At 60.6% G+C, this 57,671-nt stretch carries 49 protein-coding genes (2 of these 49 only partly in view); 27 read left to right on the top strand and 22 right to left on the bottom strand.

Annotated elements, in window-relative coordinates:
- The 6 genes in view from AAFN47_RS05720 to AAFN47_RS05745 are tightly spaced (at most 41 nt apart) and all read left to right on the top strand, a layout consistent with a single transcriptional unit that may run on beyond the window.
- Positions 1–719, top strand: the end of a protein-coding gene (locus tag AAFN47_RS05720) for an NADH-quinone oxidoreductase subunit M (RefSeq protein ID WP_499808377.1). It extends 793 nt beyond the left edge of the window; only the last 719 of its 1,512 coding nucleotides appear in the window; the start codon falls outside the window, past its left edge; its stop codon occupies positions 717–719.
- A gap of 18 nt (positions 720–737) precedes the next feature.
- On the top strand, positions 738–2,180 hold the full coding sequence (gene nuoN, locus AAFN47_RS05725) for an NADH-quinone oxidoreductase subunit NuoN (RefSeq protein WP_499808247.1): 1,443 nt from the start codon (positions 738–740) through the stop codon (positions 2,178–2,180).
- Between the two features lie 5 nt (positions 2,181–2,185).
- Entirely contained in the window at positions 2,186–2,926 is a 741-nt protein-coding gene (locus AAFN47_RS05730) for a biotin--[acetyl-CoA-carboxylase] ligase (RefSeq protein WP_499808378.1), read from the top strand.
- Positions 2,927–2,967: 41 nt separating this feature from the next.
- Entirely contained in the window at positions 2,968–4,638 is a 1,671-nt protein-coding gene (locus AAFN47_RS05735) for a ribonuclease J (protein ID WP_499808248.1), read from the top strand.
- Between the two features lie 11 nt (positions 4,639–4,649).
- Positions 4,650–5,054: a methylmalonyl-CoA epimerase gene (gene mce, locus AAFN47_RS05740; RefSeq protein ID WP_499808249.1), complete on the top strand. Its 405-nt coding sequence runs from the start codon at positions 4,650–4,652 to the stop codon at positions 5,052–5,054.
- Positions 5,055–5,057: 3 nt separating this feature from the next.
- Positions 5,058–5,336: a DUF1467 family protein gene (locus AAFN47_RS05745; RefSeq protein ID WP_499808250.1), complete on the top strand. Its 279-nt coding sequence runs from the start codon at positions 5,058–5,060 to the stop codon at positions 5,334–5,336.
- On the opposite strand, the gene AAFN47_RS05750 is transcribed toward AAFN47_RS05745, so the two are convergent.
- Together AAFN47_RS05750 and AAFN47_RS05755 are read right to left on the bottom strand one after the other, a co-directional pair.
- Entirely contained in the window at positions 5,337–6,191 is an 855-nt protein-coding gene (locus tag AAFN47_RS05750) for a MurR/RpiR family transcriptional regulator (protein WP_499808251.1), read from the bottom strand.
- On the bottom strand, positions 6,188–7,621 hold the full coding sequence (locus AAFN47_RS05755) for an amidase (RefSeq protein WP_499808252.1): 1,434 nt from the start codon (positions 7,619–7,621) through the stop codon (positions 6,188–6,190). The genes AAFN47_RS05750 and AAFN47_RS05755 overlap by 4 nt, the downstream gene beginning before the upstream one ends.
- Positions 7,622–7,762: 141 nt before the next feature.
- On the opposite strand from AAFN47_RS05755, the gene AAFN47_RS05760 reads away from it, so the two are divergent.
- From AAFN47_RS05760 to AAFN47_RS05815, 12 genes are all read left to right on the top strand, one after another.
- Positions 7,763–9,325: an ABC transporter substrate-binding protein gene (locus AAFN47_RS05760; protein WP_499808253.1), complete on the top strand. Its 1,563-nt coding sequence runs from the start codon at positions 7,763–7,765 to the stop codon at positions 9,323–9,325.
- Positions 9,326–9,431: 106 nt separating this feature from the next.
- Positions 9,432–10,388 carry an ABC transporter permease gene (locus tag AAFN47_RS05765; protein WP_499808254.1) on the top strand — a complete coding sequence of 319 codons (957 nt, stop codon included), beginning with the start codon at positions 9,432–9,434 and terminating at the stop codon, positions 10,386–10,388.
- Complete coding sequence (locus AAFN47_RS05770) at positions 10,385–11,245, top strand: ABC transporter permease (RefSeq protein WP_499808255.1); 861 nt, start codon at positions 10,385–10,387, stop codon at positions 11,243–11,245. Before AAFN47_RS05765 ends, AAFN47_RS05770 begins: the two co-directional genes overlap by 4 nt.
- Positions 11,242–12,228: an ABC transporter ATP-binding protein gene (locus AAFN47_RS05775; RefSeq protein ID WP_499808256.1), complete on the top strand. Its 987-nt coding sequence runs from the start codon at positions 11,242–11,244 to the stop codon at positions 12,226–12,228. Before AAFN47_RS05770 ends, AAFN47_RS05775 begins: the two co-directional genes overlap by 4 nt.
- A complete protein-coding gene (locus AAFN47_RS05780; protein ID WP_499808257.1) occupies positions 12,225–12,977 on the top strand; it encodes an ATP-binding cassette domain-containing protein in 753 nt (250 codons plus the stop codon). Before AAFN47_RS05775 ends, AAFN47_RS05780 begins: the two co-directional genes overlap by 4 nt.
- The gene (locus tag AAFN47_RS05785) at positions 12,977–13,807 is read left to right on the top strand and encodes a dienelactone hydrolase family protein (RefSeq protein ID WP_499808258.1); all 831 of its coding nucleotides are present in this window, start codon (positions 12,977–12,979) and stop codon (positions 13,805–13,807) included. The genes AAFN47_RS05780 and AAFN47_RS05785 overlap by 1 nt, the downstream gene beginning before the upstream one ends.
- Entirely contained in the window at positions 13,797–15,077 is a 1,281-nt protein-coding gene (locus AAFN47_RS05790; RefSeq protein WP_499808259.1) for an ArgE/DapE family deacylase, read from the top strand. The genes AAFN47_RS05785 and AAFN47_RS05790 overlap by 11 nt, the downstream gene beginning before the upstream one ends.
- 518 nt (positions 15,078–15,595) lie before the next feature.
- The gene (proS, locus tag AAFN47_RS05795; protein ID WP_499808260.1) at positions 15,596–16,930 is read left to right on the top strand and encodes a proline--tRNA ligase; all 1,335 of its coding nucleotides are present in this window, start codon (positions 15,596–15,598) and stop codon (positions 16,928–16,930) included.
- Between the two features lie 30 nt (positions 16,931–16,960).
- Entirely contained in the window at positions 16,961–18,250 is a 1,290-nt protein-coding gene (locus tag AAFN47_RS05800) for a lipoprotein-releasing ABC transporter permease subunit (RefSeq protein WP_499808379.1), read from the top strand.
- 4 nt (positions 18,251–18,254) lie between these two features.
- Positions 18,255–18,956 carry an ABC transporter ATP-binding protein gene (locus tag AAFN47_RS05805; RefSeq protein ID WP_499808261.1) on the top strand — a complete coding sequence of 234 codons (702 nt, stop codon included), beginning with the start codon at positions 18,255–18,257 and terminating at the stop codon, positions 18,954–18,956.
- A gap of 366 nt (positions 18,957–19,322) precedes the next feature.
- A complete protein-coding gene (dnaE, locus tag AAFN47_RS05810; protein WP_499808262.1) occupies positions 19,323–22,814 on the top strand; it encodes a DNA polymerase III subunit alpha in 3,492 nt (1,163 codons plus the stop codon).
- Between the two features lie 74 nt (positions 22,815–22,888).
- The gene (locus tag AAFN47_RS05815; protein WP_499808263.1) at positions 22,889–23,860 is read left to right on the top strand and encodes a quinone oxidoreductase family protein; all 972 of its coding nucleotides are present in this window, start codon (positions 22,889–22,891) and stop codon (positions 23,858–23,860) included.
- Between the two features lie 347 nt (positions 23,861–24,207).
- Here AAFN47_RS05815 and AAFN47_RS05820 read toward each other — a convergent pair whose 3' ends face one another.
- From AAFN47_RS05820 to AAFN47_RS05830, 3 genes are all read right to left on the bottom strand, one after another.
- Complete coding sequence (locus AAFN47_RS05820) at positions 24,208–25,530, bottom strand: DNA polymerase IV (RefSeq protein ID WP_499808380.1); 1,323 nt, start codon at positions 25,528–25,530, stop codon at positions 24,208–24,210.
- A gap of 61 nt (positions 25,531–25,591) precedes the next feature.
- Complete coding sequence (locus AAFN47_RS05825) at positions 25,592–26,242, bottom strand: hypothetical protein (RefSeq protein WP_499808264.1); 651 nt, start codon at positions 26,240–26,242, stop codon at positions 25,592–25,594.
- Positions 26,239–26,520 (bottom strand): DUF3572 domain-containing protein, encoded by a 282-nt coding sequence (locus AAFN47_RS05830; protein WP_499808265.1) that lies wholly within the window; start codon positions 26,518–26,520, stop codon positions 26,239–26,241. The genes AAFN47_RS05825 and AAFN47_RS05830 overlap by 4 nt, the downstream gene beginning before the upstream one ends.
- A gap of 142 nt (positions 26,521–26,662) precedes the next feature.
- On the opposite strand from AAFN47_RS05830, the gene AAFN47_RS05835 reads away from it, so the two are divergent.
- Positions 26,663–27,034 (top strand): response regulator, encoded by a 372-nt coding sequence (locus AAFN47_RS05835; protein WP_220227266.1) that lies wholly within the window; start codon positions 26,663–26,665, stop codon positions 27,032–27,034.
- Positions 27,035–27,074: 40 nt separating this feature from the next.
- Entirely contained in the window at positions 27,075–28,445 is a 1,371-nt protein-coding gene (locus tag AAFN47_RS05840) for a PleD family two-component system response regulator (RefSeq protein WP_499808266.1), read from the top strand.
- 405 nt (positions 28,446–28,850) lie between these two features.
- Here AAFN47_RS05840 and rpmG read toward each other — a convergent pair whose 3' ends face one another.
- From rpmG to AAFN47_RS05895, 11 genes are all read right to left on the bottom strand, one after another.
- Entirely contained in the window at positions 28,851–29,018 is a 168-nt protein-coding gene (gene rpmG / locus AAFN47_RS05845) for a 50S ribosomal protein L33 (RefSeq protein ID WP_220227268.1), read from the bottom strand.
- A gap of 103 nt (positions 29,019–29,121) precedes the next feature.
- Entirely contained in the window at positions 29,122–30,312 is a 1,191-nt protein-coding gene (locus AAFN47_RS05850) for an MFS transporter (protein ID WP_499808267.1), read from the bottom strand.
- Between the two features lie 9 nt (positions 30,313–30,321).
- Complete coding sequence (locus AAFN47_RS05855) at positions 30,322–31,074, bottom strand: NUDIX hydrolase (RefSeq protein WP_499808268.1); 753 nt, start codon at positions 31,072–31,074, stop codon at positions 30,322–30,324.
- A gap of 28 nt (positions 31,075–31,102) precedes the next feature.
- A complete protein-coding gene (locus tag AAFN47_RS05860; RefSeq protein WP_499808269.1) occupies positions 31,103–31,543 on the bottom strand; it encodes a DUF983 domain-containing protein in 441 nt (146 codons plus the stop codon).
- A gap of 5 nt (positions 31,544–31,548) precedes the next feature.
- Positions 31,549–33,837, bottom strand: a complete 2,289-nt coding sequence (gene rnr, locus AAFN47_RS05865; protein WP_499808381.1) for a ribonuclease R — start codon at positions 33,835–33,837, stop codon at positions 31,549–31,551.
- Complete coding sequence (topA, locus tag AAFN47_RS05870; RefSeq protein WP_499808270.1) at positions 33,834–36,419, bottom strand: type I DNA topoisomerase; 2,586 nt, start codon at positions 36,417–36,419, stop codon at positions 33,834–33,836. Before topA ends, rnr begins: the two co-directional genes overlap by 4 nt.
- Before the next feature lie 188 nt (positions 36,420–36,607).
- Entirely contained in the window at positions 36,608–37,747 is a 1,140-nt protein-coding gene (dprA, locus tag AAFN47_RS05875; protein WP_499808382.1) for a DNA-processing protein DprA, read from the bottom strand.
- 74 nt (positions 37,748–37,821) lie between these two features.
- Positions 37,822–38,436 carry a glycerol-3-phosphate 1-O-acyltransferase PlsY gene (gene plsY / locus AAFN47_RS05880; protein ID WP_499808271.1) on the bottom strand — a complete coding sequence of 205 codons (615 nt, stop codon included), beginning with the start codon at positions 38,434–38,436 and terminating at the stop codon, positions 37,822–37,824.
- 152 nt (positions 38,437–38,588) lie between these two features.
- A complete protein-coding gene (locus AAFN47_RS05885) occupies positions 38,589–39,638 on the bottom strand; it encodes a 2-oxoacid:ferredoxin oxidoreductase subunit beta (protein WP_499808272.1) in 1,050 nt (349 codons plus the stop codon).
- Entirely contained in the window at positions 39,638–41,518 is a 1,881-nt protein-coding gene (locus AAFN47_RS05890; protein WP_499808273.1) for a 2-oxoacid:acceptor oxidoreductase subunit alpha, read from the bottom strand. Before AAFN47_RS05890 ends, AAFN47_RS05885 begins: the two co-directional genes overlap by 1 nt.
- A complete protein-coding gene (locus AAFN47_RS05895; protein ID WP_499808383.1) occupies positions 41,515–43,308 on the bottom strand; it encodes an FAD-dependent oxidoreductase in 1,794 nt (597 codons plus the stop codon). Before AAFN47_RS05895 ends, AAFN47_RS05890 begins: the two co-directional genes overlap by 4 nt.
- A 346-nt stretch (positions 43,309–43,654) precedes the next feature.
- Here AAFN47_RS05895 and AAFN47_RS05900 point away from each other — a divergent pair, with 346 nt between their 5' ends.
- The 5 genes from AAFN47_RS05900 (at position 43,655) to AAFN47_RS05920 (ending at position 48,947) form a co-directional block, all read left to right on the top strand.
- Positions 43,655–43,807, top strand: a complete 153-nt coding sequence (locus AAFN47_RS05900) for a hypothetical protein (protein ID WP_499808274.1) — start codon at positions 43,655–43,657, stop codon at positions 43,805–43,807.
- 15 nt (positions 43,808–43,822) lie between these two features.
- On the top strand, positions 43,823–44,563 hold the full coding sequence (locus tag AAFN47_RS05905) for a phosphotransferase (RefSeq protein WP_499808275.1): 741 nt from the start codon (positions 43,823–43,825) through the stop codon (positions 44,561–44,563).
- 377 nt (positions 44,564–44,940) lie between these two features.
- On the top strand, positions 44,941–46,743 hold the full coding sequence (locus AAFN47_RS05910; RefSeq protein WP_499808276.1) for a DEAD/DEAH box helicase: 1,803 nt from the start codon (positions 44,941–44,943) through the stop codon (positions 46,741–46,743).
- Positions 46,744–46,899: 156 nt separating this feature from the next.
- Complete coding sequence (locus AAFN47_RS05915; protein ID WP_499808277.1) at positions 46,900–48,543, top strand: FAD/NAD(P)-binding protein; 1,644 nt, start codon at positions 46,900–46,902, stop codon at positions 48,541–48,543.
- 89 nt (positions 48,544–48,632) lie between these two features.
- Entirely contained in the window at positions 48,633–48,947 is a 315-nt protein-coding gene (locus AAFN47_RS05920; protein ID WP_499808384.1) for a LysR substrate-binding domain-containing protein, read from the top strand.
- Positions 48,948–48,971: 24 nt separating this feature from the next.
- Here the strand turns inward: AAFN47_RS05920 and AAFN47_RS05925 are convergent, their stop codons facing one another.
- The 3 genes from AAFN47_RS05925 to AAFN47_RS05935 form a co-directional block, all read right to left on the bottom strand.
- Positions 48,972–50,222, bottom strand: a complete 1,251-nt coding sequence (locus AAFN47_RS05925) for a DUF5996 family protein (RefSeq protein WP_499808278.1) — start codon at positions 50,220–50,222, stop codon at positions 48,972–48,974.
- A 95-nt stretch (positions 50,223–50,317) separates the two neighbouring features.
- A complete protein-coding gene (locus tag AAFN47_RS05930; protein ID WP_499808279.1) occupies positions 50,318–51,253 on the bottom strand; it encodes a pirin family protein in 936 nt (311 codons plus the stop codon).
- Positions 51,254–51,407: 154 nt separating this feature from the next.
- Positions 51,408–52,301, bottom strand: a complete 894-nt coding sequence (locus AAFN47_RS05935) for a LysR family transcriptional regulator (RefSeq protein ID WP_499808280.1) — start codon at positions 52,299–52,301, stop codon at positions 51,408–51,410.
- 172 nt (positions 52,302–52,473) lie between these two features.
- Here AAFN47_RS05935 and AAFN47_RS05940 point away from each other — a divergent pair, with 172 nt between their 5' ends.
- The gene (locus AAFN47_RS05940; RefSeq protein WP_499808281.1) at positions 52,474–53,310 is read left to right on the top strand and encodes an alpha/beta fold hydrolase; all 837 of its coding nucleotides are present in this window, start codon (positions 52,474–52,476) and stop codon (positions 53,308–53,310) included.
- Positions 53,311–53,589: 279 nt separating this feature from the next.
- Here the strand turns inward: AAFN47_RS05940 and AAFN47_RS05945 are convergent, their stop codons facing one another.
- A complete protein-coding gene (locus AAFN47_RS05945) occupies positions 53,590–54,867 on the bottom strand; it encodes a dihydroorotase (protein WP_499808282.1) in 1,278 nt (425 codons plus the stop codon).
- Positions 54,864–55,802 carry an aspartate carbamoyltransferase catalytic subunit gene (locus AAFN47_RS05950; protein ID WP_499808283.1) on the bottom strand — a complete coding sequence of 313 codons (939 nt, stop codon included), beginning with the start codon at positions 55,800–55,802 and terminating at the stop codon, positions 54,864–54,866. Before AAFN47_RS05950 ends, AAFN47_RS05945 begins: the two co-directional genes overlap by 4 nt.
- Positions 55,803–55,965: 163 nt before the next feature.
- Here AAFN47_RS05950 and AAFN47_RS05955 point away from each other — a divergent pair, with 163 nt between their 5' ends.
- Positions 55,966–57,606, top strand: coding sequence for an acyl-CoA dehydrogenase family protein (locus AAFN47_RS05955; RefSeq protein ID WP_499808284.1), 1,641 nt, complete (start codon positions 55,966–55,968; stop codon positions 57,604–57,606).
- On the opposite strand, the gene AAFN47_RS05960 is transcribed toward AAFN47_RS05955, so the two are convergent.
- Positions 57,588–57,671: the 3' end of an AEC family transporter gene (locus tag AAFN47_RS05960; RefSeq protein WP_499808285.1), read on the bottom strand. It continues 852 nt past the right edge of the window; 84 of the gene's 936 nt are visible here — the last part of the coding sequence; the start codon falls outside the window, past its right edge; it ends in the stop codon at positions 57,588–57,590. The genes AAFN47_RS05955 and AAFN47_RS05960 overlap by 19 nt on opposite strands.

Raw genomic sequence — 57,671 nt, forward strand, 5'->3', positions numbered from 1 at the left:
CGCTCGCGATGTTCCCGCTCGCCTCCCTCGATCTCTATCCGCTGATCTTTACGCTCTCGGTCATCGCCGTGGTTTACGGCTCGCTCGTGGCGCTCATGCAGGACGACGTGAAAAAGCTGATCGCCTATTCCTCCGTCGCCCATATGGGCTACGTCAAGATGGGCATTTTTTCGGCAAACGAGCAGGGCCTTCAGGGCGCGCTCTTCACCATGCTCTCGCACGGACTTGTGTCCGGCGCGCTCTTCCTGTGCGTCGGCGTGATCTACGACAGGCTACACACGCGCGAGATCGCCGCCTATGGCGGGCTGGTCAACAATATGCCGAAATACGCCGCAGTGTTCATGGTCTTCACAATGGCCAATGTGGGCCTGCCGGGCACATCCGGCTTCATCGGGGAATTCCTCGTGCTGGTCGGCGTGTTCCAGGTCAACAGTTATATTGCGATCTTCGCGACCACTGGCGTCATCCTCTCGGCCGCCTATGCCCTGTGGCTCTATCGGCGCGTCATTTTCGGCGCGCTGGAGAAGGAAAACCTGAAATCCATGCTCGACCTGTCCACCCGAGAGAAGATCATTCTCTACCCGATGGTCGCGTTAATCATATTCTTCGGCGTGTATCCGATGCCGGTGTTCGATATCACCGCAGCGTCGGTGGACGCCCTGCTCAACAACTATAATGCTGCGATAGAGGCCAGAAACGGCCTTGCGCTGGCGAACTGATCGACCGGGACGTATTCCATGACCGCAGACCTACTCAAGGCAAGCCTGGAACTCTCGATACCGGAGATCCTTCTGGCCGTCGGCTCGATGGTGCTCCTGATGATCGGCGTCTTCTCCCGCGGCCGGTCCGCGTCGCTGGTGACCGGACTCGCCGTGGCATTGCTGATCATCGCCGGCCTGTGGCTGGTCACGCTGTCCGGCGAGGGCGAGGCGTTCGGCGGCGCCTTCCGTGACGACTCGTTCGCCAAATTCATGAAGGTGCTTACGCTGATCGGATCGATCAGCGCCCTGGTCATGGCAGTCGGCTCGACCCCGGAAGAACAAATGGACCGGTTTGAGTTTCCGGTACTGGTCGTGCTCGCGACACTCGGCATGATGCTGATGATCTCGGCCAATGACCTGATCACGATGTATCTTGGTCTGGAGTTGCAGTCCCTTGCGCTTTATGTGGTCGCGGCGATCAACCGCGACAGCGTGCGTTCGACGGAAGCCGGCCTGAAGTATTTTGTGCTTGGCGCGCTTTCCTCCGGCATGCTGCTCTATGGCGCGTCGCTGATATACGGCTTCACGGGACATCTCGGCTTTGAGGGAATTTCCGAAGCGCTGGCGGGCGGCGACCGGACGCTCGGCATCGTGTTCGGACTGGTGTTTCTGCTCGTGGGCGTCGCTTTCAAGATATCGGCCGTGCCCTTCCACATGTGGACGCCGGACGTCTATGAAGGCGCGCCAACCCCGGTCACGGCTTTCTTCGCGGCTGCCCCGAAGGTCGCCGCCATGGCGATGCTCATCCGCATCGTCATCGAAGCCTTTGATCCGATTGTCGCTGACTGGCGCCAGATCATCGTCTTCCTCGCCGTTGCGTCCATGGCGCTCGGAGCCTTCGCGGCCATCGGTCAGCGAAATATCAAGCGGTTGATGGCCTATTCGTCGATCAGCCATATGGGCTTTGCTCTCGTCGGTCTCTCGGCCGGGTCGATGATCGGCGTGCAGAGCGTGTCGCTCTACATGCTGATCTACATGGTCACCACGCTTGGAACATTCGCCTGCATTCTCGCAATGCGCCGCAAGGAAGAAGGCAATGTGGAGCAGATCGACGATCTGTCGGGCCTCGCGACCACCAATCCGGTTATGGCGACCATGCTGACGATCTTCATGTTTTCGCTTGCAGGAATACCGTTTCTGGCAGGCTTCTTCGCCAAATATTTCGTGTTTCTGGCAGCGATCGAAGCCGGTCTCTACATTCTCGCAGTCATCGGCGTTCTCGCCTCCGTCGTCGGCGCCTACTATTATTTGCGGATCGTCAAGATCATGTGGTTTGACGAGGCGGCTGAGGGCTTCATGCCGATGGGTGGAGAATTGCGGTTGGTGATGATCGTTTCCGGCGTCTTCGTCCTGCTCTATGCTTTTTTCGGCGGGCCGGTCATGCGGGCGGCGGAGATCGCGGCAAAATCGTTCTTCTGATTGTGCTGAAAGCCGAAGACTACCGTCATATTGCGCTGGATGACGTTCAATCGACCAACACGGAATGTCTGGAGAAGGCGCAGGCAGGAGATCCGGGTAATCTTTGGATCACGGCGCGGCGTCAGCTTGGCGGGCGCGGTCGGCGTGGTCGGCCATGGGTGTCCGAAGCCGGCAACCTCTATGCGTCGCTGCTGTTGATCGATCCTGCGCCGGTCCAGGCGCTTGCTTCCTTGCCCCTTGTCGCCGCGCTTGCCGTATACGGGGCGATCGCGCGCGCGCTGCCTGATCCGGACGCATCGCTGAAGATAAAGTGGCCGAACGACGTGCTACTGAATGGCGGAAAGATTTCCGGCATTCTGCTCGAATCAACCACAGTGCCGGATGGGCGGCGCGCAGTGGTCATCGGTTGCGGCGTCAATGTGGCGCATGCGCCACACGAGACCATGTACGCCACGGCGACGCTGCGCGATGCGGGCGCAGCTGTTTCGGCAGACGAATTGTTCGCCTATCTCTGCCAATCCATGGCCCGGGAACTGGCGAGATGGGGGGAGGGAACCAACATGGCGGAAACGCGCGAATTGTGGTTGCGTTTGGCCACGGGCGTAGGGAAACAAATCACAGTCAATATGCCGAACGCCTCGATTGAAGGAATATTCAGGGATATCGACGAAACAGGTTGTCTGATACTGGAGAAGCCCGACGGCTCCCTTCAGTCGATCGCCGCGGGCGATCTTTTTTTCCTGTAGGGCAAGCGCTATCTCCTCTTGCAAGACACGACTGGAATAAAATGACAGAAAAAGACGAACTAATATTTCTTCCGCTCGGCGGCGTTGGCGAAATCGGCATGAATCTCGCGCTTTATGGTTACGGCAAGCCGGACAAGCGGGAATGGATCATGGTCGATTGCGGCGTCACTTTTCCCGGACCTGATTTGCCTGGGGTCGATCTCGTTCTGCCCGACATCCGTTTCATCGAGTCGGAAAAGATCAATCTTAAGGCGATCGTGATCACGCATTCGCACGAGGACCACTATGGCGCGATCGCCGATCTTTGGCCGATCCTCAAGGCGCCTGTCTATGTCTCGCCCTTCACCGCAGGCATGCTGGAATCGAAACGCGCCTATGAGGGCGACGCCGAAGCCGTTCCGGTCAACCTCTTCAAGGCCGGCGATGTCTTCGAGATCGGGCCGTTCAAGATCGAGGCCATTCCCGTCAACCACTCGATCCCCGAACCCTTTTCCCTGGCTATCACGACGCCATTGGGCGTGGTCGTCCATACCGGCGACTGGAAGATCGATCATGCGCCGTCCATGGGGCCGCTCACCGACGAAAAACGGTTCCGCGAAATCGGCGACAAAGGCGTTCTCGCGCTGATTTGCGATTCCACCAATGCAATGCGCGACGGCGTGTCGCCCTCGGAACAGGAAGTCAGCGACAATCTGGAAAAGATCATCGAGGCGGCGGAAGGCCGCGTCGCGATCACTACCTTCTCCTCCAATGTCGGGCGTATCCGCTCCGTTGCGAAGGCGGCCGAAGGGGCGGGCCGCAAGGTTTTGCTGCTCGGCAGTTCCATCAAGCGCGTGGTCAATGTCGCCGGCGATCTCGGCTATATGGAAGGCTTGTCCGAATTCATCAGCGAGGACGAGTTCGCCTCGACCCCGCGCGATCGCATCGTGATCATTCTGACCGGCAGCCAGGGCGAATCGCGGGCGGCGCTTGCAAAACTTTCCCGCGACGAGATGCGTAATATTTCCCTGTCGAAGGGAGACACCGTCGTGTTTTCCTCGCGCACGATACCGGGCAACGAAAAGGCGGTGCTCGACATCATGAACGGGTTGATCGATCAGGGCGTTCATATCGTCACCGACAGCGAGGCGCTGGTCCACGTTTCCGGGCATCCGCGCCGCAACGAACTGCAGCAGATGTATCAATGGGTGCGGCCGGAGTTTCTCATACCCGTCCATGGAGAAGCCGCGCATCTCACCGCCCAGGCGGAGCTCGGCGAACAGTCGGGCCTCAAGGTCGTGCCGCATGTCCGCAACGGCGATGTCGTGCGGCTGGCGCCGGGCGAGGCACAGGTGATCGACGAGGCGCCGCACGGGCGGCTCTTCAAGGATGGCGACCTGATCGGCGATTTCGATGAAATGGCGATCGGCGAGCGGCGCAAATTGTCATATGTCGGCCATATCGCGGTCAATGTGCTGGTCGACGCAAAGAATGTGTTGATCGACGATCCGGATATCGTTTGTCGCGGCGTGCCGGAGTTCGACGACACCGGCGCCTATATCGAGGAAACGCTTCGCGACGCGGCGATAGAAGCCATGGAAAGCATTCCTCGCGTGCGTCGCCGCGATCTCGAACTGGTGCAGGAATCGGTGCGCCGGGCGGTGCGCGCCGCGGCGCGCAACGCCTGGGGCAAGAAGCCGGTCATGACCGTCTTCGTTACGCGGATCCGATAGGGGGAAAATCAATGATTGGCAGACTGAACCATGTCGCGATCGCTGTCCCGGATCTGGACTCCGCGGTGAAGACATACCGCGACACGTTGGGCGCCCATGTCTCGCAACCGCAGCCCCTGCCCGAGCATGGCGTGACCGTTGTCTTCATAGAACTGCCCAACACGAAAGTGGAGTTGCTGGAGCCGCTGGGCGAGGGGTCTCCGATAGCGAAGTTCCTTGAAAACAACCCGGCGGGCGGCATGCATCACATCTGTTACGAGGTCGATGACATCATCGCCGCGCGCGATGCTCTCGCCGCGGGCGGCGCCCGGGTGCTGGGCGACGGGGAGCCGAAAACCGGCGCCCACGGCAAGCCCGTGCTCTTCCTGCATCCGAAGGATTTCTGTGGCGCATTGGTCGAACTCGAAGAGGTCTGACTGATGTCCCCAGTCACCGGAATCGCGATCTATGTCGTCATATGGTGGATCACGCTGTTCGCCATCCTGCCGATTGGCGTGAAAACCCAGGCCGATGAAGACGATATAACGCTTGGCACAACCGAAAGCGCCCCGCACCGGCACCGGATGGGTTTCAAACTGATCCTGACAAGTTTGATCGCCGCGGTGATCTTCGCGCTTTATTATATCGCCGTCGTCGTCTTCGAACTGTCGGTGGATTCCCTGCCGAGAATCGTTCCGGATTTCTCTGGGCGCGGCTGATCAATCGCGGAAAGATTCGAAGCGGTCCTGCAACTCGCGCATGACCTCGATCCGTTCGGCGACATCGTCTCCCAGACGCGCGATGAGATCGTCGAGCAGAAACCCGTTGAGGCTGAGAAACGGCGTTTGCAGATCCCAGAAAAGGTGCGAATCCGTGCTCACGCTCAGAACGGTGTCCGTATAGTCGCGCGCCCAGTAGCAGTGGTTGTCGCAGATGATGACGACTGACAGCCCCTTTTCACTGGCGATCTGGGCGAGCTGATAGCTGAATCGCGTGTAGCGGCGCATTTCGTAGAGAACGAGACAGGTGTTGCTGCAGTCCTCGGCGAGCATCTCGCTGAAAGTGCCGTTGCGACCGTCCAGATAGCGTACCCCCGGCCGCACATAGTCCAGCCGTCCTGCAAAATCAGAAGCAATGCCGGCGATAGTCTGGAAGCCGGTTACAAAAACATGGGAAGACGTTGCGAGAGCCTCGATTGCCTGTTGCCAGGGCTTAGTTTCGCGCATCTCGTAGACGCCGAGGATCGCGGCCATTTCCAGGTCGAAATTTTCCCAAAGACGGCTGCCTGCCGCAGCATTCCGTCGGATCCGGTCCACACGGTCGGAAATCAGTAGCGGCGTCGCGTCTATATCGGTGCGCATTTCCGCTTTAAGATCGCTCAGCCGCTGATATCCGAGCGATCGCAGAAAGCGTCCGACCGTCATCTGGCTGACCCCGACTTGTTTGGCGATGGACGCCGCAGTCTCGAATGGCAGCGAGTTGATATTGGCGAGCATGTAGCTCGCGATCGCTTTTTCCGATTTTGTCAGCTTGGCGAAATCGACCTTCAGACGGTCCGCCAGGGGGGTGCTCATGAAATCTCTCCCGGTGTTTTGCTAAACCACGGTTTGGCCTCCTCCAACTGACCGGCCAGTCGCAAAAGCGTGGCCTCGTCGCCGAACGCCGCCGAAAACATCACGCCAACAGGCAATCCGTCGGACGTCCAGTGCAGCGGCGCAGACATACTTGGCTGGCCGGTCAGATTGAAAAGCTGGGTAAACGGCGTAAATCCCTGCAAATCTGCGACATAGGCGGCCTGATCCGGATTGTTGGTATGCTGGACCCCGAGCGGCACGGGCGCCCGGGCAAGCGTTGGGCTCATGACAACGTCATGGCGCATATGGAATTCGGCCATCCGTCGGCCCTGCATATGGATGCGCGCCAACGCCTCCGGATAGGCCTCGACCGGAAGCGTGCTGGAATATTCAACGGCGCTCCATGTCGCCCGGTCGACGTCTTCAGGTTTGATCTCGCGGCCGAGCTCAGCCGCCCTTTTTCTGACGGCGCGAGAGACATTGGAAGCGACCAGCACCCAGAGCGCATGGCCAAGTTCCTCCCAGTCTCCCGGCGGCTGTTCGTCGATCACCGTGTGGCCAAGCTGTTCGAGCAGGCTTGCGGCGTCCTCGGCGGCCCTGGCGCACTCGGGATCGACCGCTGCTCCCGAAAGCGGAGTGCGTTGAAAGGCTATCTTGAGGCGGCCAGGGCTCGTCGTCACCTCGTCTAGAAAGCACCCTCCGTAATGCGGCGCGCAATAGGGATCGCCAGGCGCGGGGCCGTGCGTGGCGTCGAGCATCGCGGCTGAGTCCCTGACTGATCGCGTGACGACATGGGACGCGGAAAGGCTTCCCCAACCTTCGCCGGCAAGGGGACCGTTTGGTGTTCGCGCGCGGCTGGGTTTGAGGCCGAAGAGCCCGCAGCACGAGGCGGGAATACGAATGGATCCGCCGCCGTCGCTTGCATGGGCGATCGGCACGATGCCCGCAGCGACGGCGGCGGCCGCGCCACCCGACGAACCGCCCGCGGTTCGGTCGAGTCTCCATGGATTGCGGGTGGTCCCGCAGAAGGTGCTCTCCGTGGAAGCAGCGAGCGCCATTTCCGGTGTTGTTGTCTTGCCGAAAATGATTACGCCGGCGCGCTTGTAGCGCTCAACGAGCGTGGTGTCGGTCTTCGCCATGTTGTCCGCGAACAGTTTTGCGCCTTGTGTCGTTACGGTCCCGGACAACATCGCCGAAGCGTCCTTGAGGAGAAACGGCACGCCCGCGAAGGGGGCGTCGGCCGATAGGTCTTCAGCCATGATTTCGCCCAACGCATACAGTTTCTGGGACAGCGCGTTGATCGCCGGATTGACGTGCTCCGCACGATCGATGGCTGCTTCCAGGAGTTCGTGCTGGCTGATCTCGCCTCTTCGCACGAGGTCCGCAAGACCCAGACCGTCATGGTCACGATAGTCGCTGAAGTCGGCCATTCTCCCCTCCATATATTAATAAGATAACATCTATTGACTTTATGTGATAATTATAACACGATCGTCAACAGTTAGTTATTGCTCCCGAGTGTTAAAAGGCGGGGCAGCAGGGTGAACAGCAACAGAAGTGAGATCACAATCATGAAGTTTCGACCATCGATCAGCAGGGCATCCGCAACCGTCGCGCTCGGACTGGGCGTCGCAGCCATGGCTTCGCTGCCGTCTCTCGCGCAGGAAAAGACCATCACCTGGGGCAAGCCCGCCGAAATCACCGGCTTTGACGCCCATGTGGCGGGCACCGTCGCATCCTGGGAAATGTACCAGATGATCTACGAGACCTTGCTCGAGGCCGACGAATCGCTTGCCCTGAAAGGAGCGCTGGCCGAGAGTTGGGAGCAGACGTCTCCGACAAGCTACACCTTCACGATACGCGATGGCGCGGCCTTCTCGAACGGACGTCCGGTGACGGCCGACGACGTTATCGGAAGTCTTGAGCGCATCAAGAATCCGGAAACGGCGTCCTACTGGTCGGCGCAGCTCGGCGACATCGCAAAGATGGAAGCGGTCGATGACCGCACGGTCACGGTCGAATTGGCTGAGCCGCACCCCGCCTTTCTGCCGGCGCTCGCCCATATCTCTGCGGCGATCCTTCCGATCCAGGAGCTAAAGGACGGCAGCTTCGATCCCACGTCGCAGATGCTTGGCTCCGGTCCTTTCATGGTCGAGGAGCACAAGCAGGACGAAGCCTGGACGCTGGTGCGCAATCCCCATTACTGGCGCGAGGGCTTTCCGGTCGCGGATCGTCTGGAAGTACCGATCATTCCCGACGCGTCGGCTCGCATCGCGGCGCTTCGCAATGGTCGCGTCGATTTCACCACCTTCGCCGATCCGGACTCGCCGCAGATGCTCGCCAAGGATGACAACATAAAGTCCAATCCCCAGCAGACGACCAACTACTACCGCGTGGACGTCAATGCGCTCAGCGAAGATTCCGCGTTTCACGACAGAAAGGTTCGGCAGGCCATGAACCTGGCGCTGGACCGGCAGGCGATCGACGATTTCGTGTTCGCAGGCACGTCCGAGGTCGATTATCCCGTTCCGGGCGCGTTCGGAAAGGACGCCTGTCGTTCGCTCGACACCTACGCGCTCCCTCGGGAAGAGCGTATCGAAAAGGCAAGGGCGCTGCTTAAGGAAGCTGGCAATGAGAACCCGGAAGTAGGATTGATTGCGGCGTCGTCCAATCCCGTCCTTGGACGCATCGCGCAGGTCGCCCAGCAGAGCCTTGGAGAAGCGGGATTCAATGTCACGATCGAATCGATTCCGACGGCGGAATATCTCCAGCGCGTGTTCACGGACGGCGATTTCGACTTCTCGGTTTCATGGCTTGCCGGCTACACGGATCCAACCATGGTCATCGCCTGGTGGAATCCCGAATTTGCCGTCTGGAACCAGGTGTTCCAGGAGAGCGTACCGGAACTTTCGGCGGCTCTCGACGAGGTCAAGACGATGCAGGACAGTCCCGAGCGTGACGCCAAGCTCGCTGAAATCTGCGGCATGATCGACGAGAGCGCCAACTTGCTGGCGCTGGTTTCCAAGACTGACTATGTCGTCTACCGTGACGACAAGATCGAAGTGAAGGTCCCGGAGAAATCCGGATCGTCCGACACCTTCCAGTATATCGAGGAATTCAAACCCCTCGATTGAGCAGGGTGTTTTACGGGGGCGGGATCAATGGCGATCCCGCTCTCCCGCCGCCGTCGCTTCATTCTTGATTGAAATCGCCCCGTCCTGAAAACGGAAAGTTTGGTGGATGCGCCTGATCGGCTACCTTTTGCCCCGGATCGCGATAGCGCTCGTGACCACGCTTGGCGTCTCGATCCTCGTGTTCCTCGCCCTTCGCTTCATTCCGGGCGGTTATGCGGATATTCTGCTCGGACCGTTTGTAACGCCCGAAGCCCGCGCCGCGATCGCCCAGCGCTACGGCTTGGACCAGCCCATAGTCTTCCAGTTCGGGCGCTGGCTTTTGTCGTTGCTGCAGGGCGACTTCGGCGTGTCGATGGTCACTAGAAAACCAGTTATCGACGAGTTCTTGCGACGCGCGCCGGTTACGCTCGAATTGGCCACGATCGCCCTGTTTGTCGCACTGGCCCTGGGCGTTCCGCTCGGCATTGCTTCAGGCGTCGCGGGCCGCGCGCGCGGCGGCTACGCCCGAGTTGTCGGCGCGATTGGCGCGAGCGTGCCGGACGTGGTGCTGGGCAGCGCCCTGATCTTCGTGTTTTCCGCATGGTCCCTCTGGTTCAGGGTTGGCGGATACGTTCCCTTAAGCGAGGACCCGATCGAGAACCTGCGGGTTATGCTGCTGCCGGGCCTCACGCTTTCGGTTTTCGGCGTCGCGCTTATTCTGCGCACTACGCGCGATGCGGTAATGCAGGTGATGACCGAGGGCCACATCACCACCGCTGTTGCGCGCGGCGAACGTCCGCGCGATATCATCCGGCTGCATGTCTTGCGAAACGCAGCTATTCCGGTGGTCACGGTGGTGACGACCTATTTCGGCTTCCTGCTCAGCGGCGCGGTCGTGGTGGAGGTGCTGTTTTCCATTCCTGGCATCGGGCTCTACACATTCAACGGCCTCCTGAACCGTGATTACGCAATCGTTCAGGCCGGCGTGCTTATCGCGGCTCTGGTCTTCATCTCCATCAACATGCTGTCCGATATTCTGTATGCGGCGATCGATCCGCGGGTCGGTGCGGGGAAAAGGCGATGAGCGTGGCAAAGTCGATTGTGGCCGCGCTCTGCCGGTTGATGCGGGAAGATCGGCTGTCATTTCTCGGCCTTGCCGTGCTGACGCTGCTTGTCCTGATCGGGCTTCTCGGGCCCTGGCTGCCGCTGGGTGATCCGACAAGAATCGCCGCAGGTCCGCGGCTTGCTCCGCCTTCCTGGGCTTTTCCCTTCGGCACCGATGAACTCGGGCGCTCCTATCTGCCGCGCGTCGTTGAGGGAATTCGCGCAACGTTTCTGCTCTCCATCGTCGCGGTCTCGATCACCGCCGTCGTCGGCTCCTTCTTCGGAATGCTGGCAGGTTATTTCCATGGCGTGACGGATCATTTCGTGGCCCGCGGCGCCGATATTCTCTTTGCCTTTCCGGCCATCATTGTCGGCCTGCTGGTCGCTGCGATGATAGGGCCGGGCCAGGTTTCCGCGGTGGCGGTCATTTCCATAGCGACGATACCTCTGTTCATCCGCGTGGTCCGTTCGGTGACGCTCAGCGTCGCCGGTCGCGGTTTCGTCACCGCGTCCGAAGTGGCCGGCGCAACGCCGTGGCGGATAATGACGGTGCATATCCTGCCCAACATCCTCGGAGCGGTGATTGTCCAGCTTACCTACGCCATGTCGATCGGCATGATCATCGAAAGTACGCTCAGCTATCTCGGTCTCGGCGTTCAGCCGCCGCAAGCCTCGCTCGGATCGCTGCTGCGCCAGGGGAGCGCCTATCTCACGTTTGCGCCATGGCTTGTGCTGTCCGCCGGAATGGTCCTGTCGCTCGCCATCATGTCCGTCAACCTGGTTGGTGATGCAATTCGCGACGCCATCGAGCCTCTGAAGGGCAGGGCGTTGAAATGAGCGCGCTCGTTGAAATCCGCGATCTGGTCGTCGCCTATGATGGCGGAGGAGGAGCGACCCGTGGTCTCGACAGCGCCGAGCTTTACGTCGCCAGCGGCGAAACGCTGGCAATCGTCGGCGAAAGCGGTTCCGGGAAGACTACGATCGGAATGTCGATTGGCCGTCTGCTTCCTCCTGAAGCACGGATCGAGAGCGGAACGATCACGGTGGACGGTGTCTCCGTCGTTGACGTCGACGCGGAAGCGTTGCGCCAGCTTCGGCGCGACCGCCTCGGTTTTGTTTTCCAGAACCCCATGACGGCGCTTGATCCGACGATGCGCATTGATCGCCAGATGATCCGGGCGATCGGCGGGAAACCATCGCACGACGCCATCGCATTATTGCTTCGCCGCGCCGAACTCGACGATCCGGAACGGGTGATGCGCTCGTTTCCACACGAACTTTCAGGCGGTATGGCGCAGCGCGTCATCATAGCCATGGCGATCGCCCGGTCTCCGAAACTGATCATCGCGGACGAACCGACCGCTTCGCTGGACGCCTCGATCCGGGAAAAGGTCATGGATACGCTGGGCCGGCTGCGTGAGGAGAATGGCGCGAGCATGGTGATCCTGTCCCATGACTTGCGGCTTGTCTCCCGTCACGCTGACCGCGTCGCGGTCATGTATGGCGGTCGCGTGGTCGAGATAGGACAAAGCGCCACCGTGCTGGAACAGCCGGCCCATCCCTATACGCGCGCGCTCATCGCCGCGGCTGCGGGCAACGAGAAACCCGGCGAGCGTCTGGAGCCCATACTTGGAGCGCCGCCCGTTCTCAGAGGCCCATGCCGGAAATGCGCCTACGAACCGCGTTGCGGACTTGCCCGACCTGAATGCGCAAACAGTCGACCCGAGGCGCGTCTGGTCGCGGCGCGCGCCGTCTGCTGTCACTTTGCAGAAGAAGTGGTTGAAGCGACGAGCGATGCGGGGGAGGCGCGAACAGAATGAGCCAGACCATCGTCGAACTGCAGGATATCGTTGTGACCTATCGAGCCGGATTTCTCGGCGGCGAGGCCTTTGAAGCAGTTCGCAAGGTGAATCTGTCGATCAGGGAGGGCGAGACGCTCGGGCTTGTCGGAGAGTCCGGTTCGGGAAAGACAACTCTTGGTCGCGTCTGTCTTGGGCTACTCGCGCCGACGCAAGGGGTCATGCGCTTCGGCGGCGCTCCGTTCGGCACACTGCGGCAGCGTCGCGGACAGCTTTCCGTCGTCTTGCAACATTCCGAATGGGCGCTCAATCCGCGGCTGCGTTGCGGGGCCTCCGTGGAAGAACCGCTGATCATACTCGGCGTCAAACCGGACGAACGCAAGCGGCGCGTGACGGACATCTTCGACAGCGTCGGTCTCGGCGACGGATATGTCGACCGCTATCCGGGTCAGTTGTCGGGTGGTCAGCGCCAGCGCGTCTCCATCGCCAGAGCCTTGGTGACTGAGCCTCGTTTCATCGTGTTCGACGAGGCTGTAAGCGCGCTAGACGTGTCGGTTCAGGCCCAGGTGCTCAATCTCATCATGGACCTTCAGCACAAATACGGTTTTGGCGCGCTCTTTATCTCCCATGATCTGGCGGCGACGCGCTATGTCAGCCATCGCATCGCTGTCATGTTTCGGGGCGAGATTGTCGAGGACGCGCCTTCCGAGCGGTTCTACGGAACGCCCGACCATCCCTACAGTCAAATGCTGATGAGTAGCCTGGCGTGATGCCCGGATATTTTGCCCATAGCCGCATTGTGGTCGCGCTGTTTCTCGCCATGGTGCTTTCAATTTCGTCCGCCCGGGCGGATGAGGCCGAACTGCAGCGGACATGGGACGCTGCGCGCGGCTACCTGCCGTCCACCACGCCGGCGGGATTTGTCGAGGCGGGCGTCAGCGATATTGAAGACCGGATTGATCCGCACTCTCCTCCCGTCGCTCTGATCGTCTATGCGCATGGCTGTAGCGGGTTAAGCCGGATAACGGATTCGACGGGACGGTTTCTGGCGCAGGCAGGCTACGTTGTCATTGCTCCCGACAGTTTTGCGCGTGTCGACAAGCCGAAAAGCTGCGATCCGGCGACGCACCGGGGCGGATTGCATCGCGCGGTTCTCGGCTGGCGCCAGGACGAGATGCGCTACGCGGTCGAGCAGGCGTCGCTTGTCCTGTCCTTAAGCGATCTGCCGGTGGTGATCATGGGTCACTCGCAGGGGGCGATCACCGTCGCCACGATTGAGGACGTTACGGCGGCAGCTCGCATTGTCGAGGGCTGGACGTGCCATGCAGGCTGGCCGGAATATCACGGTCTCAACAGCAATCCGGACCAGCCGGTTCTCGCGCTGGTCGGGGCGCTTGATCCCTGGTTCAAATCGCAGGTCCTCAGTGGCGACTGCGGCGCCTACATGAGTCAAGACAATGGCTCACGATCGATCGTTTATCAAAAACCAGATTACCTTGCCGACAAGCACTGGCTGTCCGTGGACCGGGCGGTTCAAGCCGAGATACTCGAATTTCTCAACCGTTCGCTGACGACATGGAGGAACGAAAATGCTGGATGACAAGACGGCGAACGCGCTGATGGATGCAGTCGAGGCGGGGTTCGAGGAGCAGATTTCGCAAACTGCGGATCTGGTGCGCTTTCCGTCCACCCGCGGCGCCGAGGCGCCGGCCCAGGACTATATGGCCCGGCAGATGCGCGAACGCGGCCTCGATGTCGACCGGTTCAAGGTCGATATCGAAGAGATCAGACACTGGCCCGGATTCTCGCCTGTTCATGTCAACTACGACAACGCCTGGAATGTCGTCGGGTCGCGGCGCGTCGAAAATCCGAAGGGCAGGTCGCTCATTCTCAATGGACATGTCGACGTCGTGCCGACCGGGCCGCTCGATATGTGGAGCACTCCGCCGTTCGAGCCTCGGATCGAAAATGGCTGGATGTATGGTCGCGGCGCAGGCGACATGAAAGCCGGCCTGATCGCCTGCCTTGCGGCGATGGATGCGGTCGAGCGGGCGGGCTTCGGTTTGACCGCGGATGTGTTTGTCCAGAGCGTCATCGAGGAGGAATGCACCGGCAATGGCGCGCTCGCCTGTCTCGCCCGAGGCTACAAGGCCGATGCGGCGCTCATTCCCGAACCTCAAAACCAGACCATGATCCGGGCGCAGATCGGGGTCATCTGGTTCCAGGTCAATGTGCGCGGCATACCGGTTCACGTGGCCGATGCGGGAGAAGGCGCCAACGCCATCGAGGCGGCCTACACGGTCATGCAGGCGCTGCACGAACTGGAGCACGAATGGAACAGTCGCAAGGATCAGTATCCGCCCTATGAGACGGTGGATCATCCGATCAATCTGAATGTCGGTCGTATCGAGGGCGGCGACTGGGCGTCCAGCGTGCCGGCGTGGTGCACGTTCGATGTTCGTGTGGCGATCTATCCGGGTCAGGATATCGCCGAAGCGAAGTGCGAAATCGAGGAGACGATCCGGCTCGCTTCGCGCCGGAACGCCTTCTTGCAGAACAATCCGCCGCAGATCGTCTACAATGGTTTCGAAGCAGAGGGCTATATCCTCAAGGACGCCGAAGAGCCGGTCGGAATGCTCGCAAGGTCGCACCAGAGAGTGTTCGGAGAGGCGCTAGAGGAAATGGCGTGCACCGCGACAACCGACGCCCGTTTCTTTGGTCTGTACGCAGATACGCCGGCACTTGTCTACGGGCCGACCGCAGAACTGATCCACGGCTTCGACGAGCGTGTCAGTCTTGATTCTCTGCTCAGCGTCACAAAGACGATGACGCTATTCCTGGCCGACTGGTGCGGCGTTGAAGAGGCCTGAACGGCGAAAGGGCTTGTGAGGCAAGCCTTTTCGCAGCGGCGTATTTCAAAGTTGAAATGCGAGCTTGAAGCTCATTTAAATATCAAAAAAAAACAAGGCATTGAGCCTTGTAAATTTATCGCGTGATCTAGTGACCGGACTGCTCCGGTGGCTGCGAGTCAATTCGCGCCTTAGATCCATCCTCCCAAGACTTTGACCGCGAAACGTGCGGGGATCTTTTCTCCCTGCCTCATTGGATCGGCAACCTAACGGATTGCGAAGCTGATGTCACCCGAAAAGTGACAATTATGTCGCTGTCCAGAATTTTTTCCGGACAAATTCCGAATCATCAGGGAACTATTCCTGTTTTTGGTTCGGCGCCGCCGGTTGGGTCGGACTGGCAGTTTCGAAACACAGGGTGTCATGCCCGATCTGCGCGTCTTTTCATCCGCATTGGAAGTGTTTATGAAAGCGGCTGATTTTCACAGAGACGGCGCGTCTGATTCCTATGCGGCGCTCCGTCGGCAACGGACCAGGCAATGCGTTTATCCCGCTATTTTCTCCCCATCCTCAAGGAAAACCCCAAGGAAGCGGAAATCGTTTCGCACCGGCTGATGCTGCGCGCCGGCATGATCCGCCAGCAGTCGGCTGGCATCTATTCCTGGTTGCCGCTTGGAAAGCGGGTTCTGGAAAAGGTCAACACGATTATCCGGGAAGAGCAGAACCGAACCGGCGCGATGGAAGTCATGATGCCGACCATCCAGTCTGCGGAACTGTGGCAGGAGAGCGGTCGTTACGACGACTATGGCAAGGAGATGCTGCGGATCGAGGACCGCCAGAAGCGGCCCATGCTCTATGGTCCCACCAATGAGGAGATGATTACCGACATCTTCCGCGGCTATGTGCGATCCTACAAGGATCTTCCGATCAATCTGTATCATATCCAATGGAAGTTCAGGGACGAGATCCGTCCGCGCTTCGGCACGATGCGCTCGCGCGAGTTTCTCATGAAAGACGCCTATTCCTTCGATATCGACCGTGAGGCTGCCCGGCACTCCTACAACAAGATGTTCGTCGCCTATCTGAGAACCTTCGCGCGGCTCGGCCTCAAGGCGATCCCGATGCGGGCGGAGACAGGCCCTATCGGCGGAGATCTCAGCCACGAATTCATTATCCTGGCGAAGACCGGCGAGTCCGAAGTCTTTTGCCACAAGGACTTTCTTGATTTCGACATTCCGGACGAAAGCGTCGATTTCGACGATGTGTCCGGTCTGGAAGCCATCGTCGACAAATGGACGTCGCTCTACGCCGCAACATCAGACATGCACGAGGCTTCCGTCTTCGAGAGCATCCCTGAAAGCCGGCAAGTCTCGGCGCGCGGCATCGAAGTTGGGCACATCTTCTACTTCGGCACGAAATACTCCGAGCCGATGGGCGCGACCGTAACCGGACCCGACGGCAAGGAACACGCTATCCACGGTGGATCCTACGGCATCGGTCCGTCGCGTCTTGTTCCCGCCATCATTGAGGCATTCCATGACGACAATGGAATCATTTGGCCGGAAAGCGTGTCCCCCTTCGATCTCTGCATCATTAACATGAAGGCCGGCGACGGGGTTTGCGACGACTATTGCCAGAAGCTCTACGAGACGACGCAGAAGGCCGGGCTGGATCCGCTGTATGATGACCGCGACGAAAGGGCAGGGGTCAAGTTTGCAACAGCCGACCTTATCGGCGTCCCGACCCAGGTGATCGTCGGTCCGCGCTCCGCAGCCAATGGTGAGGTCGAAATCAAGGATCGAAAAACCGGCGAGCGTGTGACCGTCACGGTCGAGGAAGCCGTCAACCGGCTGACCTCCGGCAGACAGGAATAATCGATGACTGGAGAGGCTGCGGACAATACAATGGCGGCGGGCGATGCGCCGAAGCCTGCGCGCCCTGTCCGTCCTTTCTCGACCTTCGAGCGAATGATCGCCTGGCGCTATCTGCGCTCGCGTCGACGCGAGGCGTTTATCTCGGTCATTGCCGGGTTTTCATTTTCCGGCATCATGCTTGGCGTCGCAACGCTGATTGTGGTCATGGCCGTGATGAACGGCTTCCGCGCCCAGTTGATCGACCGCATACTCGGCGTCAATGGTCACATGATCATCCAGCCGATGGATCAGCCTCTGACAGACTACACCGGCATTGCTGCCAGGCTCGACGCGCTCGACGGAGTGAAATCCGCAATTCCCCTGGTCGATGGCCAGGTTCTCGCAACCGGTTTCCAGGGCGCGGGAACAGGCGCCCTCGTTCGCGGCATCGGAGCCGATGATCTCGCCGAACTGGAAGGCGTCGCAGACCACATACAGACCGGAGATCTCGTCGGGTTCGCATCCGGAGAAGCGATCGCGATCGGCGCCCGCATGGCCTCCAGTCTCGGCGTTCTTGTCGGCGATACGGTGACGCTGACCACGCCGGAAGGCGATATCACGCCGCTTGGCGTGATGCCGCGGACCAAGGCCTATCCGGTTTCAGCCATTTTCGAAGTCGGCATGTCTGAAATCGATTCGTCGATGATCTTCATGCCGCTCGCCGAATCCCAGCTCTATTTCAATACCGACGGTCTCGTGCAGTCCATCGAAGTGGTGCTCGACGATCCCGACGCCATCGACGTCATGCGTCCGATCGTCGAGGAAGCGATGGGACAGCAGGTGTTCATCACTGACTGGCGCCAGCAGAACAGGACGTTTTTCTCCGCCCTGCAGGTCGAGCGCAACGTGATGTTCATGATCCTCACACTGATCGTCCTCGTCGCCGCTCTCAACATCATTTCCGGCCTCATCATGCTGGTCAAGGACAAGGGGCACGACATCGCGATCCTCAGGACGATGGGCGCGTCATCCGGCTCGATCATGCGCATCTTCTTCATGACAGGCGCGGCGATCGGCATGGTGGGCACTTTGGCCGGCGTGCTTCTCGGCGTCTTCATCTGCCTCAACATCGAGTCGTTCCGGCAGTTCTTTTCCTGGATTTCCGGAACCACGATCTTCGACCCGGAACTCTATTATCTCAGCCAGTTGCCAGCCGACATGGATCTGGGCGAAACGATCGCCGTCGTTGCGATGGCGCTTGGCCTTTCCTTCCTTGCAACCCTGTTCCCGGCCTGGCGCGCGTCGCGTCTCGATCCGGTGGACGCCCTTCGTTACGAGTGATTTCATGAACAGCGCCGCCTACGTATTGCAGCTCGATAATGTCGAGCGCCATTACAAACAGGGAGAAAACATTCTCTCGGTTCTCGGCGGCGCAAATCTCGCTTTGCGGCCGGGCGAAACGGTTGCGCTGGTTGCGCCATCCGGCGCAGGCAAGTCGACTCTTCTGCATATCGCCGGGTTGCTTGAAAAGCCTGACGGCGGCGAGGTCTATGTCAACGGTCGCGCGAGCGGCTCCCTGTCGGACGAGCAGCGCACGGCCATGCGTCGGTCGGATATCGGCTTCGTCTATCAGTTCCACCACCTGCTGCCGGAGTTCACGGCGCTCGAAAATATCATGATGCCGCAGATGATCGCCGGCCTGTCTCGCGAGGAGGCGGCCGTGCGCGCGCGCCAGCTACTCGACTACATGCGCATCGGCGCAAGGGCGGACCATCGCCCCTCGGAACTCTCCGGCGGCGAGCAGCAGCGTGTCGCGATCGCCCGGTCGGTCGCCAATGCGCCGCTTGTCCTGATGGCCGACGAGCCGACCGGCAATCTCGATCCGGCGACCGCCGGATACGTCTTCGAAGCGCTTGAGGCGCTCGTGCGCCAATCAGGCCTGGCGGCGCTGATCGCCACGCACAATCACGAGATCGCCTCGCTGATGGATCGTCGAATCACCCTGCAGGACGGTCAGGTTGTAGAGATGATCGCAGAGCAGGCCTGATCCCGGAAGACGGGCCTTCGCAACAATTTTATCCAGAGTGTAAACCGGATATTAACCACGGTACGGTAATCGCTTGACTGTCGAACATAAAAAGAACAAACTGGAAACATATCCAGTATAAGGAGGAACATATGTTCGATCTTGCTAAAGACTGCGCCGCCTTCGCCTCGATGGTCCTCTTCGTTTCCAGCATTACCATCGTCATGATGGCGCTCTGATCATACCCGTTCTGACCGGGTTTATAATTGCGCGGTCAGGCGCATCCAGAAAACTGAAGACAACGCAGGCGACTTGTCGCCAGACCATGGACATGGAAGCTTCGCCGGGTGAAAATCGACCCGATTCCAAAAGAGACGGCGGAGTTCCATGACCGAAAGCGAGTCTGCACTAACAGCGCATTCCAAAGGACCGGGCTTCGTGCATTTGCGCGTGCATTCGGCCTATTCGCTGCTCGAAGGCGCGCTGCCTCTCAAGAAAATCGTTGCGGCGGCGGCCGCCGACCTTCAGCCGGCGATCGGCATCGCCGACACCAACAATCTGTTCGGCGCGCTTGAGTTCGCCGCCAGCGCCGGCGACGCGGGCGTGCAGCCGATCATCGGCTGCCAGCTTGACATCGAGATGGGCGACGGCGATCCGTCCGCGTCCGGGGGTTCGCGCAACCGCATGGCCCGGCGGCCGTCGCTTGTCCTGATCGCGGCGACGGCGGAGGGCTACAGCCGACTTGTTGGTCTGGTCAGCCGCGCCTATCTCGACGGCGAAAGCAACGACACGGCGCATATCATGCTCGAGTGGTTGCAGGAGGGCATCGAGGGGCTGATCTGCCTTACCGGCGCATCCGGAGGGCCGATCGATGCTGCGCTGACGGCCGGCGACGCCGCGCTGGCCCAATCCCGGCTTGATACGCTGGCGGCGCTTTTTGGCGATCGCCTTTATATCGAAATCCAGCGCCCCACCGATTACAGCCGCCAACACGAGAACGCGATGCTCGACATGGCCTATCGCAACAAGCTGCCGATCGTCGCCACCAACGAGGCGTTCTTTCCCGGTCCGGACGAGTTCGACGCGCATGACGCGCTCATGGCGGTGGCGCACAACGCCGTTGTTTCGGACGACAATCGCGTCCGCGTCACGCCCGACAATTTCCTGAAGACCCGCGAGGCGATGCTCTCGCTTTTCAAGGATCTGCCCGAAGCCACTGAAAACACCGTGGAGATTGCCCGGCGCTGTTCCTACATCCTGGAAACACGCGATCCGATCCTGCCGCGCTTTACGGGGGGCTCCGCCGACGATCCGGAAGCGGCGGAACGCGCCGAGGCCCAGGAACTGCGCCGCCAGGCGGAGGAGGGGCTGACGGCCCGTCTGGACGCGCTCGGATGCGCGCCGGGATTTTCCGTGGACGATTATCGCGAACGCCTGGAAACGGAACTCGGCATCATCGAGCGCATGCGGTTCCCCGGGTACTTTCTCATCGTCGCAGACTTCATCAAATGGGCCAAGGCGCATGACATTCCCGTCGGGCCTGGCCGCGGTTCCGGAGCCGGATCGCTTGTCGCCTATGCGCTCACCGTCACGGACATAGACCCGCTGCGCTTCTCTCTCTTGTTCGAACGCTTCCTCAATCCGGAACGCGTCTCGATGCCGGACTTCGACATCGACTTCTGCCAGGATCGGCGCGACGAGGTCATCCGCTACGTCCAGAAGAAATACGGGCGCGACCAGGTCGCCCAGATCATCACCTTCGGATCGCTGCAGGCCCGCGCCGCGCTGCGCGACGTCGGCCGCGTCCTGGAAATGCCCTACGGTCAGGTGGACCGGATCTGCAAGCTGGTGCCCAACAATCCGGCCAATCCGACTCCTCTGCACAAGGCGATCGAGGAAGAGCCGAAGCTGCGGGAGGAGGCCGCGGCCGAACCGGTGGTCGGCCAGTTGCTCGACATCGCCCAGAAACTCGAAGGCCTTTACCGGCACGCTTCCACCCACGCCGCCGGCATCGTGATTGGCGACCGCCCCCTGTCGCAACTCGTTCCGATGTATCGCGATCCGCGCTCGGACATGCCCGTCACCCAGTTCAATATGAAATGGGTGGAAAAGGCGGGCCTCGTCAAATTCGACTTTCTTGGCCTCAAGACGCTGACAGTGCTGAAGACGGCGGTGAGCTTCCTGAAGGAACGCAACGTTGATGTCGTTCTCGAAGCCCTCCCGCTCGACGATGAAGAGACCTACAAGATGCTCTCGCGCGGCGAGACTGTGGGCGTGTTCCAGGTTGAAAGCACGGGCATGCGCAAGGCCCTGATCGGCATGCAACCGGACCGTATCGAGGATATCATCGCCCTGGTCGCGCTCTATCGGCCGGGGCCGATGGAAAACATCCCGGTCTATAACGCCCGCAAGCACGGGGAGGAGGAACTCTCCTCGATCCATCCGAAGATCGACCATCTGCTTGAAGAAACCCAGGGCGTCATCGTCTACCAGGAGCAGGTGATGCAGATCGCACAGGTGCTCTCTGGCTACTCGCTCGGCGAAGCCGACCTTCTGCGCCGCGCCATGGGCAAGAAGATTCAGGCGGAGATGGACAAGCAGCGGGACCGCTTCGTCAGCGGCGCCATGGAAAACGGCGTGTCCAAACAGCAGGCCGATTTCATTTTCGATCTGCTCGCCAAATTCGCCAATTACGGTTTCAACAAGTCGCACGCCGCCGCCTACGGTCTGGTCTCCTACCAGACCGCCTACCTGAAAGCGCATTACCCGGTCGAATTCCTCGCCGCCTCCATGACGCTCGACATGTCGAACACCGACAAGCTGTCGGATTTTCGTCAGGACGCCAAGCGCCTTGGCATCGACGTGATTCCACCGTCAGTTCAGACCTCGTTCCGGATTTTCAAGACGGGAGAAAACCGGATTTATTATTCGCTTGCCGCCATAAAAGGCGTCGGCGAGGCGGCTGTGGATCACATCGCCGAGGTTCGTGGCGACAAGCAGTTTGCGAGCATTGAGGATTTCTGCCTGCGCATAGACCCGAAGGTCATCAATCGCAGGGTCCTGGAGAGCCTCATTTGCGCCGGCGCCTTCGACTGTTTCGGTCGCGACCGGGCGGAGCTTGTCGCCGGGATGGATCGATTGCTCGGATTTTCCCAAAAGGCGTTCGAGGATCGGGTAAGCGGACAGAGCGACATGTTCGGCGCGGGCGCGGCTACAGGTCCGGAAGTGATTCAATTTCCCGCCGTAACGCCCTGGGTGGCTTCGGAAAAACTGCATCGGGAGTTTCAGGCGCTGGGCTTTTATCTCTCCGCGCACCCGCTGGATTCCTATGCCGAACTGCTCGACCGCATGCGGGTTCAGACCTTCGCCGAGTTCTCGGTGGCCGTGAAAAAAGGCGCCACGGCCGGGCGGCTCGCCGGAACCGTCACATCGAAGCAGGAGCGAAAGACACGCACCGGCAACAAGATGGGCATTGTCGAGTTCTCGGACTCTTCCGGTCAGTATGAAGCCGTGCTGTTTTCTGAAGCGCTGGCGCTCTATCGCGCCCAGCTCGAACCCGGAAGCTCGCTGGTCATCACCGTCGACGCCGAAGAGCGGCCGGAAGGCATCAGCCTGCGAATACAGACCGTGCAGTCGCTCGAGGAAAGGGCGGTGCAAGAGCAGAAAGCCCTGCGCATCTTTGTGCGAGACAGCGGCCCCTTGCGGCAGATCGCCGGTCATCTCAACACGAATGGCGACGGACAGGTGTCCTTTGTGGTCATCAAGGATGACGGCAAGCGTGAGATCGAGGTCGAACTTCCCGAACGATACAGGATATCCCCACAGGTCGCCGCCGCGCTCAAATCTGCAAACGGCGTCGTCGACGTCGAACTCGTCTGATCGGCGCTTCAATCCTTCGACGACATGGATTACCGTTCGAAACAGAACCGGAATCGTTTCAGGGAGAAAATCAGGTGGCTTATTCAATCGTCGCGACAAAGCCGGGCGGACCGGAAGTCCTGCAGAAGAAGGAAACAGAAGTCCCGCAACCGGGCGCCGACGAGGCGCTGGTGCGCCACACGGCTATCGGCGTCAATTTTATCGACGCCTATTTTCGTTCAGGCCTCTACCCGTGGCCGGTCGAATCCGATCTGGTGCTCGGGTCAGAAGCCGCTGGCGTGGTGGAGGCCGTCGGGTCGTCTGTCAGCAATGTGTCGCCAGGCGACCGGGTCGTCTACACCGCCCCGAATGGCGCCTATACAAGCCACCGCGTGATAGGCGCAAAGACCCTTGTGAAGATACCGGACGGAATAAGTGACGAAATCGCCGCGGCCTCGTTTCTCAAAGGCCTGACCGCCTACTACCTTCTGCATGGCAGCTTCGCGGTGAAAGAGGGCAATACGGTGCTCTTCCACGCCGCCGCCGGCGGCGTCGGCCTGATCGTCGGACAGTGGCTTGCGGCAAAGGGCGTTCGTGCGATCGGCACAGCCGGCGGATCCGAAAAATGCGCCCTTGCGCTGGATCACGGCTATTCGGACGTCATCGACTACCGCAAGGACGATTTTGTCGAGAAGGTGAAAGAACTGGCGCCAGACGGCGTCGAAGCCGTTTATGACGCCGTTGGCAAGACCACCTGGAGGGGATCGTTGAAGTGCCTGAAACTGCACGGATCTTTCGTCAGCTTCGGCCAGTCGTCCGGCGCTATCACCGATTTCAACATCAGCGAGCTTGCGGCAGGTTCTTTCCATGCGACGCGACCGACGCTGTTCCATTTCGTCGTTTTGCCCGGCTGGCTCGACAAGGCCTCGGCGGCGCTGTTCGATCAGATCGGCTCCGGTTCGGTCAGGATCAACATCAACCAGACCTTCGAACTGGCCGACGCGGCTTCCGCCCACACTGCGCTCGAAGGGCGCCAGACCACCGGGTGCACCATTCTCACGCCGTAAATCGCTGGCGGTGACGTTGGACTAGTGCCCCGAATCTGAAGTTCGTTACATCCTGCAGCACGCTTTGTTCGAACTTCAGATTCGATAGGGGCACTAGCAAGATAATGATTCTAGTGTGGTTTACGGATTTGAAGTTCCTGTATGAGACCGCAGCTACAATGTAAGGAACTTCAAATCCACCACACTAGTGCCCCGAATCTGAAGTTCGTTACATCATGCGGCACGCTTTGTTCGAACTTCAGATTCGATAGGGGCGCTAGCAAGATAATGATTCTAGTGTGGTTTACGGATTTGAAGTTCCTGTATGAGACCGCTGCTACAATGTAAGGAACTTCAAATCCACCACACTATTCGGTCGCATCATTGTCCCGCTGGGGGCGGGCGTTGCGGCCCTTGCCGAACGTGTAGCCCGTCTCTACCGCATCGTCGCCGAAGCGATTGTGGATCCGGTCGATCGCGCGTTCGGCGTTGGCGCGGCGTTGGGCCGCCTCGTCGACGAGATCGGGCGGGTCGGCGAGGTCGGATCGTGTCAGATCTGACACGCCGATCCCGATGAGACGATATTTCGTGCCGTCCAGTTCAGGCGACAGCAATGACAGTCCGGTTCTGAAAATGCGGTCCGCCAGACAGGTTGGATCGTCCAGGCGGCGATTGCGGGTGCGGGTGCGAAAATCGGCGGATTTCAGTTTCAGCACGACGGTCTGGCCGGCGATGTCGTTCTTCTTCAAACGACGGGAAACCTTTTCCGACAGGCTCCTGAGGATCGGGACCAGGGTTTCGGCGTCCGCGTAGTCATAGTTGAAGGTGGTCTCGGAAGAAACGCTTTTGGCGCTGTCGCGGGTATGGACCTGCCTGGAATCCTGACCCCGCGATAGATGGAAGAGACGCTGCCCGATGAGGCCGTAACGCCGCATCAGGTCGCTTTCCTCCATCGTCTGCAACTGACCGATCGTCGTGATGCCGTCCTTCTTCAAGGTTGCTTCGAACGCCTTGCCGACGCCCCATATCGTCGTCACCGGCCTCTCTCGCAGGAAATCCATGGCTTCCGCCCTGCCGATTACGGAAAAACCTCGCGGCTTTTCAAGGTCGGAGGCGACCTTGGCGAGAAACTTGCAGTAGGACAGCCCGACAGACACGGTAATGCCGATCTCGTTCTCGATGCGACGCGCCAGGTCGGCGAGGGTGCGGGCGGGCGGATTGCGGTGCAGTGTCTGCGTGCCTGAAAGATCCAGAAAAGCCTCGTCGATCGATATCGGCTGAACCAGCGGCGTCAGTTCTTCCATCATGCTGCGGACTTCGCGTCCGACGCGGCTGTACTTTTCCATGTCCGGCTTGACAACGACGGCTTCGGGACAGGTTTCGAGCGCCTTGAACATAGGCATCGCCGATCGCACGCCCTTGATGCGCGCAAGGTAGCAGGCTGTGGAGACCACGCCGCGGCGTCCGCCGCCGATGATAAGGGGTTTGTCGGCCAGTTCCGGATTGTCGCGTTTTTCGACCGCGGCGTAGAAGGCGTCGCAATCGATATGCGCAACTGTCAGATCATAGAGCTCATCGTGTCGGACGATCCGCGGACTCCCGCATGTCCGGCAGCGCCGCGACGGCTGCCCCTGATACTCAAGACAGTCGCGGCAAAAGCCGGCTGCGGGATTGTTTGGCGCATGTTCCATGGCGATGATTGGGCGGAACAAATATTGAACATCATGGTTGTAGGCGCAATGCCTGCGGGCATCAAGCAGAAATGTGGCGCAGGATCAGCTGCGTGACCTGGGGCCAGTCCGAGGCGAGGTGCACGTCTTCGCCGGGATCCGGCGCCATCGCGCGAAACGTGTCGTTCGCCATAAAGTTGATCGCCATGGAATGCGGGATGTGTTTCTTGACGGAATGCAGATTGTAGATCATGTCGTCGATCAGGATGACGGGATGCTCGCTATCCGCGTGAATTTGCCTGATCAATTCGCCCTTTGAAGATTCGCTGGCGACGAGTGGATAATGCATGCCGAATTCATCCAGCAAGGCCCTTCGGGCAGCAAAGTATTTGGGCGGCATCGCCGATAGAAAAATGATGTCTGCGATGGTGGAGAGCCTTGCCAGCGAATCGACAACGCCGGCGGTCGGCGTCTGCCATTTCTGCTGTGCGGCGAAGAAAGCGTCCATCAGCGTCGACACAGTCCTGGACGGGGCCGCATTGCCACCTGCGATCGATACGACGTTGCCTGTCAGCTTGAAAGAGCGCGGAATCAGTTCGTAGCCGTTCTTTTGCAGAAAGGCGTTGAACGGATCGAGGAAGTTCAGCGCGACTTCGTCAACATCGCTGACGATGAGAGGCCGTTCTCCATCTAGGACTGGAATGTCGATTTTTGGGTTTGGTCGCCTTGTCACGGATTTGCCCCCGGAGGAGGGCCGCCATTTTCCGAATACCATGCATTTACAATTGTTTGAGGGGAAATCTGACGATCCTCGCAATAGGCGAGAAGCGTCGGTTCATGGTTTGCCAGAAAATCGAATACACCTGCGGCGAAGCCCGGCTGGGCGGCAGCGTCGCGCAACGTTTCCGGTGTCAAACCGGACAATGCCCAAAACCGGGACATCATCTCCTCATCCGCGGAAATCCAGGTGAGGATATCCGCGCAGAGCGCCATTGACTGTTCGTTACCCATGCACTGTGTCGACAAGTAGGCGAATTTGCATTTCCTCAACCTTGTTTGTCAAAACTTTGGTGTTTCGAGCAGAAATTAGTCCCGGGTGATCAATTCCTGTAGGATCATGTCCTGGTGCGTAATAGAGAATACGGAGCGTTTTATGCCCAAGCGTGTCATGATTGTCGAGGACAATGAGCTCAATATGAAGCTCTTTCGCGACCTGATCGAAGCTTCCGGATACGAGACAATACAGACGCGCAACGGACTCGACGTGCTGGACCTGGCGCGCCAGCATAAACCAGATCTTATTCTTATGGATATACAACTTCCAGAGGTATCGGGACTCGAAGTGACGAAGTGGCTCAAAGACGACGATGAGTTGCACACGATACCGGTTATTGCGGTAACGGCGTTCGCCATGAAAGGAGATGAAGAGCGCATAAGACAAGGCGGTTGCGAGGCCTACATGTCGAAACCGATTTCAGTACCCAGGTTTTTGGAAACAATTAAGAACTATCTCGGCGATTATTGACGAAACCACGCACGTCGCCGGATGGAACGGGAATATTGCCATGACGGCGCGAATACTTGTTGTCGACGATATAGCTGCCAATCGCAAAATGTTGGCCACCAGGCTCCAGGCCGAATATTTCGAGGTGGAGACAGCGGCTGACGGCAGGCAGGCGATTGACATATGCACAACGTCGGCGGTCGATCTGGTGCTGCTTGACATCATGATGCCCGGTGTCGACGGCTATGAGGTCTGCCGGTTCATCAAATCGGATCCCCGCACCATGCATATTCCCGTCGTCATGATAACGGCGCTGGATCAGCTTCCGGATCGCGTGAAGGGGCTTCAGGCTGGCGCCGATGATTTTCTGAGCAAACCCGTCAACGAAACGCAACTCGTCGCCCGCGTCAAAAGCCTCGTCCGTTTAAAGACGATGACCGACGAACTCAGGGTGCGCGCCCAGACTGCGATGAATCTCGGCATCGAGAAATTCATCAACTCCAATGCGGAGCTGGATTCGAGAAAGGGCCTGACTTTATTGGTATCGGAACGCGGTCTGTCGCGAACCAGGCTCAAGGCCGCGCTGCGCAAATTCGCCGATGTCACTGAAGTCGCCGATCCGGGTGAAGCTCTGTCGACCGCGACTGGCGCGGATTTCGAACTGGTGATTGTCGACGCAAGGCTGGCCTCACACGATCCGCTGCGGCTGTGCTCGCAGTTGCGCTCCAATGAAACGACGCGTTTCATTCCGCTGCTGCTGATCTGCCAGGAAGGCGATGAAGGTCTTGTTCACAGGGCGCTTGACCTTGGCGTGAACGACTATCTTGTCGCTCCGGTCGATCCCAATGAGTTGATTGCGCGTTGCAGGACACAGTTCAAGCGTAAACGGTTCAATGATCATCTGCGATCCAGCGTGCAGAATTCGATCACGCTCTCGGTCACGGATCCGCTGACCGGGCTCTATAATCGTCGCTACCTCGACAACCATTTGGAGACGTTGATCAGACGGGCGCAGGAACGGGGCAGGGCGTTGTCCATCATCATGCTGGATGTCGACCGCTTCAAGCTGATTAACGACGAACACGGCCATGACGCCGGTGACGCAGTGCTCTCGGAATTCGCAACACGCATACGCGGCGTCATTCGCGGCATCGATCTGTCCTGCCGGATTGGCGGGGAGGAGTTCGTAATCGTGCTTCCCGATACCTCCGCCGACGATGCGCGCATGATCGCCGAGCGTCTGAGACAGGCGATCGAAAATGCGCCGTTCCGGATCGGAAAGGAAGCGCCAAGGCCCAATCTTACGGCTTCTTTCGGCGTTACGGGGCTCGTCGAGGGCGACAGCGCCGCCAGCCTGATCAAGCGCGCCGATACGGCGCTTCTGGCGGCAAAACGGGCAGGCCGCAACCTTGTGATTTCCAAGATGAGCTGAAGGACGCCGCCAGTGTCACGGAACTTTCAGGAACTGCGCCTATCATTCAGGATGTCTTGACTATTGATGTCGCGCGACAGGTCGGTATTCGCACTACCGCATCCGTAAATTTACCATTTTTACGCATGCCGAAGCGAATCAGTTAAGAAATCGTTGATTTTTTTGCCGTGTTGAGCAAGAGTTGAGGCGATTGCAGTCTAAGACTGCCTCGCAAGCAGCAGACTGCTGAACAATTCAGTTACCCCATGGTGCTCAGGTCCGCCGCATCTCCTGGGTCGTGGGGTCGGCTGGTCGGTGTCCGGTTTGTGGCCTCCTCGTACCGCTGCCGGCGCCGACCGGCCCCCATATAAAAAGCCGCTTCTGAATTTCTGAAGCGGCTTTTTTTATCGACGTGTGGCGATGCCGCTACTTGATTTTGGCTTCTTTGAATTCGACGTGCTTCTTGACGACCGGGTCATACTTCGTCTTGACCATCTTTTCGGTCATCGTGCGGCTGTTCTTCTTTGCAACGTAGAAGTAGCCGGTGTCGGCAGTCGATACCAACTTGATCTTGATTGTTGTGGCTTTGGCCATTGTTCTGTCCGCTTTCTAAAAACGAAGCCGCAGGCAGCGTAACGCTCCGCGGCTGAAATCTGGCGGGATAACTACAAATGCCTGACGAAAAGTCAAGCTCTATTCACCGCATGGGTCGGATTAGAATACGTCCCATCGAAAGCGCGATGTAGATCAGGAAGAAGAATGCAAGGCCATAGGCGAAGCCGTGCGGGCCCATCGCGCTGATCGAAGAGCCCAGAACTTGCGGCCCGATCATCATGCCGATGGAATAGCAAAAGATGAAAGCGGCGTTGGCCGAAGCAAGCTCGCCGCCGTGCAGCCGCGCTCCGAGATGGGCGAGGCCAACCGTGTACAGGCCTGCGACGACTGCGCCCCAGACGAACAGCACGGCGGCGAGCAGCCACCAGTGAATTGAAAGGACCGGCAGCAAAAGGGCTCCCGCCAGGCCGACAACCGCAAAGAGCGTCAACAGGGATCGCCGATCACGGACGCGGTCGGACAGAATGCCAATCGGGATCTGGAATAGCACATTGCCAAGACCGATCATGGTCAGGAGCAGGGCGCCGTCGCCCTCGGTGAACCCGATCCTCAAGGAATACACCGGAAACAGCGCGAATCCGCCGGATTCGACAGCTCCGAACACAAAAACGGCCGCCGTTGCGGTTGGTGCGAGATACACATATTTGAAAAAGGGTCCGATGGAGCGACGCTCCAGCCGGGGGCTTTCGTTGCGCGCCATCAGCACAGGAATAGCCGAGGCGAGAATAATCGCGGAGCCGACCAGAAAAGGCACAATGCCTTCGCTTCCGAGAATGGAAAACAGCATTGGCCCAAGGGCGAAACCGAGCGACAGCACGGTTGCGTAGAGCCCGAGAATGAAGCCGCGCCTGGATGGCGGCGCTGCTGTATTGATCCAGAATTCTGAAAGCACGAACAGCAGTGTTATCGCGCCGTGGAAAGTGACGCGCAGCGGAAACCACATCCAGAAATGCGGGGCGAGATAGAAGCCGATCGCCGACAGGGCCGCAATGACGACGCCGGCGAGCATGGTGTCGGCGACGCCGAAGCGCATGGCGATCGGCGTGCAGAATGGCGCTATAGCGAGCGAGGCTATCCCGGCGACTGCTGAATTCAGCCCGATAAGCGAGGCCGAGACGCCTTCTTTCTCCAGAATGAAACTCAACAGCGGAAGCCCGAGCCCGAGCGCGATTCCGACAGCGCTGATCGATGCAATTGCGGCGCTGACTGGCAACCAGGCTATTGGTGCTTCGGCTTCGGCGATTGTGACAGTGTCGTGGGCCCGCGAGTCCATGACGAGGCTCTAAAGAATTTCGCGGCTGCGCCGGCCATAGCGAGACTGATAGAAGGGAACAGGTCCGCCAAAGGGCAGAGCGGCGTCCCGCAGCATCGCCTGCCGCAAATCCTCGATAATTGCGAGGGTAATGCGCGGCATGCTCACCTCTTCCATCTCGGAAAACCGCACCCAGCGCAAGTCGATGAGTTCGTTGCTCGCCTCTGGCCTCGCATAGCCGATTTCATCCCGAAAACAGGCGAAAAAACGCGTGTCGAAACGCCGTTTCTGCCTGGGCGGCGTGATGGCCCGGGCGATATAGCGCAATTTGGATTGCATGGGAGCAAGGCCCCTGTCGGCGAAATCCTTCCAGACGCCGCGATTTATCGTGCGTCCCTCGGCGGCGATCAGAAGACCAACCTCCTCATAGGTTTCGCGTATTGCAGTCGTCGCCAGGGCCTGGGCCCGAACGGGGGAGGCGGGGCTCGGCATCTTCTGCAAAAGCTTGGCCGTCACCGTTTCTTCGAGATGGTTTGCTACCGGCACGCGCCCGTCATGCGGGTCACGGCGCCCCCCGGGAAACACGTAGAGATCGGGCATGAAGGCGTGCGCGACATGGCGCTTGCCCATCAGAACCGCTGGCTCGTCGCCGGACCGGTCAATGACAATCAGAGTCGCAGCGTCGGTCGGGCGCAGCAGCGGGTAGTCGCCGGCCCGTTTGCTGGCGTCGGCGTCCATGTCCACCTTGTTTGCGAAACGATTGGGAAATTCTGGCGTATCCATATTCAGGCCATGCCCCGTCACAGGCGTACTATTCGTACCTGTCCAAATCGGCGTCGGCGACCTCATCCGTTTCCCCGCCGAATCCATGCATATAGTTGGCCCATTGCATGCCTATGACAGCGCCTTTTACGGGCTGCATCAGCGCAAGCGCCATGACGATTGTCATCGGCGCCCAGATCGCCAGATGCTGCCAGGTATTGAGAATCACAAGCTCCTCGAAGATCATGAAGGCGGCGACAATGACATGGCCGGTTATGAAGATCACCAGGTATGGCGGCAGGTCGTCGGCGCGATGGTGATGCATCTCCTCGCCACAGCATTCGCAGCTATGCACGGGTTTGAGAAATGACTTGTACAGCCGCCCTTCGCCGCAATGCGGGCACCGTCCGAGCCAGCCTCTTTTCATAGCGCCCCAAAGGTCGCGTTTCTTCGGCGACGCTTCATCACCATATCTGATCTCAACCGACATTCCGTTTACCCCCTTCGCCGCCCGCGGCGAACGGAGCCGCGTTGCTTGCGAGTACTGCTGTTCGCTTTGTGAAAGGAGCGCGTCGCCGTCGGCAACTTGCGACCCTCACTCAGCATTTCAAAACGAAGCGCGCCCGCAAGGGGTATGGCTTCGGCCAGCCGCACTTCCACGCGGTCACCCAACCGATATCCCATGCCGGACCTTTCTCCAACCATCGCCTGATGCGATTCGTCGTAGATATAGTAGTCCAGGCCGAGTGTGGAAACGGGTACAAAGCCGTCTGCGCCAAATTGAGGCAGGCTGACGAACAGACCCGATTTGGTTACGCCGGAAATTTGGCCGTTGAAAATCTCGCCCACCCGGTCAGCCAAGTGGTGGGCGATCAGCCGGTCGACCGTGTCGCGTTCGGCGGCCATGGCCCGGCGCTCGAAGGCTGAGATCTCCGCGGCGATCTCCTCCAGATTCTCTTCTTCCTTGGCTGTGACGCCGCCCTCGCCAAGCCCGTAAGCCGCAATCAGCGCGCGATGGACGATCAGATCGGCGTAGCGGCGGATTGGCGAGGTGAAATGCGCGTACTTCCTCAGATTAAGACCGAAATGGCCGATATTGTCAGGGCTGTAGACGGCCTGACTTTGCGAACGCAGCACCATTTCGCTGACCATCGTCTCATAGGGCTTGTCGCGCGCGCCGGCCAGGATGCCGTTGAAACTGTTGGATCGCAGGTTTCCCTTGGACAGGGACATGTTCAGTGTTTTCAGGAATTCGCGCAGCGCCTCCTGCTTGGCGAGCGAAGGCGCGTCATGAATGCGGTAAATCAGCGGTTGGCGCTTGCGCTCAAGGCTTTCGGCCGCAGCGACATTCGCCTGGATCATGAATTCCTCGATCAGACGGTGCGCATCCAGTCGGTCCGGAACGATCACATCGGCGACGCTGCCGTCGTCGTTCAGCCGGATCTTGCGTTCCGGCAGGTCGAGATCGAGCGGCTGTCGCCGGTCGCGTCCCTTTTTCAGCACGCCATAGGCATGCCAGAGCGGTTTCAGAACGCCGTCGAGAAGAGTTCCGGTCTTGTCGTCCGGATGGCCGTCGATGGCCTGCTGCGCCTGGGCGTAGGCGAGGCGCGCCGCGCTCTTCATCATGACGCGGTGAAATGTGTGTCCAATCTTTCTGCCGTCGTGAGTAAAAATCATCCGCACGGCGAGGGCGGGGCGGTCCACGCCTTCCTTCAGCGAACACAGATCGTTCGAGATGCGTTCCGGAAGCATCGGCACGACCCGGTCCGGGAAATAGACCGAATTGCCGCGTTTGAAGGCCTCCCTGTCCAGGGCGGTGTCTGGACGGACATACCAGGCGACATCGGCGATCGCGACATAGACGACAACGCCTCCCTTGTTTTCGGGGTTGTCGTCGGCTTCAGCGAAAACCGCGTCGTCGTGGTCCTTGGCGTCGGCCGGATCGATGGTGACAAGCGGGATCTTGCGCCAGTCCTCGCGATTTTTCATCGACGCATGGTCGGCTTTTGCAGCTTCGTCCATAACCTCCGGCGGGAAGACGTGCGGAATGCCGTGGGCGTGGAGCGCGATGGTGGATATTGCCCGTTCGCTGGCGACCGATCCTACGACGTCCTGGACCATTCCGCGGTTGAGCCCGTGACGTCCGGACCGCGCCGACTGCACCTCGACGAGGTCGCCGTCCTTGGCCTTTCCAACGTCATCGGCAGCGATGAGGATTTCTTTGTCGCGCCGTTCAACCGGTTCGATGCGGCCGCCGCCGCCGGGCGTCGATCGGAACACTCCGAGCGTGAAGCCCTTCGACCGTTCGAGAACCTTCATGACGCGCCCGGTGAAAGGCGCATCCGTCGGGTCGTCGTTCTGGGCGATGCGGGCAAGCACCTGGTCGCCGACGCCAGGCGCCGGGCCACGCTTCCGGTTTTTCGAAGGACGTTCGGCGCGAATGCGCACGGCTGGCGCTGTCGAGCCGTCATCCGGCCATTCGGACGGTCGCGCCGTCAGGCTCCCGTCGTCTTCACGAGCGACGATCTCGAGAACCGTCACCGGCGGCAGGGAGCCGGGTCGAACAAGGGTCTTGCGCCGTTTCTCGAGCAGTCCGTCGTTTTCGAGATCCTTCAACAGCAGCTTGAGGTCTATCCGGTCCTGCCCTTTGAGGGAAAACGCCTTGGCGATGTCGCGCTTCGACGCGCGGTTCGGATTTTCTGCGATGAAACGCAACACGGTTTCGCGATCCGGAATGGCGCCTTTTGCATCGTCTTTCCTGATCTGCTTCTTCGCCAAATTCAGCTCTCGGTCTTTGCGGCGGGCTTCTTGCGTTTGGCCGGCGCCTTGCGCGCCTTCGCCTTGCCGCCGCCTTTTCCGGCTTTGGCCGCGATCAGTTCGAGCGCCTCTTCCATCGTCACCGATTCAGGTTTCATGGCCTTTGGTAGGGTTGCGTTGACCTTGCCCCAGTTGACGTATGGGCCATAGCGCCCGTCGCGAACCGTGATCGCCCCGCCGTCGGGATGATCGCCGAGCTCCTTCAGAGCAGCGGCCTTGGCGCGACGTCCGCCGCCATTGGCCTTCTTCTCTGCAATCAGCGTGACAGCGCGGTTAAGACCAACGGAGAACACCTCCTCGATGCTGTCGAGATTGGCGTAGACGCCCTCGCTGTGCACGAACGGACCATAGCGACCGAGCCCGGCCGATATCATCTTCCCCGTTTCGGGGTGCATGCCGACATCGCGCGGAAGCGAGAGTAGGGCGAGCGCCTTTTCGTGGTCGATATCTTCGGGCTTCCATCCCTTCGGCAGGCTGGAACGCTTTGCGTCCTTGCCTTCGCCGCGCTGGACATAGGGGCCGAAGCGGCCGGTCCGAAGCGTGATCGGTTCGCCAGTGTGCGGATCAGCGCCCAGTTCCGCGGGCTCGTCCGATCCGGAGGCCTCTGCGTCGGCGCCGTTCGGGCCCAGTTGCCGCGTATAGCCGCATTCCGGATAGTTCGAACAGCCAACGAAGGCGCCGTAGCGCGACAGTTTCAGGGACAGGTTGCCGGTTCCGCATTTCGGGCAAATGCGGGGATTGGAGCCGTCCTCGCGCTCGGGGAAGACCAGCGGCGCCAGTTCCTCGTTCAGCGCGTCCAGAACGTTTGATACGCGCAGCTCCTTGGTGTTTTCGATGTGGGTCAGGAATTCCGACCAGAAGTCCTTCAGCACGTCTTTCCAGGCGAGGTCGCCGGCCGAAATCTTGTCGAGCTTCTCTTCCAGCGCCGCGGTGAAATCGTATTCGACGTAGCGCTCGAAGAAATTCTCGAGAAACGCGGTGACCAGACGTCCCTTTGCTTCTGGAATAAGCTTGCGCTTGTCGATGGTCACGTATTCGCGGTCGCGCAGCGTTGCGAGCGTCGTCGCATAGGTCGAAGGCCGGCCGATGCCCAGTTCTTCCATCTTCTTGATGAGGCTCGCCTCTGAGTAGCGCGGCGGCGGCTCGGTGAAATGCTGCGAGGCGTCGATCTTGTCGCGTTCGAGTTGATCCTTCGCGTCCATCCAAGGCAGCCGCTTGTCGTCGCCGTCGTCCGCCGGATCGGTGTCTTCCTTCTGATCGGTGTAGGCGGCGATGAAGCCGTCGAAGCGGATGACGGATCCGGTGGCCCTGAGGCCGGCGCGGCTGTCGCCATTGACGGCGCTGATCTCCACGGTCGTCCGCTCGATCTCGGCCGAAGCCATCTGGCTGGCGATCGCGCGCTTCCAGACAAGGTCGTAGAGGCGAAGTTGATCGGAATCGAGAAACCGCTTCATCTGGTCAGGCGTGCGCGTAAATTCGGTCGGACGGATCGCCTCGTGCGCTTCCTGGGCGTTCTTCGCCTTGGTTGCATAGAAGCGCGGCTTTTCCGGACGGTACCGGTCGCCGAACTGCTCGCCGATCGCCTGTCTTGCGGCGTCGATCGCTTCGCCGGCCATCTGCACCCCGTCGGTTCGCATATACGTAATGAGGCCAACGGTTTCTCCGCCAATGTCGATGCCCTCATAGAGGCGCTGCGCCACCTGCATGGTGCGCGACGCATTGAAGCCGAGCTTCGAAGAGGCCGCCTGCTGCAGCGTAGAGGTGGTGAAGGGCGGCGCCGGATTGCGCTTCGTCGGCTTGGCCTCGACGCTTTCGGCGACGAAGGTCGCGCCGTCGAGCATTGTCTTCAGGCGGTTGGCGTCGTCGGTGTTGGTCACCGACATCTTCTGCAGTTTCTTGCCGTCGGCAGAAACCAGCCGGGCCTCGAAGCCTTCGTTGCGCGGCGTCTGCAGGTGAGCGATGATTTGCCAGTATTCTTCGGATACGAATCGCTCGATCTCTGCCTCGCGGTCGCAAACGAGTCTGAGCGCCACCGACTGGACGCGGCCTGCCGACCGGGCGCCGGGCAGCTTGCGCCAGAGCACCGGCGACAGATTGAAGCCGACAAGGTAGTCGAGGGCGCGCCGCGCCAGATAGGCGTCGACAAGCGACGCGTCGATGTCGCGCGGGTTGGCCATAGCGTCTAGAACTGCGCGCTTGGTGATGGCGTTGAACACCACGCGCTTGACCGGCTTGTCGCCGAGCACGCCGCGTTTCTTGCTCAGCACCTGCAGCACGTGCCAGGAAATCGCCTCGCCCTCGCGGTCGGGGTCTGTCGCCAGAATCAGTCCGTCGGATTTCTTTACCGCTTCGGATATTTCCTTCAACCGCTTGTTGGACGCTGCGTCGACCTGCCAGCTCATTTCGAAGTCTTCGTCCGGCCGCACCGAACCGTCCTTGGCGGGCAGATCGCGAACGTGACCGAAGGACGCAAGGACCTTGTAACCGGAACCAAGGTACTTGTTTATCGTCTTGGCTTTGGCGGGAGACTCGACAACTACAACATTCATGAGAAACTCTGGAGGTGGTGTCTTTGGGGCTTGCGAAACCGGCGCAAGCGGTGAATCGAGGCTCAGCAAATGAACATCCGGCGACGAATGGTCAAGAGGGCAGAGCGACATTTTTGGGTGTAGCCACCCTCGCATATGGTGTCTTTTAAGGCGGTTTTGCAACCCGCGCCCGGCGTTATCTCCCCGCCTCAGCCCGACGAACAGGGCATTGCGAGCGACACCGTTCCTCCGGCGTGACGCTCGATCCTGCCGGCCAGATCAAGCTCCAGCAAGACCATCTGAACCTGCGATGCGGCGACGCCTGCATGGCGAATAATGTCGTCGATCGCGATTGGAGTCGGTCCCATCAATCCGGCGATGCGTTCGCGGTCCGCATCGGCCGGGGGCGGGGCGGCCGCCGGCTCGCCGAGCTGGTCGTCCGCCTGAAAATTGAATTCTTCAGGGACGCAGACGAGCGGATCGATCGCGGAGACGACATGGCCGGGTTCGGCGGCGAGAATTGCGCCGTCGCGGATCAGGTCGTTGGTCCCCTTCGCGCGCGGATCAAGCGGCGATCCGGGCACGGCGAACACCAACCGTCCGTAGTCGCCGGCAAGCCGCGCCGAGATCAGCGAGCCCGAGCGCTTGGCGGCTTCCACCACGACCAGCCCGAGACTGATCCCGGCGATGATTCGGTTGCGCCTCGGGAAATCGCGCGCGCGCGGCTCGTGTCCGAACGGCGTTTCGCTCAACACGATTCCGGTTTCGGCGATCCTGTTCATCAGTGGAATGTTTTGCGGCGGATAGGGTCTGTCCAGTCCGCCCGCAAGCACGGCGATGGTTCCTGTCGGCACGGACGCCTCATGCGCCGCGGCGTCAATGCCGCGCGCGAGCCCTGATGTCACCGAGAAGCCTGCTTCGCCGATGCCGCGGGCCAGCATCCCGGCGATCTTGCATCCGGCGATCGAGGCGTTGCGCGATCCGACAATCGCCGTCGACGGTTTGGCGAAGAGGCTGGCGTCGCCTTTGATCGTGATGATCGGCGGTGCGGAATCGATCGTGCGCAGTGCGGACGGATAGTCTGTCTCGCAAGAAGCGATCAACCGGCAGCCTGCTCGATCGGCCGTCTCAACTTCGCGTTCGGCGACATCCCGGCCGGCGATCCGGAAAGGTCGCGCGAGCCCGCCGCGTCGCGCAAGGTCCGGCAACGCGTCGAGAGCTGCGCCGGCGTCGCCGAATCGCATGATCAGCTTGTGGAACGTCACGGGACCGACATTCGGGCTGCGGATCAGCCTTATTCTGTCGATCAGTTCGTTTTCTCCGAGGGATCGCAGGCCGCCCGCCGCGATCTTGGCCATCAGAGCATCCTGCTCTTGTCCGGGTCAGATGGCGCGGCCCGTTCAATATATATGAATAACATCCCTTATTCCTTGTCTCCTATCCTGCTTTCCTCACCGGAAACGAGCCGTGCAATATTGGCTCTGTGCTTGAAAATGGCGATTGCGCTCATGAGTGTGAGCAATTGTGCGATATGGGCGTGACCGAGCAGAAAGACTGCGACCGGCACGACGATGACCGCCACCAGCGCCGCAAGCGACGAGTAACGGCTCAAAAAGGCCGTCGCGAGCCACACAACGGCGAAGATGGCGCAGCCGAGAGGCAGCAGCGCCAGCAGTACGCCCAGATAGGTGGAAATGCCTTTGCCGCCTTTAAACTTCAGCCAGACCGGGAAACAGTGACCGACAAAAGCGCCGAACCCGGCGATGATCGCAGCATCGAGCCCGTAGGTCTTTGCAACCAGCACGGCCGCCACGCCCTTCAGCGCATCGAGTATCAGGGTCGCCGCCGCCAGCCCCTTGTTGCCCGTGCGCAGCACGTTTGTCGCGCCGATATTGCCGGAGCCGATCGACCGGATATCGCCCAGACCCGCCATGCGGGTTAATAGCAGGCCGAAGGGAATGGAGCCGAGGAGGTAGCCGAAAGCCAGGGCTCCAAGAAAAAGAGGCAGGCTCAATTGCCAGCTCAGTGGATCAGGCATGGTCGCAGCCACCCATTGCAATTTTCACTGGGCTCACCTCGTTCGAAAGCATGCGCCGGGATAGAGTCCTAGCCGGATCGCGAGCGCATCGCAACACGGCTATGGGGAAGGGGACGACGAAGCGTCATCTTTCACCGACAATCGGACTGGGTTTATCGCAACCCTTCATTGATGCTGTTCAGCACACGGCTGCCCGGGCAAAGCTCGTCCTTGCCCAGACTGTTCAGAGGTCTGGTTGCAAGCTCGAGGGTGTGATTGAGATCCTGAGTATTGGGATCGAGATACAAAAGCCCGGTCAGGATTTTCTTTTCCTCCCGCGCGGCCTGCATCGACATCAACGCCTTGTTGCGGTCGTCGGTCTGGTGACTGTCGCTCGCCTTGTGCAGATGGATGACGGAGCCGTCGTGCAACGTGATCGCCTGGGTTGTGCCGGGGTCGTATTGCGTGCGTATCTCTTCGCGCATCGGCACGAAATCGAGTGGCATAGCCTCAAGGTGCGCCCTGGTCGCGGCGTAGCTCTTGGTCGACCCGACATGGTTGGCGAAGGTCACGCAGGGCGACACGATGTCGATGAAGGCAAATCCCTCATGCGCCATGGCTGCCCGGAGGAGCGGCTCCAGTTGTTCCTTGTCGCCGGAGAAGCTTCGGGCGACGAAGCTCGCGCCCTGAAGCAGCGCCAGGCTGGCCAGATCGATCCCCTCGAACGGGGTTGGAGATCCGTATTTGCTGATTGAGCCAAGATCGGCTGTGGCGCTGTCTTGGCCCTTTGTCAGGCCATAGCAGCCGTTGTTGGCAACAATGTACGTCATGTTTACGTTGCGGCGTATCAGATGGATGAACTGGCCCATTCCGATGGAGGCGGTGTCGCCATCGCCCGACACGCCGATATAGATTAGATCCCTGTTGGCGACGCTCGCCCCGGTGGCAACGGACGGCATACGGCCGTGCACCGAGTTGAAGCCGTGGCTGCGTCCCAGAAAATAGGTGGGCGTCTTGGACGAGCAGCCGATCCCGGAAAGCTTGGCGATCCGGTGCGGCGGTATCGACGACAAAAAGCAGGCGTTGCGGATCGCCGTGGAGATGCTGTCATGGCCGCAGCCTGCGCAGAGCGTCGAGATCGAACCGTCGTAGTCCGCGATTGTGTAGCCAAGCGCATTGACCGGTAGGCCGGGATGGCGGAATTTTGGCTTGAAATAGGACATCAGACAGTCTCCGGATGCAGTTTGACGACATTGGCGCTTTCAAGGTCCAGCGCCTGCCTGATCTGGTTGGCGATGGTGCGCGCGGTAATCGGGATGCCGGAATAATTCAGCACGGATGTAAGTTTGTCCGGCGAGACATGACATTCGTTCATGATGAGCTGTCGCATCTGGCCGTCCCTGTTCTGTTCGATCACGAAAACGACGTCGTGCTCGCGGATGAATTCGTCGAGACTTTTGTGGAAGGGAAAGGCGCGAAGGCGCATCGTGTCGATCGGATAGCCTTCCTCCGCCAGCTTCTCGACCGCTTCGTAGGCGGGCGAAGCCGATGTGCCAAAGAACAGCGCGCCGAGTTTCTTGCGTGTCTTGGGTTTCTTCACCTCGATCGGCGGATGCGTCTTGGGCTCCGGCACGTATGATTTCGCGGTTTCGAACTTGCGCAGCAAGCGGTCGACGTTCCGCACATAATCCTCGCCGCGTTCCGAGTAGATCGCCATCTCGTTCTTGGATGAACCGCGAGTGAAGAATGCGCCCTTGTCGGGATGGGTTCCGGGCAGGGTGCGGTAGCAGATCCCGTCGCCGTCAACGTCCAGATACCGGCCGAACTTTTCGACTGTGTCCAGCGCTTCGGCGTCCAGAACCTTGCCGCGATCCATTTCGTAGTCGTCATCCCATTCGAGGGGCGGCGACATGACGTCGTTCATGCCGAGATCCAGATCGGACATGATGATGATCGGCGTCTGAAACCGCTCTGCAAGATCGAACGCCTGAACCGTCATGTCGAAACACTCGCGCGGCGTCGCGGGAAACAGCAGCATGTGCTTGGTGTCGCCGTGACTAGCATAGGCCGCCGCCAGGATGTCGGACTGCTGGCTGCGTGTGGGCATGCCGGTCGAAGGGCCGGATCGCTGCACGTCGATCAGGACAACCGGCACCTCGGCGAAGTAGGCAAGACCCAGGAATTCGCTCATCAGCGACAGGCCGGGGCCGGACGTGGCGGTGAAGGCGCGCGCGCCGTTCCAGCCGGCGCCGACGACGATGCCCATGGCGGCTATTTCGTCTTCGGCCTGCAGGATGGCGAAGTTCTTCTTGCCGGTTCCCGGATCGATCCGCATCCGTTGCGCATATTTGGAAAACGCGTCGATGACGGATGTCGACGGCGTAATCGGGTACCATGCCGCAACGGTGGCGCCGCCATAGATGGCGCCCAGCGCCGCAGCGGTGTTGCCGTTCATCAGGATGTGATTGCTTTCCTTGATGTGCGGCGCGTCGTTGCCGCCCATTTCCAGCCGGATGGGCAGGGGGCACGAGAAATTTTCCGTGGCGAACTGATAGCCCATTTCCAGGGCCCTCACATTCGGATGAATCAGTTTTTCCTTTCCCTTGAACTGGTCGTTCAGCAGGTCTTTCAGGATGGAGAAACGGATATCCAGAAGCGCGGCCATGGCCCCGACATACACTACGTTCTTCAGGAGTTGCTGCAGGCGAGGGACCTTGAACTCCCGCATGCACATTTCCGTCAGCGGGATGCCGAAATACGTAATGTCGTCCCGCTTCAGGTGCGGCGACAGGGGTTTGGTGTTGTCGTAGACAAAGTAGCCGCCGGGCTCGATGTCGGCGATATCCTGCTCCATCGTTTGTGGGTTGACGCAGACCATCAGGTCCACGCCGCCGCGCCGGCCGAGATACCCCTTGGAACTGACCCGCACCTCGTACCAGGTCGGCAGGCCCTGAATGTTGGAGGGAAAGATATTGCGTGGACTGACCGGAATGCCCATCCGGAAGATCGCCTTGGCGAAGAGGTGATTGGCGGAGGCGGAGCCCGTGCCGTTCACATTGGCGAATTTGACGACGAAGTCGTTGGTGCCCTTGATCTGCTTCATCTCACGCGAACCATGTCCGGCGTCGCCTTGGCGACATTGTAGAAAAACATCTGCATGTCCCAGGCGGCGGTCGGGCAGCGCTCCGCGCACAGCCCGCAGTGCAGGCACAGGTCTTCGTCCTTGACCATGACCTTGCCTGTCTCGAGAGCGCCGGAGACGTAAAGGTCCTGCTCCCGGTTTTCAGCCGGCGCCAGCAGCCGCTGGCGCAATTCGTCCTCCGGTCCGTTGCGCACGAAACTTATGCAGCTGGTCGGGCAGATATCCGTGCACGCGTCGCACTCGATGCAGTCGCCAGCCGAAAAGACCGTCTGCGCGTCGCAGTTGAGGCAACGCTCGGCTTCGACGAAGGCCGCATCCTCCGAAAAACCGAGCTCGACCTCGACCGACCGGTCCTTGAGCGCCTTCTTGAGGTCGACCAGAGGCACGATCTTGCGTTTGTCGTTGATAGGAATGGAATCGTAGCTCCATTCGTGGATGCCCATTTTCTGGCTCATCAGGTTGACATGCGGCGGCGGCCGTTTCGCCAGGTTCTTGCCCTGACAATAAAGGTCGATGGACACCGCCGCTTTGTGGCCATGGGCCACGGCGGTGATTATGTTGGCTGGTCCGAAGGCGGCGTCCCCGCCGAAAAAGACCTCCTTGCGAGTGGACTGGAAGGTCTCGTCGTCATTGATGATCGGCGTGCCCCAGCTGGTGAAGCGGATGCCGGTTTCCTTCTCGATCCAGGGAAAGGCGTTTTCCTGGCCGATGGCGATCAGGACGTCGTCGCACGGGAAAAACTCAGGTTCTTCTCCAGTGGAGACCAGTTCGCGACGGCCGTCATTGTGATAGACGGCCTTGACCTTTTCGAAGGTCATGCCGGTCAGCTTTCCGTTTTCGACGACAAATTCTAGCGGTACGTGGTTTTCGATGATCGGGATGCCCTCGTGCATCGCGTCTTCTTTCTCCCACGGGCTGGCTTTCATGTCGGCGAAGGGGCTGCGCACGATTACTTTTACGTCCTCGCCGCCGAGACGGCGGGACGTGCGGCAGCAATCCATGGCCGTATTGCCGCCGCCGAGCACGATAACGCGCTTGCCGATTTTCCTGGTGTGCTCGAACGCGACGCTCGAGAGCCAGTTGATGCCGATATGGATGTTGGCGTCCGCTTCCTTGCGGTTCGGCAGTTTGGGCAGGTCCCGTCCGCGCGGGGCGCCGCTACCGACGAATATGGCGTCGTACCCCTTGCCGAGCAACTCCGCCATGCTGTCGATATAGGTGTCGAATTTCGTGACCACGCCCATGTCGAGAACGTACCCGATTTCCTCGTCGAGCACGGTTTCGGGCAGCCTGAAGGACGGAATCTGCGAGCGCATGAAGCCGCCGCCTTTGGCCTGCTGGTCATACAGATGCAATTCGTAGCCCAGCGGCGCCAGATCGCGCGCGACCGTCAGCGAGGCCGGCCCCGCTCCGATGAGGGCGATTTTCTTGCCGTTGGCGGGTCCCGCTTTCGGCAGACTTCCGGCGACGTCGTCCTTGAAATCCGCGGCCACCCGCTTCAGGCGGCAGATCGCAACAGGTTCTTCCTCGACCCGTCCGCGGCGGCAGGCGGGTTCGCAGGGACGGTCGCACGTCCGGCCGAGCACGCCGGGAAATACGTTGCTTTCCCAGTTGATCAGATAGGCGTCGGTGTAGCGCTGCTGCGCGATCAATCGAATATAGGCTGGGACCGGCGTATGCGCCGGGCACGCATACTGGCAGTCGACGACCTTGTGGAAATACTCCGGGTCGCTTGTATCGGTCGGTTTCAGGTCTGCTTCTCCCTATACGAAATACAAAACGGGTCGCTGCACACCTGTGAAACGTCTGCAGTTCACGTCTGTTATTCCCCTCCGACGATCCCTCCCGGATCGTTGTGCATGGCGATCATTTTAACCTGAAATCCGTCTCTATTCCACCCGTCTTGTTATATGTCGAAGCGCCAAGTCACTTGATTGTGTTCGGAAATGGCCGGATCGCGGTCCGATTGCTTTATGCGCCATTTTTGCGATTGCGCCGGTTGAGACGTTTGGAATCTCATGTCGAAAATACTTTGGGTTGCAGGTAGAACAGACAAGACGAAATCTTGAGTTGATTTGCATGAATCAGGGGCGACGGTTGAACGGCAAACAGATGAAGATCGATATCGAACTCGCGAGCGCTCTCGTACGCGAGCAATTTCCCCATTTGGCGGACGAGGAAATCCTTCCTCTGTACAGCGCCGGCACAAACAACGCCGTGTTTCGCATCGGCGCCGGACACGCAGCCTGATTTCCGCTGAAGTTGATGGATCCGGCAACGTGCGAACGAAGGCTGCGAGCGGAATCGGCTGCGATGATCGAGTTGGGTGAATGCTGCCCGGTCGCGACGCCGCAACCCGGAGGAATCGGTAGAGCGAGCGCCGATTACCCGATGCCGTGGCTCCTGCAAAGCTGGATCGAAGGCGCCGTGGCGACGCCGGACGGGCTTGACGGCTCAACGATTTTCGCGCTCGATCTTGCCCGCCTTGTCACATCCTTGCGCGCTGCCGATCTAAAGGGGCGCCGTTTCGACGGGCGTGGCCGGGGCGGGCATCTGCCCGATCATGACGAGTGGATGAAGGAGTGCTTTCACAGGAGTGAAGGTCTGCTCGACGTGGCTCGTTTGCGGCGTCTCTGGTCGGTTTTTCGGGACCTGCCATCCAGCGGCGTCGAAGTCATGAGCCACAAGGATCCGATTCCGGCAAATCTGCTGGTGAAAGGGGAAAGGCTGGCAGACGTTATCGACGGAGGTGATTTTGGACCGGCGGATCCAGCCCTCGATTGTGTTGTGGGTTGGCATCTCCTGGATCGTGAGCGGCGCAAGATTTTTCGCAACGCAGCTGGAATTGGCGAGCTTGAGTGGGCGCGCGCGGCGGCATGGGCGTTTCAACAGGCGATGGGTCTCGTTTGGTACTACAGGCAAACAAACCCCGCCATGAGCGCCTTGGGTCGGAGCACGCTTCAAAGGCTGCTGGAAGACGCTGATGAGACGCGATTTGCAATCTGAAGCGTGGGCGCCTGATACGGATTTCGAAACGAGGCGCGCTTGTAGTCGCGAACGAAACACACGTCGGGACTTGCACCACATTCTCATTTAAAATACTTCCAAATAGGAAATACTCCCGACCAAAAACTGTGGCTCGGAGACCTCTATGGCCGCACCGTCCGCGGCATCTATGCCCATCTGGCGATTTGTGTTCGTTCAGGTCGCGTGATTGCAATTTACGCGTAAGCCTCTTTTGACAGTACGGGCATCGAACGGTACAGGTCGGCACATATCCCCTGAACATCTTCGCCATGACGAACAACGGCATGATCCCGGCAAACAATCGCTGCCCGAAGCGCGCACAAGATGATATTCAGCGAACCGCAGAGATGGTGACCATGACGCCCAATAACGACACAAACAGCACATCCCCGATCACCGGCATACATCCGGCCCTCGCATTCGCCCTCGAGGCGAAAGGCTACACCCAACTCACTCCGGTTCAATCGGCGATGTCGAATGAGGAGCATCGCGAATCCGATTTGCTGGTCTCCGCGCAGACCGGCTCGGGAAAAACGGTCGCCTTCGGCATTGCAATTGCACCGACGTTGCTTGGAAGCGGTGAACGCTTTGACGCGGCTGCCGCGCCATTGGGCCTGATCATCGCCCCGACGCGCGAACTCGCCATTCAGGTCCAGCGGGAACTCGATTGGCTCTACGCGGCGGCGCAGATCAGGATTGCGACCTGCGTCGGCGGGATGGACATGCGCAACGAACGCCGTGCGCTCGAACGTGGCGCACATCTCGTCGTCGGCACGCCCGGGCGACTGCGCGACCACATCACGCGAGGAGCGCTGGACCTGAGCGCCGTTCGCGCGGTGGTGCTCGATGAAGCCGACGAAATGCTGGACCTTGGTTTTCGCGATGACCTGGAATTCATCCTCGGCGCGGCGCCGCGAGACCGTCGGACGCTGCTGTTTTCGGCGACCGTGGGGCGCGGCATCGCCGAACTGGCCAAGACCGTGCAGACAAATGCAGTGCGCATCGCGACAACCGCCTCTGCCGAACAGCATGCTGACATCGAATACCAATTGATGCTGGTGCGGCGCGACGAGCGGGAACACGCCATCATCAATACGCTGCTGGATTCCGACAGCACCAGCGCTTTGGTGTTCTGCCACACGCGTGAAGCGGTTCGCCATCTTACGGCGCGCCTCGCCAATCGCGGCTTCTCGGTGGTTTCACTTTCTGGCGAGATGGCGCAATCGGAGCGTTCAAATGCGCTGCAATCCATGCGCGACGGACGATCGGATGTCTGCGTGGCGACGGATGTCGCGGCGCGTGGCATCGATCTTCCGAACCTGGACCTTGTGGTCCACGCTGACGTACCGAGCAACCCGGAAACTCTACTGCATCGTTCCGGCCGGACCGGCCGCGCCGGTCGAAAGGGCGTTTGCGTGCTCATCGTGCCGGAAAACAGGCGTGGCGCGGCGCAGCGCGTGCTCGCTTTGGCGAAGCTGACAGCGACCGTGCGCGCCGCGCCCGGCATTGCCGAGATCGAGGCGCGCTACCGCCGGCGGATCCTCGATGCCGCCGTATCGGCCGCGGAGCCTGATGAGTTGGAGGCGGATTTCGTGTCGGAGTTGCTGGACCAGGCGGGACCGCGGCGCATCGCAGCGGCGTTTATTCGCCAGCAACTGGCCGCCCACCCCGTTCCCGAGGAACTTTTGCCGCTCCCCGCCGAGGCGTTGAAGAACAGAAGTTCCAGGCGTGACCGCCAGTCCGCAGAGGGACGCGCGCTGGTGCGTGAGCCGCGCGGCCCGGATATGCAGGGCGGCGTCTGGTTCACCATTTCGATAGGGCGCAAGCAGCGGGCCGATCCGAAATTCTTGCTGCCGATGATCTGTAACGCCGGCGGCGTGACAAGACGCGATGTCGGCGCGATCAGGATCGACGATGCCGAAACCCGTTTCGAAATTTCCGCCGACAAGGCCGCCAGCTATGTGGAGCAGCTCAAGCGGCCTGGCGGGCTTGAGAAAGGCATCACCATCGCGCCGGCCGGTGAAGCGCGCGGAAAGCCGAGGCATGCGAAACGAAAATTCAAGGAGGGTGGTAAGCCAGTCCGCAAACACAAGGACCCGGCAGCGGATCGCAGCCAAACGCGGAAATACAAGGGCCGTAAACCAAAACGCCCAGCCTGATTGCTTTTCACGTCTACAGTGTAGCAATCGGCACAAGAGCCGGTGCGTTGAGCGCAGGTTGCGAGAGACGCCTCTTTGTCAGCAGGCCTGGATATTGCCGTTTTGATGAATTGCCGCCACGCCAGCCTCCGGCTATTGCTGTTGTGAGACAACAGCATGGGCAGGGCAGGCATGGACGACAATTCGGCAAAAAAAATTGCGGTCGTTGGCTGCGGGCCGAGGGGACTTGGCGCGCTTGAGGCGCTCGCCGCGCGACTTTCGCGCGATGGTTCACCGGTTTCCGTGGACGCCTACGATCCGTTTCCCATGCTTGGCGCAGGGCCGAATTTCGATCCGGACGAAAGCGAGGTCTGCCGGCTGAACATTCCGATCCGGGACATCGAGATTGATACCCCGGCGTTTTCCCGCTGCCCGCCTTTCGTCGAGTGGCTCTCCGACGCGCCGGACCCGGATGATTTTCCGCAGCGCGCGGTGTTGGGGCGTTATTTGTGGTTCAGATATACGGGTCTGGCGGAGCTTGGCGTCCTTGCGGTCACTCATCAGATAATGTGGGTCGAGCGCGTGCAGCGCAACGAAAAAGGCTGGTGGCTTTTGGCGGCCCGCAACTGGCGTGGACCCTACGATGAAATTTTGCTGACCCTCGGTCAGCCGGAGACCGCGCCGGACGATCAGCTTGCCGAGTGGCGCCGCCACGCGGGCACATCTTTTGGAACCCTGGCGAAGGCCTATCCTGCGAAACAACTGCAGGCGCAGGCGGCTGATTGGGCGGATAAAACCGTTGCGATACGCGGTTTTGCGCTATCCGCCTTCGATATTCTGCGTGTCTTGACGACAGCGCAGGGCGGCAGGTTCGATGCTGGGGGTTATCATCGGTCCGGGCGCGAGCCAGAGCGCATCCTGCCGTTTTCCCTGGATGGCAAACCGCCGTTTCCAAAGCCGGAAACCGAGGCGCTGGACGCGCGCTTTGCGCTAACGGCGCAGGAGACAGAAACCTTCGCCAAAGCCATTGCGAAAGCCGCAGCCGCCACATCGCAAAAGGCGCGAGACCTTGTTGACGCCGCCTTGACGCCGGCTGTAATGCGCATCCTGCACAACTGCGGCGCCGACGCCGATGCGCAGTACGTCGCAGACTGGCTCCGCAAGGAATGGGAAGATCCGGGATCGCAGGAAATATCCGGATCGCGCGAGACGCTCAATGACGGGATCGCCATGGCCGAAGGCGCGCGCGCGCCGTCCGTCGGGTTCGCCGTCGGCCAGGTCTGGCGCAAATGGCAGAACGAATTCAGAAGCGGTTTCAATACGGCCGAGACCCCGCCTGAAACGGCGCAAACGTTGATCGGCTTCGACGAAGGGTTGAAGCGCTACTCCTACGGCCCGCCGATCGCGTCGAGCCGTGAGCTTGTGGCGCTCATTGAAGCCGGCGTCGTCAGCCTGGATTTTGCAGTTGATCCCGACATCGCGCTGACTGCTGCCGGCTGGACCTTGAAGAAGGCGGATCATGCGGCCGAGGCTTCAGTGATGATCGATTCCGTTCTGCCAAATCCCGATCTCGAAGCTGTGCGTTCGCCGTTGCTGTCCGGCCTTCTGGACGACGGCCTGCTGACGCCGTTTGCAGATGGTTTCGGCGCGCACACCGACGCGGATAGAACCCTGATCGGCAGAGACGGCCAAAAGGCGCCGGGGCTCTGCCTGCTGGGGCGCCTTGCGCTCGGCAGCGTCGCAGCCGCCGACTCCCTGCATGATTGCTTCGGCGCGGCGTCTGATCGCTGGGCCGGGGGTGTTATCGATCGCCTGGAATAGGCCATCCTGATGTTCCCAAGGGGTGTCGCCGCCGAGGGCATTGCCGCGAACCCTGCAATGCGCATGCCGAGACCAGGCTTGGCATGCGTATCACAAGTACTCAACGCACAGCCCAGATCGAAGTCACTGGCCGGATCACCCTGGGCGAGACCAGCATCGCGCGTATCGCCGCGCTGGAAGGCATTGGTCTCGGATTCTTCATGGAGCAGGATGTGGAAGCGGATATCGAAGCCGGGAGGCTCGTTCGCGTGCTGGAGGACTGGACCCCTCCATTTCCCGGGCTTTGCCTCTATTATCCCGGCCGGCGCAACCCGTCCGCCGCCTTCAAGGCGTTTGTTGCTCTGGCGCGCGAGCTGAGTGCTAAACGCGTTAAAAAGGCGGGTGGCGGCATACTGCCGGGCTAGAGCTGTCGCAGTCCGGTCTTTGTGTCAACGACGCAGCACATCCTGCCATTCGGGACGGCGGTCGATCTGCGCCTTCGCAAACGGACACAACGGAATAATCGAGACGCCGTCGCGTCGGGCGTCCTCGACGGCGCGCTGCACCAGTTTCTCGCCGACTTTGCGGCCGCGCAGGGCGGCGGGAACCTCCGTATGGTCGATGATGATCAGAGCGTCGCCAGCCCGGCTGTAGGTCATCTCGGCCTCGTGACCATCGACAACAATCCGGTAACGCCCCTTGGACGGGCCGTCCTCTCGCTCGACGTCCGTGTCGGCCAATACAGGCGCAGTCGCTTGCGGCCTTGCGTCCGGTCGCCGCGCCTTGCGCGGCTCGCCCGGCGCGCATTCCAGCAGATCGCGGTCCCATCCCGCGAGATCGGCGGCCGCCTCGTATGTCGAGACAAGAAACGCCATCAAGGCAGCATCCGGGTCATCCGCAGCCTGCACTGCGTCGTAAGGAAGAAGGAACTCGGACAACCCTTCGCTCCAGAACGCGGCGTCCGGCCGCACGGAGGCGCTGCGGAATCCGTTCGGTTCCGGGTAGGCGTATGCGTAGAAAGCCGGATAGTCGACGCCGCCGCCGCCTGGCCAGAATCCGGCCGAGGAAACCTCGCGGTCATAGGCCTCCTGGGCCACATTGTCGGGCAGGGCGGGAACGCCGCCTGGATGCAGCGGCGCGCGTCGACCGGAAAACCGGGTGACAGCCAGGTCGAAACTGCCCCAGAACAGGTGAACAGGGCTGGACTTTCCCAGGAAGGCGGAGCGGAAACGGTTGAAGACCCTGTCGATTGCGACAAGCGCCTGGTGAAAACGCTGGACAGCGTCGCGGTCATAGGGCCGGTCGCGGTGATCCTCGACGAAGGGGACAGGGTTCGGCACTTCGTTGGGACTGCCGTTGAAAGTCGGCGCGCCGCCAAGATCGGAAACAAGCCGTACGAAACGGGCGTGGAATTCGGCGACCGTCATCGGCTCGAGCGCAAACGAAGCCGTGCGTCCGTTGCCGCACACGCCCAGCACCAGGTGATCGTGGAAATCGAACTGAATCTCGATGCCGGGGCCATCGGGAATCGGCGAAGTCGTCAGTCCGCGCGGCGTGACATAGAACGTCGCGTGCCAGGAGTGATTGAGCCACGGGCTGTGCGCCAGCCGGTACTTGCCGACAATCTGAAGGTAGAGATGCAAGGCGGAACACGTCTCGCGCCAGCTAAGATAGTCGAGGGAAGGCCAGGTGTTGCTCATGTCAAAGGTTCCCGTTCGGCAGGCATGTGTGTTGCAAAAATTGTCTGGGAAGAAGCGACGTCCGGGATCACGACCCGGATAGCGCTGCCGCGCCGTCAATCCGGAAGAGGAATGTGCTCCTCGCGATCATCGACAGGGAGATCGAAACGTCCCGCGCCCCAGTTCTCGGCGCGCCATTCGGCCTTGGCGGTCTCGATGCGCTCCTTCGAAGAAGCCACGAAGTTCCACCATATGTAACGCGGACCCGACATCGTCGCGCCGCCCAGGATCATCAGTCGCGCGCCCCTGTCGCCGGCGGCGACCGTGATCCGGTCGCCCGGACGGAAGACCATCATCTGGCCGGCTTCATAGTCATGGCCGGCGATCGAGATCGAGCCGTCGACGATGTAGACGCCGCGATCTTCATGGTCGTCCGGCATGGGCAGCAGGCGTCCCGCCTCAAGCGTCACATCCGCGTAGAACGTCTCGGAGTACATCATGGCCGGAGCGGTCTTGCCGTAGGCGTTTCCGAGGATGAGCCGGACGGATACGCCCTCGTCCTCGATCACCGGCAGCGTGTCCTTGCCGTGATGCTCGAACAGCGGCGCCATGTCCTCATGGCTGTCGGGCAGGGCGAGCCAGGTCTGGATACCGAACAGGCTGTTCGGGCCGGTTCGCGCCTCCGCGCTTGTGCGTTCCGAATGCGTGACGCCGCGCCCGGCCACCATCCAGTTCAGTGCGCCGGGACGGATAATCTGGTCGGCGCCGGTGCTGTCGCGGTGGTGGAAGTCGCCCTGAAACAGATAGGTGACGGTGCCGAGGCCGATATGCGGGTGCGGTCGAACGTCGACGCCCTGTCCGGTCAGCAACTCGGCTGGACCGGCCTGATCGAAAAAGATGAATGGCCCGACCATCTGACGCTTCGGCGCCGGCAGGGCGCGTCTGACTTCGAAACCGCCGAGATCGCGGCTGCGCGGGATGATTAGGGTCTCTATTGCGTCCAGATCGACCGTGTCGGGACAGCCGGGTTCGAGCGCCGGGTTCCAGCTCATGCCTGTGGTCCTTTCAAGTGCTTGCGGGCGATCGCGCCCTGATCTGTTCCGTTGGTCGTCGTCAGTCGACGTAATCTATGCGGCCAAGAATCGGAACGCTAGCCGCGCAAAGCGCATAACAGTGTCGCTCCAAGTGGAACGCAGAGGCAATATTTCACTGCCTGATGCCCCAAAGTTGCGGGTTCTGCTCGAAGTTCTCGATCAGCAAATCGGTGAGCACCCGAATCTTGCGAGCGGGATGGCGACCCGGTGGACGAATGACATAGGCGCCGCCTGGAGGAGGCGGGTAACGCGTCATGACGGGAACCAGCGCCCCGGCCGCGATATGGTCGTGGGTGATGCAATCCGGCAACCAGCCGATGCCGAGGCCGGCCACTGCCGCCGCCGCGAGCGCAACCGCGTTGTCGGCCTTGAAGCGCCCTTGCGGCTGAACGGCGACGATCTTGTCGCCGTCCATCATCTGCCAGCTTTCCGTGCCCTGCATGACGGCCTGGTGGGAACCGAGTTCTTCCGGCGTCTCGGGAGCGCCATGCTTGCGAATGTAATCCGGGCTCGCGACGAATTTCCCGTGGATCGGTCCGACTCGTTTCGCCAAAAAATTGGAGTCCTGAAGATAACCGACCCGGATCGCGCAATCGAACCCTTCCGCGATGAGATCGACATAGCGGTCGCTGTAGGAGGTATGGATATGCAGTTGCGGGTGACGTTTCGCCATTTCCGCAAGCACGGGCGCAAAGTGCGTCGGACCGAAGGTCAGCGGCGCGGCGATCCTCAGCCGACCCCGCAGCTCGCCCGCGGGCAGGATCGTTTCCCTGGCCGTGTCGATCTCTGCGCTGGCCCGCACCGCATGGTCCCGGAACGTGGCGCCTGCTTCCGTCAGCGCCGCGCCGCGGGTCGTGCGCGCAATTAGCTGGACGCCAAGCTCCGCTTCAAGCCGGAAGAGCCGCCGGCTGACGATCGACTTCGAGACGCCGAGCCGGCGCGCGGCTGCCGTCACGCCGCCCGTGTCGGCGACCGTCACGAATGTTTCCAGTTCTTCGATGTCCATTTGGCGTTCCTGATTGCGCGACAGTGAATAGCAATTTCGAAGACTAGCGCATCCGGCGTCGGAACCACATATCCTAAATTCAAACCCGGCCTTCGCCCGGGTTTCACCTCCCACTGACGATAGCGCTTCCCGCGGGAATTGCTTTCGCGATAGTCCGAAAGGAGACAACGACATGGGTTATGTTACAACCGAAGATGGCGTGCAGATCTACTACAAGGACTGGGGTCCGAAGGACGCCCAACCGATTGTCTTCCATCATGGCTGGCCGCTCAGCGCCGACGACTGGGACGCTCAGATGCTGTTCTTCCTGTCGAAGGGCTACCGGGTCGTCGCGCACGATCGCCGCGGCCACGGACGCTCGGATCAGGTCGCCGACGGACACGACATGGACCACTACGCCGCTGACGCCTTCGCCGTCGCCGAGGCGCTGGATCTGAAAAATGCGGTCCATATCGGCCACTCCACCGGCGGCGGGGAGGTGGCGCGCTATGTGGCGAAGTTCGGCGAACCTGCCGGCCGCGTGTCCAGGGCCATTCTCGTAGCCGCCGTTCCCCCGTTGATGCTCAAGACGGATGACAATCCCGAAGGCACGCCTCTGGAGGTCTTTGACGGCTTTCGAAAGGCGCTTGCCGACAACCGCGCGCAGTTTTTCCGCGACGTTCCGGCCGGTCCGTTCTACGGCTTCAACCGTGACGGAGCCACGGTTCATGAAGGGGTGATCCAGAACTGGTGGCGGCAAGGCATGATGGGCGGCGCCAAGGCGCACTATGACGGGATTGCCGCCTTCTCCGAAACCGACCAGACCGAGGATCTCAAGGCGATCACTTCGCCGACGCTGGTGTTGCACGGTGAGGATGATCAGATTGTTCCGATCGCCGCTTCGGCCACGAAGGCCATAAAGTTGCTGCAAAACGGAACGCTGAAGACCTATCCCGGTTTTTCGCACGGGATGCTCACCGTGAACGCCGACGTGCTGAACGCCGACCTTCTGGAATTCATCGAAAGCTGAAGTGATGGTGTGGCGCGGCCTTCCGCGCCTCGCCGACTTCATCTCTTCCTGCCTTACGCGCATTTCTGCAAGAAAAGATCGTTCAAGCCTGCGATCAGCCGGCCGGATGGGCGGCAAGGCCGCCAAACTGCTCCGCAGGGTCGGCAGGCATTGGCGCTGCTGAAACAGCTTCGTCAGGCTGTCGTCATCTCCATAGCGGCGGTGTCAGGCACTGTGTCGTCTCCCGTCAAAAGTCAGCGCAGGCGCAGAACGCGCGCCATGCCGGCGCGGGGGAGGTAATCACCCCCGGAAGACAAACTTCCCCGAAACCATCGTCGCCGTTACCCGGCCCAGAAACCGTGCGTCCTCGAACGGCGTGTTCTTCGAGCGCGAGCGCAGGTCGTCCTTCGCCAGCACCCAGGGCGCGTCGAGGTCGATGACCGCGATATCCGCCTTCCGGCCGGGTTCCAGCGAGCCGCCCGGCAGACCGAAGATCTGCGCCGGCCGGGTCGACAGCGCATCGATCAGCCGCGTCAGAGGAACGTCGCCATTGTGATGCAGCCGAAGCGCCGCCGGCAGCAGCGTCTCCAGTCCCGCCGCGCCTTCCGCCGCGTCGGAAAAGGGCAGGCGCTTGGTGTCGACGTCCTGCGGATCGTGCGACGAGACGATGATGTCGATATCGCCGTCGGCGAGCGCCTGCACCATCGCGCGCCGGTCGTCCTCGGCGCGCAAGGGCGGCGAGAGTTTGAAGAAGGTGCGGTATTCCCCGATGTCGTTTTCGTTGAGCGAAAGATGGTTGATCGAAATTCCGCAGGTAATCTTCGCGCCTCGGCGCCTGGCCTGGCGGATCGCTTCGATGGAATCCGGCGTCGAGATCTTGGCGGCGTGGTAGCGCGCGCCGGTGAGACCCGCGATCCTGAGATCGCGTTCCAGCGTGATGATCTCGGCCTCGCGAGGAATGCCGGGCAGGCCGAGCCAGCTCGCAAACAATCCCTCGTTCATCACGCCGTCGGCCGCCAGTGCCTCGTCCTGGGTTTCCAGCGCAACCACGAGGTCGAAATCCCTGGCGTAGGTCATCGCGCGGCGCATCACGAGCGCGTTCGACACCATGCGCCTGCCGTTGGTCAGCACCACGGCGCCGGCCTTCTTCAAGAGGCCGAATTCGGTGAGTTCCTTTCCGTCCAGCCCCTTTGTCAGCGCGGCGGACGGATAAATGCGGACCATCGACTGTTCTCGCGCGGTGCGCAGAACGAATTCGACCAGCGCCACGTCGTCGATCACCGGGCTCGTGTCCGGCATCATGATGAGCGATGTCACGCCGCCGGCAGCGGCGGCGGCGCTTGCCGACGCGATCGTTTCGCGGTGTTCGGCGCCCGGTTCGCCGATGAAAACCCTGGCGTCCACCAGACCGGGCGTGATCGCGCGCCCCGTGCAGTCGACCTTTTCAGCGTCCTCGGGGATGGCGATCTCCGATCCGATGGCGGCAATCCGGTCGTTCTCGATCAGAACGGCGCCAATCACATCCATACCCTGTGACGGATCGACGATGCGTCCGTTGACGAGTGCGGTGCGGCTCATGAATGCGCCTCCCTGTCTGTGAATTGCATCAGGGTTTCCATCACCGCCATGCGCACCGCCACACCCATTTCAACCTGGGTGTCGATGACGCTTTGCGGGCCGTCGGCGATTTCGGAGGCGATTTCCACACCGCGGTTCATCGGTCCCGGATGCATGACGAGCGCGTCGTCCCGGGCAAGGGCCAGCTTGCGCGCGTCGAGGCCGAAATAGTGGAAATATTCCCGCACGGAGGGTACAAAGAGCCCCGCCATCCGCTCGCGCTGCAGGCGCAGCATCATGACCACGTCGGCGTCCTTCAATCCCTCGTCCATGGTGTGAAACACTTCCACGCCCATGCGTTCGGCGCCCGCCGGCAGCAGGGTGGAAGGCGCAACGGCGCGCACCCGCGCCCCGAGCGCATTCAGAAGAATGATGTTCGAGCGCGCCACGCGGCTGTGCAGCACGTCGCCGCAGATCGCAACCGTCAATCCGGCGATCCGGCCCTTGGCGCGTCGGATGGTGAGCGCGTCCAGCAACGCCTGGGTTGGATGTTCGTGCGCCCCGTCGCCTGCGTTGACCACCGAACAGCCCACCTTCTGGGCAAGCAGGGCGGCGGCGCCAGCCGAGCCGTGCCGCACGATCAGGATGTCCGGATGCATGGCGTTCAGCGTCATCGCGGTGTCGATCAGCGTTTCGCCCTTCTTCACGGAGGAATTGCCAACCGACATGTTCATCACATCGGCGCCCAGCCGTTTGCCGGCGAGTTCGAATGAAGCCTGGGTTCGCGTCGAGGCCTCGAAGAAGAGATTGATCTGGGTCAGCCCGCGCAGCGTGGAAGTCTTTTTCTCCCGCTGTCTGCTCAGTTGAACCGCTTCGTCGGACCGGTCGAGAAGGAATTGAATGTCCATCTCGGTCAACCCGTTGATGCCAAGTAGATGGCGATGGGAGAAAGCCATGGACAAAACCCGCGAATTTTGACAATTGGCGTTTCTATAGGCGTGATGAAACCGCCGGGCAAGAACGGGCGCCCGGTATGCGCCGGTCATCCCCATGCATTTATCGAACGCGTGCTTGCTCGTGCGCCGTGACAACAGGTATAAGCCCGATATGACGAAATCCATGACATTTGGCTCCACCCATGAAGTGACGAACCAGCCGTCGCTCTATAGCGGGATCAACGCCTACACGGCTGATCCGATGCTCTGTGAGATCGCGGCGGACATGCCCAAGGCGTTTCGCGACGAGTTCTCGCAAATCGGACGATTCGCAACCACGCCGGAGGCGCAGGAGCTGGCGCGCATCGCCAATCAGTCGACGCCTGAGCTGAAGCCCTATGACGCGCGCGGAAACCGGGTCGATGTCGTGGAATTCCATCCGGCCTATCATGCGCTGATGCGCCGGTCCTTCACCATCGGGCTGCATTCCTCTGTCTGGGAAAACCGCCCGGAGGAAAAGGGAATCGCCCATCGCGCCCGCGCTGTCCGCTTCTTCCTGACGGCCGGTCTGGAATGCGGCCATCTTTGCCCGATCACGATGACAAACGCGTCGCTGGCGTCGATCAGCGCCACGCCCGCCGTCTACAAGATGTGGTCGCCCAAGGTGCTCTCGCGCAGCTATGACGCCGCCAACAAGCCGATTGTCAGCAAGAAGAGCGCAACAATCGGCATGGGCATGACCGAGAAGCAGGGCGGAACAGATGTGCGCGCCAACACCAGTTCGGCCGAGCGCGCGGGCGAGGGGGTCTATCGCCTGACGGGCCACAAATGGTTCATGTCGGCGCCGATGAGCGACGCGTTCCTCATGCTCGCGCAGACGACGGAAGGGCTGAGCTGCTTCCTCGTGCCGCGCTATCTGGAGGACGGCAATCCCAACGGACTGCGCTTCCAGCGCCTGAAAGACAAGATCGGCAACCGGTCGAACGCCTCAAGTGAAGTCGAGTTCGTCAATTCCTACGGGTTCCTTCTCGGCGAGTCGGGCAGAGGCGTGCGCACCATCCTTGAAATGGTCACCCTGACTCGCCTTGACTGCGCGCTGGCCTCCGCCGGTATCATGCGCGCGGCCGTGGCCGAGGCCGTGCACCATTGCCGGCAGCGCAAGGTGTTCGGCAAGCACCTGCTTGAGCAGCCGCTGATGACGCGTGTGATCGCGGACATGGCGCTGGATGTCGCGGCGGCGACGGCGCTCGCCATCCGCCTTGCACGCGCCTTCGATCTGGCGGACTCCGATCCGAAAGAGGCGGCCTACGTGCGTATCATGACGCCGGTCATAAAATACTGGATCTGCAAGCTGGCGCCGTCGCTGATCTACGAGGCCATGGAGTGTCTCGGCGGCAGCGGCTATGTGGAGGAACGGCCCATGGCCCGCCACTATCGCGAAGCGCCGATCAACGCGATCTGGGAAGGCTCCGGAAACGTCATGGCGCTCGATCTGATGCGCGCCATCGGTCAGGATCCGTCGAAATTCGAAACGGTTGTCGGCATGGTCGCTGGCGATCTCGGCGCATTTTCCAAGCGCACAGTCGATGTGTTGACGGCCGCGACGGCTCTGGTCCAGCGCGACGAAGGCGCCGCGCGCTTGCTGGTCGAGCAACTGGCCCTGTCGGCGGCCGCCGCCGAACTCTACAACATGGGCGCCGGCCGAATCGCCGACGCTTTCGCCGAATCCCGGCTCGCCGGCGCCTGGCGGTCGACTTACGGCATGCTTGATTCGCGTTTCGATGCCACGCAAATCGTGTCGCTGCTCTATCCTGAGGCCATATAGGTCGTGAAATAAAGAACAAGCGGTATCGTCAGAAAAGACGCCACTGTCTGCAGCGTCGCGACGGT

It is taken from the genome of Hoeflea sp. CAU 1731, from assembly GCF_039888615.1.
GTDB lineage: Bacteria > Pseudomonadota > Alphaproteobacteria > Rhizobiales > Rhizobiaceae > Flavimaribacter.

Coding starts and splice junctions, on each gene's coding strand:
- AAFN47_RS05800 (WP_499808379.1), top strand. CDS start 16,961: ATGGCGGCGGGCGATGCGCCGAAGCCTGCGCGCCCTGTCCGTCCTTTC.
- plsY (WP_499808271.1), bottom strand. CDS start 38,436: ATGCCTGATCCACTGAGCTGGCAATTGAGCCTGCCTCTTTTTCTTGGA.
- rpmG (WP_220227268.1), bottom strand. CDS start 29,018: ATGGCCAAAGCCACAACAATCAAGATCAAGTTGGTATCGACTGCCGAC.
- AAFN47_RS05745 (WP_499808250.1), top strand. CDS start 5,058: ATGTCCCCAGTCACCGGAATCGCGATCTATGTCGTCATATGGTGGATC.
- AAFN47_RS05835 (WP_220227266.1), top strand. CDS start 26,663: ATGCCCAAGCGTGTCATGATTGTCGAGGACAATGAGCTCAATATGAAG.
- dnaE (WP_499808262.1), top strand. CDS start 19,323: ATGACCGAAAGCGAGTCTGCACTAACAGCGCATTCCAAAGGACCGGGC.
- AAFN47_RS05945 (WP_499808282.1), bottom strand. CDS start 54,867: ATGAGCCGCACCGCACTCGTCAACGGACGCATCGTCGATCCGTCACAG.
- AAFN47_RS05890 (WP_499808273.1), bottom strand. CDS start 41,518: ATGAAGCAGATCAAGGGCACCAACGACTTCGTCGTCAAATTCGCCAAT.
- AAFN47_RS05850 (WP_499808267.1), bottom strand. CDS start 30,312: ATGGACTCGCGGGCCCACGACACTGTCACAATCGCCGAAGCCGAAGCA.
- AAFN47_RS05820 (WP_499808380.1), bottom strand. CDS start 25,530: ATGGAACATGCGCCAAACAATCCCGCAGCCGGCTTTTGCCGCGACTGT.
- AAFN47_RS05785 (WP_499808258.1), top strand. CDS start 12,977: ATGCCCGGATATTTTGCCCATAGCCGCATTGTGGTCGCGCTGTTTCTC.
- AAFN47_RS05950 (WP_499808283.1), bottom strand. CDS start 55,802: ATGGCTTTCTCCCATCGCCATCTACTTGGCATCAACGGGTTGACCGAG.
- mce (WP_499808249.1), top strand. CDS start 4,650: ATGATTGGCAGACTGAACCATGTCGCGATCGCTGTCCCGGATCTGGAC.
- AAFN47_RS05775 (WP_499808256.1), top strand. CDS start 11,242: ATGAGCGCGCTCGTTGAAATCCGCGATCTGGTCGTCGCCTATGATGGC.
- AAFN47_RS05805 (WP_499808261.1), top strand. CDS start 18,255: ATGAACAGCGCCGCCTACGTATTGCAGCTCGATAATGTCGAGCGCCAT.
- AAFN47_RS05910 (WP_499808276.1), top strand. CDS start 44,941: ATGACGCCCAATAACGACACAAACAGCACATCCCCGATCACCGGCATA.
- AAFN47_RS05735 (WP_499808248.1), top strand. CDS start 2,968: ATGACAGAAAAAGACGAACTAATATTTCTTCCGCTCGGCGGCGTTGGC.
- AAFN47_RS05905 (WP_499808275.1), top strand. CDS start 43,823: ATGGATCCGGCAACGTGCGAACGAAGGCTGCGAGCGGAATCGGCTGCG.
- AAFN47_RS05930 (WP_499808279.1), bottom strand. CDS start 51,253: ATGAGCTGGAACCCGGCGCTCGAACCCGGCTGTCCCGACACGGTCGAT.
- AAFN47_RS05955 (WP_499808284.1), top strand. CDS start 55,966: ATGACATTTGGCTCCACCCATGAAGTGACGAACCAGCCGTCGCTCTAT.
- AAFN47_RS05830 (WP_499808265.1), bottom strand. CDS start 26,520: ATGGGTAACGAACAGTCAATGGCGCTCTGCGCGGATATCCTCACCTGG.
- AAFN47_RS05770 (WP_499808255.1), top strand. CDS start 10,385: ATGAGCGTGGCAAAGTCGATTGTGGCCGCGCTCTGCCGGTTGATGCGG.
- AAFN47_RS05780 (WP_499808257.1), top strand. CDS start 12,225: ATGAGCCAGACCATCGTCGAACTGCAGGATATCGTTGTGACCTATCGA.
- AAFN47_RS05940 (WP_499808281.1), top strand. CDS start 52,474: ATGGGTTATGTTACAACCGAAGATGGCGTGCAGATCTACTACAAGGAC.
- AAFN47_RS05750 (WP_499808251.1), bottom strand. CDS start 6,191: ATGAGCACCCCCCTGGCGGACCGTCTGAAGGTCGATTTCGCCAAGCTG.
- AAFN47_RS05790 (WP_499808259.1), top strand. CDS start 13,797: ATGCTGGATGACAAGACGGCGAACGCGCTGATGGATGCAGTCGAGGCG.
- AAFN47_RS05885 (WP_499808272.1), bottom strand. CDS start 39,638: ATGTCCTATTTCAAGCCAAAATTCCGCCATCCCGGCCTACCGGTCAAT.
- AAFN47_RS05925 (WP_499808278.1), bottom strand. CDS start 50,222: ATGAGCAACACCTGGCCTTCCCTCGACTATCTTAGCTGGCGCGAGACG.
- AAFN47_RS05755 (WP_499808252.1), bottom strand. CDS start 7,621: ATGGCCGACTTCAGCGACTATCGTGACCATGACGGTCTGGGTCTTGCG.
- topA (WP_499808270.1), bottom strand. CDS start 36,419: ATGAATGTTGTAGTTGTCGAGTCTCCCGCCAAAGCCAAGACGATAAAC.
- AAFN47_RS05860 (WP_499808269.1), bottom strand. CDS start 31,543: ATGTCGGTTGAGATCAGATATGGTGATGAAGCGTCGCCGAAGAAACGC.
- AAFN47_RS05915 (WP_499808277.1), top strand. CDS start 46,900: ATGGGCAGGGCAGGCATGGACGACAATTCGGCAAAAAAAATTGCGGTC.
- AAFN47_RS05765 (WP_499808254.1), top strand. CDS start 9,432: ATGCGCCTGATCGGCTACCTTTTGCCCCGGATCGCGATAGCGCTCGTG.
- nuoN (WP_499808247.1), top strand. CDS start 738: ATGACCGCAGACCTACTCAAGGCAAGCCTGGAACTCTCGATACCGGAG.
- proS (WP_499808260.1), top strand. CDS start 15,596: ATGCGTTTATCCCGCTATTTTCTCCCCATCCTCAAGGAAAACCCCAAG.
- AAFN47_RS05855 (WP_499808268.1), bottom strand. CDS start 31,074: ATGGATACGCCAGAATTTCCCAATCGTTTCGCAAACAAGGTGGACATG.
- AAFN47_RS05935 (WP_499808280.1), bottom strand. CDS start 52,301: ATGGACATCGAAGAACTGGAAACATTCGTGACGGTCGCCGACACGGGC.
- AAFN47_RS05760 (WP_499808253.1), top strand. CDS start 7,763: ATGAAGTTTCGACCATCGATCAGCAGGGCATCCGCAACCGTCGCGCTC.
- AAFN47_RS05840 (WP_499808266.1), top strand. CDS start 27,075: ATGACGGCGCGAATACTTGTTGTCGACGATATAGCTGCCAATCGCAAA.